This window comes from Algoriphagus halophilus, assembly GCF_041729275.1.
Classification (GTDB): domain Bacteria; phylum Bacteroidota; class Bacteroidia; order Cytophagales; family Cyclobacteriaceae; genus Algoriphagus; species Algoriphagus halophilus_A.
On sequence record NZ_CP146486.1, the window covers coordinates 3,445,833 to 3,503,503 of the forward strand.

The 57,671-nt window shown below is 39.0% G+C and carries 52 protein-coding genes, 1 tRNA gene and 6 pseudogenes (2 of these 59 cut by a window edge); 38 read left to right on the forward strand and 21 right to left on the reverse strand.

Annotated features, from left to right (window positions below):
- Positions 1-279 carry the 5' portion of a hypothetical protein gene (locus V8V91_RS18445; RefSeq protein WP_373396703.1) on the reverse strand. It extends 111 nt beyond the left edge of the window, so only the first 279 of its 390 coding nucleotides appear in the window; it begins with the start codon at positions 277-279; its stop codon lies beyond the left edge, outside the window.
- Positions 210-779 (reverse strand): coproporphyrinogen-III oxidase family protein, encoded by a 570-nt coding sequence (locus V8V91_RS18450; protein WP_373396704.1) that lies wholly within the window; start codon positions 777-779, stop codon positions 210-212. Before V8V91_RS18450 ends, V8V91_RS18445 begins: the two co-directional genes overlap by 70 nt.
- A gap of 43 nt (positions 780-822) precedes the next feature.
- Here V8V91_RS18450 and V8V91_RS18455 point away from each other — a divergent pair, with 43 nt between their 5' ends.
- From V8V91_RS18455 to gldN, 10 genes are all read left to right on the forward strand, one after another.
- Positions 823-1,416: a hypothetical protein gene (locus V8V91_RS18455; RefSeq protein ID WP_373396705.1), complete on the forward strand. Its 594-nt coding sequence runs from the start codon at positions 823-825 to the stop codon at positions 1,414-1,416.
- Between the two features lie 63 nt (positions 1,417-1,479).
- Complete coding sequence (locus V8V91_RS18460) at positions 1,480-2,085, forward strand: hypothetical protein (RefSeq protein ID WP_373396706.1); 606 nt, start codon at positions 1,480-1,482, stop codon at positions 2,083-2,085.
- 443 nt (positions 2,086-2,528) lie between these two features.
- A complete protein-coding gene (locus tag V8V91_RS18465; RefSeq protein ID WP_373396707.1) occupies positions 2,529-2,933 on the forward strand; it encodes a hypothetical protein in 405 nt (134 codons plus the stop codon).
- Entirely contained in the window at positions 2,894-3,646 is a 753-nt protein-coding gene (locus V8V91_RS18470) for a DUF4271 domain-containing protein (RefSeq protein WP_373396708.1), read from the forward strand. The genes V8V91_RS18465 and V8V91_RS18470 overlap by 40 nt, the downstream gene beginning before the upstream one ends.
- Before the next feature lie 30 nt (positions 3,647-3,676).
- Positions 3,677-4,450 carry a uroporphyrinogen-III synthase gene (locus V8V91_RS18475; protein ID WP_373396709.1) on the forward strand — a complete coding sequence of 258 codons (774 nt, stop codon included), beginning with the start codon at positions 3,677-3,679 and terminating at the stop codon, positions 4,448-4,450.
- A 76-nt stretch (positions 4,451-4,526) separates the two neighbouring features.
- On the forward strand, positions 4,527-5,507 hold the full coding sequence (locus tag V8V91_RS18480; protein ID WP_373396710.1) for a type IX secretion system membrane protein PorP/SprF: 981 nt from the start codon (positions 4,527-4,529) through the stop codon (positions 5,505-5,507).
- Positions 5,508-5,684: 177 nt separating this feature from the next.
- A complete protein-coding gene (gldK, locus tag V8V91_RS18485; protein WP_074226709.1) occupies positions 5,685-6,779 on the forward strand; it encodes a gliding motility lipoprotein GldK in 1,095 nt (364 codons plus the stop codon).
- A 109-nt stretch (positions 6,780-6,888) separates the two neighbouring features.
- Positions 6,889-7,638, forward strand: a complete 750-nt coding sequence (gldL, locus tag V8V91_RS18490) for a gliding motility protein GldL (RefSeq protein WP_373396711.1) — start codon at positions 6,889-6,891, stop codon at positions 7,636-7,638.
- Positions 7,639-7,674: 36 nt separating this feature from the next.
- A complete protein-coding gene (gene gldM / locus V8V91_RS18495; RefSeq protein WP_373396712.1) occupies positions 7,675-9,282 on the forward strand; it encodes a gliding motility protein GldM in 1,608 nt (535 codons plus the stop codon).
- A gap of 30 nt (positions 9,283-9,312) precedes the next feature.
- Positions 9,313-10,128, forward strand: coding sequence for a gliding motility protein GldN (gene gldN, locus V8V91_RS18500; protein WP_373396713.1), 816 nt, complete (start codon positions 9,313-9,315; stop codon positions 10,126-10,128).
- Positions 10,129-10,143: 15 nt separating this feature from the next.
- Here the strand turns inward: gldN and uvrC are convergent, their stop codons facing one another.
- From uvrC to V8V91_RS18520, 4 genes are all read right to left on the reverse strand, one after another.
- Complete coding sequence (gene uvrC / locus V8V91_RS18505; RefSeq protein ID WP_373396714.1) at positions 10,144-11,949, reverse strand: excinuclease ABC subunit UvrC; 1,806 nt, start codon at positions 11,947-11,949, stop codon at positions 10,144-10,146.
- Between the two features lie 61 nt (positions 11,950-12,010).
- Positions 12,011-14,317 carry a penicillin-binding protein 1A gene (locus V8V91_RS18510; RefSeq protein ID WP_373396715.1) on the reverse strand — a complete coding sequence of 769 codons (2,307 nt, stop codon included), beginning with the start codon at positions 14,315-14,317 and terminating at the stop codon, positions 12,011-12,013.
- A 2-nt stretch (positions 14,318-14,319) separates the two neighbouring features.
- Positions 14,320-15,684, reverse strand: coding sequence for a tetratricopeptide repeat protein (locus V8V91_RS18515; RefSeq protein WP_373396716.1), 1,365 nt, complete (start codon positions 15,682-15,684; stop codon positions 14,320-14,322).
- A gap of 419 nt (positions 15,685-16,103) precedes the next feature.
- Positions 16,104-16,940 carry a tetratricopeptide repeat protein gene (locus tag V8V91_RS18520; protein WP_373396717.1) on the reverse strand — a complete coding sequence of 279 codons (837 nt, stop codon included), beginning with the start codon at positions 16,938-16,940 and terminating at the stop codon, positions 16,104-16,106.
- A gap of 143 nt (positions 16,941-17,083) precedes the next feature.
- On the opposite strand from V8V91_RS18520, the gene V8V91_RS18525 reads away from it, so the two are divergent.
- The 8 genes and pseudogenes from V8V91_RS18525 to V8V91_RS18560 all read left to right on the forward strand — a co-directional run bounded on the left by V8V91_RS18525 (position 17,084) and on the right by V8V91_RS18560 (position 24,454).
- Positions 17,084-17,320 carry an AtpZ/AtpI family protein gene (locus tag V8V91_RS18525; RefSeq protein ID WP_373396718.1) on the forward strand — a complete coding sequence of 79 codons (237 nt, stop codon included), beginning with the start codon at positions 17,084-17,086 and terminating at the stop codon, positions 17,318-17,320.
- 441 nt (positions 17,321-17,761) lie between these two features.
- On the forward strand, positions 17,762-18,799 hold the full coding sequence (gene atpB / locus V8V91_RS18530; protein ID WP_373396719.1) for a F0F1 ATP synthase subunit A: 1,038 nt from the start codon (positions 17,762-17,764) through the stop codon (positions 18,797-18,799).
- Between the two features lie 38 nt (positions 18,800-18,837).
- Positions 18,838-19,098 carry an ATP synthase F0 subunit C gene (gene atpE / locus V8V91_RS18535; RefSeq protein ID WP_074226718.1) on the forward strand — a complete coding sequence of 87 codons (261 nt, stop codon included), beginning with the start codon at positions 18,838-18,840 and terminating at the stop codon, positions 19,096-19,098.
- A gap of 73 nt (positions 19,099-19,171) precedes the next feature.
- A complete protein-coding gene (locus V8V91_RS18540) occupies positions 19,172-19,666 on the forward strand; it encodes a F0F1 ATP synthase subunit B (protein WP_373396720.1) in 495 nt (164 codons plus the stop codon).
- A 9-nt stretch (positions 19,667-19,675) separates the two neighbouring features.
- A pseudogene (atpH, locus tag V8V91_RS18545) lies at positions 19,676-20,238 on the forward strand (ATP synthase F1 subunit delta).
- A gap of 33 nt (positions 20,239-20,271) precedes the next feature.
- Positions 20,272-21,845 (forward strand): annotated as a pseudogene (gene atpA / locus V8V91_RS18550) (F0F1 ATP synthase subunit alpha).
- Positions 21,846-21,913: 68 nt separating this feature from the next.
- The gene (gene atpG / locus V8V91_RS18555; RefSeq protein WP_373396721.1) at positions 21,914-22,780 is read left to right on the forward strand and encodes an ATP synthase F1 subunit gamma; all 867 of its coding nucleotides are present in this window, start codon (positions 21,914-21,916) and stop codon (positions 22,778-22,780) included.
- A 207-nt stretch (positions 22,781-22,987) separates the two neighbouring features.
- Positions 22,988-24,454, forward strand: a complete 1,467-nt coding sequence (locus tag V8V91_RS18560; protein ID WP_373396722.1) for an arylsulfatase — start codon at positions 22,988-22,990, stop codon at positions 24,452-24,454.
- A 260-nt stretch (positions 24,455-24,714) separates the two neighbouring features.
- On the opposite strand, the gene V8V91_RS18565 is transcribed toward V8V91_RS18560, so the two are convergent.
- Positions 24,715-25,350, reverse strand: coding sequence for a GDSL-type esterase/lipase family protein (locus tag V8V91_RS18565; RefSeq protein WP_373396723.1), 636 nt, complete (start codon positions 25,348-25,350; stop codon positions 24,715-24,717).
- A gap of 131 nt (positions 25,351-25,481) precedes the next feature.
- Here V8V91_RS18565 and V8V91_RS18570 point away from each other — a divergent pair, with 131 nt between their 5' ends.
- Entirely contained in the window at positions 25,482-26,318 is an 837-nt protein-coding gene (locus V8V91_RS18570; protein WP_373396724.1) for a hypothetical protein, read from the forward strand.
- On the opposite strand, the gene V8V91_RS18575 is transcribed toward V8V91_RS18570, so the two are convergent.
- Positions 26,319-27,677, reverse strand: coding sequence for an acyl-CoA dehydrogenase family protein (locus tag V8V91_RS18575; protein ID WP_373396725.1), 1,359 nt, complete (start codon positions 27,675-27,677; stop codon positions 26,319-26,321). It abuts the gene before it with no gap.
- A 161-nt stretch (positions 27,678-27,838) separates the two neighbouring features.
- Here V8V91_RS18575 and V8V91_RS18580 point away from each other — a divergent pair, with 161 nt between their 5' ends.
- On the forward strand, positions 27,839-28,144 hold the full coding sequence (locus V8V91_RS18580) for a methyltransferase domain-containing protein (protein ID WP_373396726.1): 306 nt from the start codon (positions 27,839-27,841) through the stop codon (positions 28,142-28,144).
- Between the two features lie 167 nt (positions 28,145-28,311).
- Here V8V91_RS18580 and V8V91_RS18585 read toward each other — a convergent pair whose 3' ends face one another.
- From V8V91_RS18585 to V8V91_RS18630, 10 genes and pseudogenes are all read right to left on the reverse strand, one after another.
- Complete coding sequence (locus V8V91_RS18585; RefSeq protein ID WP_373396727.1) at positions 28,312-29,202, reverse strand: AraC family transcriptional regulator; 891 nt, start codon at positions 29,200-29,202, stop codon at positions 28,312-28,314.
- Between the two features lie 36 nt (positions 29,203-29,238).
- Positions 29,239-29,646 carry a DUF983 domain-containing protein gene (locus V8V91_RS18590; RefSeq protein ID WP_373396728.1) on the reverse strand — a complete coding sequence of 136 codons (408 nt, stop codon included), beginning with the start codon at positions 29,644-29,646 and terminating at the stop codon, positions 29,239-29,241.
- A gap of 95 nt (positions 29,647-29,741) precedes the next feature.
- On the reverse strand, positions 29,742-29,987 hold the full coding sequence (locus V8V91_RS18595; protein ID WP_373396729.1) for a hypothetical protein: 246 nt from the start codon (positions 29,985-29,987) through the stop codon (positions 29,742-29,744).
- An 11-nt stretch (positions 29,988-29,998) separates the two neighbouring features.
- Positions 29,999-30,268: a hypothetical protein gene (locus V8V91_RS18600; RefSeq protein ID WP_373396730.1), complete on the reverse strand. Its 270-nt coding sequence runs from the start codon at positions 30,266-30,268 to the stop codon at positions 29,999-30,001.
- 214 nt (positions 30,269-30,482) lie between these two features.
- On the reverse strand, positions 30,483-31,022 hold the full coding sequence (locus V8V91_RS18605) for a neutral/alkaline non-lysosomal ceramidase N-terminal domain-containing protein (RefSeq protein ID WP_373396731.1): 540 nt from the start codon (positions 31,020-31,022) through the stop codon (positions 30,483-30,485).
- Between the two features lie 71 nt (positions 31,023-31,093).
- Positions 31,094-32,257: pseudogene (locus tag V8V91_RS18610) on the reverse strand (AIR synthase related protein).
- 123 nt (positions 32,258-32,380) lie between these two features.
- A pseudogene (locus V8V91_RS18615) lies at positions 32,381-34,310 on the reverse strand (OmpA family protein).
- A 144-nt stretch (positions 34,311-34,454) separates the two neighbouring features.
- The gene (locus tag V8V91_RS18620; protein ID WP_373396732.1) at positions 34,455-34,817 is read right to left on the reverse strand and encodes a hypothetical protein; all 363 of its coding nucleotides are present in this window, start codon (positions 34,815-34,817) and stop codon (positions 34,455-34,457) included.
- 99 nt (positions 34,818-34,916) lie between these two features.
- Positions 34,917-35,708, reverse strand: coding sequence for a (Fe-S)-binding protein (locus V8V91_RS18625; protein WP_373396733.1), 792 nt, complete (start codon positions 35,706-35,708; stop codon positions 34,917-34,919).
- A gap of 66 nt (positions 35,709-35,774) precedes the next feature.
- Positions 35,775-37,110: pseudogene (locus V8V91_RS18630) on the reverse strand (4Fe-4S dicluster domain-containing protein).
- Between the two features lie 103 nt (positions 37,111-37,213).
- Between V8V91_RS18630 and V8V91_RS18635 the strand changes: the two are divergent.
- The 6 genes from V8V91_RS18635 to V8V91_RS18660 all read left to right on the forward strand — a co-directional run bounded on the left by V8V91_RS18635 (position 37,214) and on the right by V8V91_RS18660 (position 40,634).
- Positions 37,214-37,286: transfer RNA gene (locus V8V91_RS18635), tRNA-Phe, on the forward strand.
- Positions 37,287-37,555: 269 nt separating this feature from the next.
- The gene (locus V8V91_RS18640) at positions 37,556-38,047 is read left to right on the forward strand and encodes an RNA polymerase sigma factor (RefSeq protein WP_373396734.1); all 492 of its coding nucleotides are present in this window, start codon (positions 37,556-37,558) and stop codon (positions 38,045-38,047) included.
- Positions 38,044-38,472: a hypothetical protein gene (locus V8V91_RS18645; RefSeq protein ID WP_373396735.1), complete on the forward strand. Its 429-nt coding sequence runs from the start codon at positions 38,044-38,046 to the stop codon at positions 38,470-38,472. The genes V8V91_RS18640 and V8V91_RS18645 overlap by 4 nt, the downstream gene beginning before the upstream one ends.
- A 4-nt stretch (positions 38,473-38,476) precedes the next feature.
- A complete protein-coding gene (locus V8V91_RS18650; protein WP_373396736.1) occupies positions 38,477-39,016 on the forward strand; it encodes a DUF4252 domain-containing protein in 540 nt (179 codons plus the stop codon).
- Between the two features lie 23 nt (positions 39,017-39,039).
- The gene (locus tag V8V91_RS18655; RefSeq protein WP_373396737.1) at positions 39,040-39,522 is read left to right on the forward strand and encodes a DUF4252 domain-containing protein; all 483 of its coding nucleotides are present in this window, start codon (positions 39,040-39,042) and stop codon (positions 39,520-39,522) included.
- A gap of 545 nt (positions 39,523-40,067) precedes the next feature.
- Positions 40,068-40,634, forward strand: coding sequence for a hypothetical protein (locus tag V8V91_RS18660; protein WP_373396738.1), 567 nt, complete (start codon positions 40,068-40,070; stop codon positions 40,632-40,634).
- Between the two features lie 328 nt (positions 40,635-40,962).
- On the opposite strand, the gene V8V91_RS18665 is transcribed toward V8V91_RS18660, so the two are convergent.
- Complete coding sequence (locus tag V8V91_RS18665; RefSeq protein WP_373396739.1) at positions 40,963-42,699, reverse strand: M14 family metallopeptidase; 1,737 nt, start codon at positions 42,697-42,699, stop codon at positions 40,963-40,965.
- 12 nt (positions 42,700-42,711) lie between these two features.
- Entirely contained in the window at positions 42,712-44,304 is a 1,593-nt protein-coding gene (locus tag V8V91_RS18670; protein WP_373396740.1) for a M14 family metallopeptidase, read from the reverse strand.
- Between the two features lie 213 nt (positions 44,305-44,517).
- Between V8V91_RS18670 and V8V91_RS18675 the strand changes: the two genes are divergently transcribed.
- From V8V91_RS18675 to V8V91_RS18730, 12 genes and pseudogenes are all read left to right on the forward strand, one after another.
- Complete coding sequence (locus V8V91_RS18675; protein WP_373396741.1) at positions 44,518-44,814, forward strand: universal stress protein; 297 nt, start codon at positions 44,518-44,520, stop codon at positions 44,812-44,814.
- Positions 44,815-44,867: 53 nt separating this feature from the next.
- Complete coding sequence (locus V8V91_RS18680) at positions 44,868-45,347, forward strand: universal stress protein (protein ID WP_373396742.1); 480 nt, start codon at positions 44,868-44,870, stop codon at positions 45,345-45,347.
- Between the two features lie 6 nt (positions 45,348-45,353).
- The gene (locus tag V8V91_RS18685; RefSeq protein WP_373396743.1) at positions 45,354-45,818 is read left to right on the forward strand and encodes a cation:proton antiporter; all 465 of its coding nucleotides are present in this window, start codon (positions 45,354-45,356) and stop codon (positions 45,816-45,818) included.
- Positions 45,794-46,588, forward strand: coding sequence for a cation:proton antiporter (locus V8V91_RS18690; RefSeq protein WP_373396744.1), 795 nt, complete (start codon positions 45,794-45,796; stop codon positions 46,586-46,588). Before V8V91_RS18685 ends, V8V91_RS18690 begins: the two co-directional genes overlap by 25 nt.
- Before the next feature lie 99 nt (positions 46,589-46,687).
- Positions 46,688-47,716: a ferrochelatase gene (gene hemH / locus V8V91_RS18695; protein WP_373396745.1), complete on the forward strand. Its 1,029-nt coding sequence runs from the start codon at positions 46,688-46,690 to the stop codon at positions 47,714-47,716.
- 150 nt (positions 47,717-47,866) lie between these two features.
- Positions 47,867-48,982 carry a CynX/NimT family MFS transporter gene (locus tag V8V91_RS18700; RefSeq protein WP_373396746.1) on the forward strand — a complete coding sequence of 372 codons (1,116 nt, stop codon included), beginning with the start codon at positions 47,867-47,869 and terminating at the stop codon, positions 48,980-48,982.
- Between the two features lie 58 nt (positions 48,983-49,040).
- Positions 49,041-49,642: pseudogene (locus V8V91_RS18705) on the forward strand (DUF2179 domain-containing protein).
- Positions 49,643-49,698: 56 nt separating this feature from the next.
- Positions 49,699-50,352: a tRNA1(Val) (adenine(37)-N6)-methyltransferase gene (locus V8V91_RS18710; RefSeq protein WP_373396747.1), complete on the forward strand. Its 654-nt coding sequence runs from the start codon at positions 49,699-49,701 to the stop codon at positions 50,350-50,352.
- Positions 50,353-50,593: 241 nt separating this feature from the next.
- Entirely contained in the window at positions 50,594-51,943 is a 1,350-nt protein-coding gene (locus V8V91_RS18715; RefSeq protein WP_373396748.1) for an IPT/TIG domain-containing protein, read from the forward strand.
- Between the two features lie 116 nt (positions 51,944-52,059).
- The gene (locus tag V8V91_RS18720; protein WP_373396749.1) at positions 52,060-54,459 is read left to right on the forward strand and encodes a carboxypeptidase-like regulatory domain-containing protein; all 2,400 of its coding nucleotides are present in this window, start codon (positions 52,060-52,062) and stop codon (positions 54,457-54,459) included.
- A gap of 4 nt (positions 54,460-54,463) precedes the next feature.
- The gene (locus V8V91_RS18725; RefSeq protein ID WP_373396750.1) at positions 54,464-55,531 is read left to right on the forward strand and encodes a DUF4249 domain-containing protein; all 1,068 of its coding nucleotides are present in this window, start codon (positions 54,464-54,466) and stop codon (positions 55,529-55,531) included.
- Between the two features lie 81 nt (positions 55,532-55,612).
- Positions 55,613-56,599 (forward strand): DUF4249 domain-containing protein, encoded by a 987-nt coding sequence (locus tag V8V91_RS18730; protein WP_373396751.1) that lies wholly within the window; start codon positions 55,613-55,615, stop codon positions 56,597-56,599.
- 16 nt (positions 56,600-56,615) lie between these two features.
- Here V8V91_RS18730 and V8V91_RS18735 read toward each other — a convergent pair whose 3' ends face one another.
- On the reverse strand, positions 56,616-57,671 hold the 3' portion of the coding sequence (locus tag V8V91_RS18735; RefSeq protein ID WP_373396752.1) for a saccharopine dehydrogenase C-terminal domain-containing protein. Its footprint extends 270 nt past the window's final position; only the last 1,056 of its 1,326 coding nucleotides appear in the window; its start codon lies beyond the right edge, outside the window; its stop codon occupies positions 56,616-56,618.

Consider the following 57,671-nt stretch of genomic DNA (forward strand, 5'->3'; position numbering starts at 1 on the left):
TCCTACCCCTAAATATGGAATGCCTTTCCAATAATTGGTGTTGTGTAAAGCAAATTGGCCAGATTTGCCAAAATTAGAGATCTCATATTGAATGAAGCCCGATTTTTCGGTTTGCTCTTGCAGCATTTCGAATTGCTCGGCAACAAAATTTTCATCAGCCTCAGTGAATTTCCCTTCTTTTTCCCATTTTCCTAAGGCTGTTTTGGCTTCTACTGTAAGGGCATAACTGGAAATATGTCCAGGATCAATTTTATTGCCTCTTGTAAGTCGGACTCCCAAATTGAATGATTTGGGTATGGGTACCCATAAATCAAATCCATGCTGAACTTTTGGAACCCCATCTCTCTGGCTTTACCAATTGCAAGTCGGGATTCTTCTGCTGTATGAGCCCGGTTGTAAAAATGTAGTACTTCTTGATTGAAACTTTGAATCCCCAGACTCAAGCGATCAATGCCAAGGTCCTTCCATCCTTTCAAGTTTTCCGAACTTAAGTCATCAGGATTGGCTTCTAGTGTAATCTCTTTCCAATCGCAAGAAAAGTGTTTTTGGATCGTATTGAGTAGGGAGTCTATCATCCCTTTTTCTAGGAGGGAGGGGGTGCCTCCTCCAAAATATACCGTCTCAATGGCTGAATTTTTCAGGTAATTTTTTCTTAGGATCAGTTCTCGGTTTATTTTGCTGACCATTTCTTCCATTCTGCTCAGATTTGTGCTGAAATGGAAGTCACAATAATGACATGCCTGTTTGCAAAATGGAATATGAATGTAGATGCCAGCCAAGGTATTTCTCTTATTTTGTGAATGTATTCAATCCCTTTTCTCCTTGAAAAAGACCTTTTTTTTTATGTTTAGCCTGATGCTATTGATCTCGACGATTTCTTGGGGTCAAACCAAGTTGTGGTTGAAATGGGAGAGTTCTGATTCCTCTTATCGCCAAAATTGGAAAGAATTTCCGAATGAGTTGGAAAGGGAACAAGAATTAGACTCAATATTGGCGGATTTTTTTTCAAAGGGGTATTTGTCCGCATACTGGGATTTTTCTACTCAAAGGATTGATTCTATATCGGCCCAATTGAATCTGGGGGATAAATTTATATTGAAAGAAATAGGAAAAGGAAATCTTCCTGAAGAGTTGGTAAAGGAATATGGGCTTCCAGGTTCCGGTTTTATTGCTTGGAATCAATGGAGCAAAACTATTTTAAGAGAGTTAGAAAATAAAGGATATCCTTTTGCTTCCCTGAAATTGGATAGTTTGAGGCGGGAAGGCGAAATTATCTATGCTAGTACAAATTTAGATTCGGGTCCATTGATACGCTGGGATACGGTTCAGGTGCTTGGTTCCACAAAAACCAAAGCTAAATACCTTCAGAATTTGACTAGAATTCCTGTTGGAGGTTTTTTCACAAGAAGAGTTTGAGAATGCTAGTCAGGTGCTTTCCAGATCTCCTTATTTTGAACTTTCCTAATCCCCTGCTTTTACTTGCTTTTAGGGACTCAAAAAGCAAGCCCCATATTTTATCTAAGAGACAGGAATGTCAACGTGATGGATGGGGTGATAGGATTGCTACCCAATGAGAATGAACCTGGAAAAGTGTTGGTCACAGGTCAATTGGATCTCGAACTTTACCATTTGGGAGGAAAAGGAAGGAATATTGCGGTTCACTGGCAGCGGATGAATAAAGAGACCCAATCTCTGAACCTAAGTGCAAGAGAGTCTTTTCTGTTTAATTCACCCCTTCACATTTCTTTGGCTTTTAATCTACTAAAACAAGACAGCACCTTTTTAAACCGGTATTTTGGGTTAGAATTTGATTATCAAATTTCCAATAAGTCTACCATTCAATTTTTTACAAAACGGCAGGCCAGTGATTTGATTTCAACGGTATCCTACCAAGATGTGGAGGAATTGCCAGATTTGGCAGATTTCCGTTGGAATGTATACGGTATAGGAGTTGATTATAATGGTTTGGACCGCCTTTTTCTCCAAGAAGGGGGATATGGTTTCAGGCTGAGTTTGCTGCAGGGAATAAAAGGATCATTCAAAATACCGGGATTCCAGAGGAAGCTTATCAAAATATTGATTTGAATACACCACAGCTTGTTGCTACCATACAGTTAGAAAAACATTTGTATATCAAAAAAAGTTGGGGGATGTGGTTTCGAGGTAGTTCAGGATTTGTCAGAAACAAAAGCCTTTTCATAAATGACCTTTTCAGATTAGGAGGGCTCAAAAGCATAAGAGGCTTCAATGAAAATTTCTTTTATGCAAAAAATTATGGCTATCTCAATATGGAACAACGCCTTTTTTTGGAGAGGATTCCTACCTAATGATATTTACGGATGTTGGATTTTTAAAAAACCCAATCTGGAAAAGGAGAATGATTTCCCTGTTTCATTTGGGGCTGGCATAAATTTAGAGACTGGCAATGGAGTTTTTAGATTTATTTATGGATTAGGTAAATCTAATTTGCAACCTTTGTCTTTCTCTTATTCCAAGATTCACTTTGGTTATCTGGCCAGGTTCTGAGTATGAAGCAAAACGTATTTCTGTTAATAGTTTTTTGGCTGCTATTGGGTGTATCCTCAACATCTGCTCAGGTTTTGCAGGATTACAGTTCTTCCTGGGAAAAAGGGAAAGATGAAACATGGATCCGCCCAAATGACCGGTTGGTTGTCCAGCTGGATTTGAGCACCTTTCCGTTGGCTAATATCTCATTTTCATTTCCTGAAAAATCGGTCGTATTTATTGGAGAAAAATTATGGATCTATGCCGATGGGGATACTACTTTTTCAAAACCTATTGTTGAACTGGCCAATGAATTTGATCAAAACGATCTGGAATTGACAGTTTTCAAAAAAGGAATTGAGATCGGAGATGCCAAAATCAAAAAATCTTGCAGCCTACAGCGAATGCCGAGGGCATGGACATGGTAAACGAACAAGTGGGAGAGATCAGAAGATTTGACCGTCAAGACTTAAGAGACTTTTATTTTGTAGCCGTTTTGATCATTTTATTGATTTTGGCAGTGTATAAGGTGGCCTATCCTTATTTATTTTCATCCATTATTCGCCCTGAATCCTTATTGACTGCTGAGGATTTTTCCGACTCAGGTAGTCTTCAAAAATTCTTTTCTTCTGATGTATTGTTTTACCTGCTTCTGGTCAATTTGATGACTTCCTTGGTTGCGGTAATTGGGTTGGTATTTTATAGACAAGTATGGTTGGAAACCTGGATAGGAATTGACTTTCAATCTTTATTGATTTTATGGGGCCTTGGGGCAATTGGATTTTTCATCATTACCATTCTAAAGTTTATTGGAATTAGGATAGTTGCCTATTTATTTGATTTAAGAAGATTAGAGTTTGCTCATTTCTTTTATCTATTAAGACTTGTGGTGTTAGGAATTACTGGATTTGTCTTAATAATTGCATTTTTTTTAGTGAACGAATTTTCTTCTGCAAAAGAGGCGATAGGCATCTCATTGTCAGTGTTTTTCTGGGTTTATATTATAGGTGTGTTCGGTCTTTTTATAATAATGATGAATAGACTTAGCTTTAAGAAATATCATTTATTTACTTACCTTTGCATCGCAGAATTAGTGCCTTTTTTAATCATGGCTAAATGGGTCATGGTTTTAGGTCAGTAAGATTTGGATGATCAAAGCATAATAAACAGCATGAGTGCAGTAAGCAAAGACAGGTTAAGACCAGTAAAAAGTATCCTTGTTTCTCAACCAAAACCAGCGGGCGAAAATTCTCCTTATGTTCAGTTGGCAGAGAAGTATAATTTAAAGATTGATTTCAGACAATTTATTAAGGTGGAGCCCGTTCCACCCAAAGAGTTTAGAAAACAAAAGATTGATATCTTAAAGCATACTGCCGTTATTTTTACTAGCAGGAATGCGATAGATCATTTCTTTGCTATATGTAAAGACTTTAAGATCGAAATGCCGGCAGAAATGAAATATTTCTGCATTTCTGATCAGACTGCTCATTATCTTCAAAAGTATATTGTAATCCGTAAGCGCAAATTATTCGTAGGTCAAAAGACCGCAGAAGATTTATTTGATTACTTTAAAAAGCATAAATCTGAAAAGTATTTGTTCCCATGCTCCGACATCAGAAAAGATGTAATTCCTGAATACATGGAAAAGAATGGGATAGCGTTTACTGAAGCAATTATTTATCATACGCTTGCTGCAGATTTATCTGATTTGGCAGATGTGAAGTATGATATTTTGGCGTTTTTCAGTCCGTCTGGAATAAAATCCTTAAAAGTGAACTTCCCTGATTTTGTTCAAGGTAAGACAAGAATTGCAGCCTTTGGTCCAACTACAGCGAAAGCGGTAAGGGATCTGGATTTGATTTTGGACATTGAAGCACCGCTTCCAAATGCGCCAAGTATGACTGGAGCTTTGGAGCTTTATATCAAAAAGGCGAATAATTTGTAAATCTTAGAATCAATTTCTGTGGTTTTTCAGTTTAAATCATTACAATAGTTTTCAGATTCGAAAAAACCACGCTCAAATGATTCATAGCGGCCATTGGAAGTACTTTTTAAGTAGTCTTGTTTTAATCGCCATCTATGCCGGAGTATCTCCGGCGCTTGCTCAGCAGGATGCCCAGTTTACACAATACATGTACAATGGGATGTATTACAATCCTGCCTTTGCAGGAAAGGATGGAGGGTTTAGATTTTCTGCACTCCATCGATCTCAATGGGCAAACTACCGTACTTCTTCTGGTCAGCAAGGAGCGCCTGTCAGCCAATTGCTAACTGCACAAGGCAGATTAGATTCCAAAAACATTGGCTATGGATTAAACATTGTCAATGATAATATTGGAGCGAGTTCAAATTTGGAAGTCAACCTTCAGGGAGCTTATCACAAAAAGATAAATAGATCTAATATCAGTGTAGGAGTTTCATTTGGGATGTTTTCCAGCTCCTTGGATTATGGTGAATTGATTGTGGTGAATCCAGAGCCGAATTTGCCTACTTCGGGTAAAGAAAGCCAGATGAATTTCAATATTGGAGCCGGGGTTCTATTCGATAGAGGAGATTATTATGTAGGCTTAAGCAGTCGACATATAAATGAACCTAACTTTGATTTTGGAGATGGATCCTATGCAAATCAATTGAAAAATCATTCTTATTTATTGTTTGGTTATAGATTCAGACCAATAGGACAATTAGCGATTGAACCTAGTTTTTTATTAAAGACAGTTTCTTTTAATAATTTTTCCTATGATGTAAGCGTTATTGCTACACACCAAAATAAAATAAGTGGTGGATTGGCCTTTAGAGGGCAAGAATCCATTTCTTTTATCCTTGGTTACAGTATTTTAAAGGATAATTCCTTAAAATTGGGTTATGCTTTTGATTTAGTGGTGGGTGGAGTAGAAGCAAAAGCTCCTACTAGTCATGAGTTAATGCTCAGATATACTTTGTCTGATGTAAGTAGACAAGTAGAAAGGGTTATTCAAAGAACTCCACGATTTAGATTCTAGAATACTAGATTGAGAAATTTCCTAAAAAAGGCAGGAAAATTGAAACTTAAACCTGACTAAACCGTAGCTGGAAAATTTGGCAGGTTATTTGCATTATTGAGCCAAATTCAGCTAAATTTCGAAGCTTGAGACTATAGTATATTGGGCACTAATTTGATGAACTCAAAAACGTCATTTATGTATAAAAAAATGAATTTTCGTTTATTACCGATCACATTAGGATTGGCAGTAGCGACACTATTACCTGGCTGCGGTCTTTTTAATAAGAAAGGATCTGCCAGCGAAAAGGCTAATAGAAGAGGAGAAGTAACCGGAGTTCCTAAAAGGGAAAGTTGGCAACAAAACCTTCCATATGATATGGTTCCGATTAAAGCGGGAACATTTTGGATGGGACAATCTGATGAAGATATTGCCTATACTCAATCTTCGATGAATAAGCAGATTACCATCTCGGAATTTTTTATGGATAAATACGAGGTGTCCAATAATAAGTACCGCCAGTTCTTGGAAGCTGTTAAAAGCGGTCAATTGGAAACAGGTACTCCTACTACCTTAAAGGAGCCGCCAACTTTTAATTTGGATGAGTTAAAACCCGATACTACAGTTTGGTCCACCAGTTTTTCTTACCATTATGGAGATCCCTTGATGGAATTCTATTTTGATCACCCTGCATTTGACAACTATCCAGTAGTTGGGATTTCTTGGGATCAAGCCAAGCAATATTGTGAGTGGAGAACTTATCACATGAGAGCTAATGATGAATCTGAATATGATCTAACACCGTTCAGGTTGCCATCAGAAGCAGAATGGGAATATGCGGCCAAAGGTGGTAAAGATGTAGCTAAATACCCTTGGGGTGGTCCTTATCTAAAGAACAAGAGAGGATGTTTAATGGCTAACTTCAAACCAGGAAGAGGTAACTACATTGATGATGGTTTCCCATATACTGCTCCAGTAGACGTTTTTGCTCCTAATGGTTTCGGCCTATATAATATGTCAGGAAACGTTGCGGAATGGGTGTTAGATGCCTACGCAGCTACTTCCAGTGCCATAACTTGGGATTTGAACCCAGTTTATGATATTCCTAGTGAGCCTAGAAAGATTGTTAGAGGCGGAAGCTGGAAAGATATTGCGCATTATTTGGAAACTAGTACTAGAACCTATGAATATGAAGATGTGGCACAAGCACACATTGGTTTTAGAACAGTAATGACCTTTATTGGTCGATCTGGTTCCATGGACGTAAAATCATCAAGAAGAAGAAAGAGATAATACCAAACACATAAAATAATTCCACGATTAAAAACCTAACACCTTAATTACAAAATTACTCATGGCTAGCAACAGCAATTCATTTAAGTCAAAATTTTACGGCAGCATCATGCCAAAAATCTATGGTATCGGTGCGTCAATAGTTATTCTCGGAGCGATGTTCAAAATTTTGGATTGGGCTGGAGGTAACTTGATGATCACAATTGGTCTTACAACTGAGGCTGCGATCTTCTTTCTTTCTGCTTTTGAACCTCGTCAAGAAGAAGTTGACTGGTCTAAAGTTTATCCTGAATTAGCTGGCGGTGCTCCAGGTAATAAAAAATCCTCAGCAGCATCTGGTGATAACGTAGCTCAGAAATTAGATGAAATGTTAGCCAATGCCAAAGTAGGTCCAGAATTAATTGAAAGCCTTGGAAAAGGAATGCAAAATCTTGCTACTTCTGCAGAGAAAATGGGCAATCTGTCTGATGCCGCTGTAGCAACCAATGAATATGCAACAAATGTAAAATCTGCCGCAAAAACTTTGGTAGACATGAACGCTTCTTATAGTAAAACTGCTGCAGCTTTGACAGAAATGTCTTCTGCTTCTCAGGATGCTAAAGAATATCATACTCAAGTTCAAACAGTAACCAAAAACCTTTCTGCTTTGAATGCGGTGTATGAAATGGAATTACAAGATGCCAATAGTCATGTGAAGACATTAAATAAATTTTATTCTAACATGACTGCAGCAATGGAAGGCTTGACAGAAGCTGGAAAAGAAACCGAAGCCTTCAAAAATGAATTGGCAAAATTAAATCAAAATGTAAGTTCATTGAATAAAATCTATGGTGGAATGTTATCCGCTATGAAAGGTTAATTATACTCAATCATCTAGAATAGAAAAACAACAAAGATGGCAGGAGCTAAAGAGACACCTAGACAGCGGATGATCGGGATGATGTACCTGGTATTGACGGCCTTATTGGCCCTCCAGGTAAGTAACCAGATTCTCCAGAAATTTGTATTGCTTAATGACGGTATGGAGCGAACTTCTAGAAATTATATTTCTAAGAATGAGTTTACCGTAAATTCTATCGAGTCCACCGTAGAACAGCAAGGGAATAATGAAAAAGATGTTCCGAAAGTAGCAGCAGCTAAAGAAGTACGAGAGGCTACCAAAGAAATCTTTTCTTATTTAGAAGAACTAAAGCAACAATTGATTACTCAATCAAATGCGAAGAATGAAGAAGGAAACTTCGTGAGTTCAAGTTTGAAGAATACTGAAATTCCAGGAAACATGTTTGCCAACAATGGCAAAGGTGATGAAATGAAGGGAAGATTGAATGAGTATCCAACTCAAATTTCCCAAATTTTAAGTGGAATAGGAATTGATATGTCTTTCCAACCAATTGCAAAGGATGCAGGTGAAATTCCCCTTTTTGCGAATGATAGGGAAGTAAGAAATAAGGACTTTGTTGCATTGAATTTTGTGAAATCCCCAGTGGGAGCCGTGATGGCATTGATTTCCCAATATCAAAATGAAGTTTTGAATATTGAAAGTGAAGCTTTGGCTCAAATCACAAGTTCAATTGGTACATTCTACTTCAAAGCAGATATTGTCGAAGCCAGAATTGCAGCGACATCCAATGTAGTAGCAGCAGGCACCAAATTTGAAGGTGATATGTTTATCGCTTCCAGTTCATCTGCAGCAGCTCCTCAAATGACTTTAGATGGTCGTTCGGTACCTGTTGAAAATGGATTTGGTAAAATTGATTTCACAGTGACCCCAGCGTCTCAGTACGACGACAGAGGACTTGCTAAAAGAGTTTTGAAAGGCGAAATCGTGACCAATGTTGGTGGAGAAGATAAAGTTCTTCCTGTGGAATATGAATACTACGTTGCTCAGCCTGTAATTAAAGTTTCTTCTGAGGTAGTTCAGCAACTTTATGCAGATTGTGCGAATGAATTATTGATTGAAGTTCCTGCTTTAGGTAATACCTATTCTCCAGACTTCAGCCTTACAAATGGCCAGTCTATTAAAGGAAATACTCCAGGTCAATTAACTGTCATTCCAGGAGCTTCTGGAAAAGTAACCATTGGAGTAAGCTCAGGAGGCAATAAAATTGGAGATGTAACGTATGATATTAAACCAGTTCCAGAACCTTCTTTAGTTCCAGCAGCATCTAATGGATCTGAATTGGATGTAAGTCAAGCTCAAACAATCAGCTCTTTGACCGGTCTGAAAGTGTTGGCAAAACCTGAAGCCACTTTCGGTAGAACCATGGCTAAGGATGCTAACTTTGAAGTAACTGGCGGAGAAGTAAGATTACTTAGAAATGATGTGCCTCGACAAACCACTCAAATTGCCAATGGAAATAGCATTGCCATGAGACAGTTGATGGAAAGTGCTAGAGCTGGTGATGACATTGTAATCGTGGTTACTCAAGTAACTAGGACTAATTTTAGAGGAAATAAAATTCCTTCTACGTTGAATAAAGTTATTCGTATCGGAGTGAAGTAAGAATTCCCTACGAATCCAGATAAAATAATTATGAAAAATTTCCTTCCAAAATTGATCTTATCCTTGCTTTTTGCAGCAGCAATTGCCCCTTTGGCAAGTGAAGCTCAAATTGCAACTAGTGTGACTCCATCCGGGTATGGTGATCGGACCTTTGATATGGATACCATCTTCTCTGCGAAAAGAATTCGTGAGGATGATAAAATGTATCAAATTGCGGTTTGGAGAAGAATTGATCTTAGAGAAAAGTATAATCTTGCTCTATATGGATCAGGTGATGCAAAAAAGAATGGGATTATCAATTATATCTACAAGGCAGTAGTGGATGAAAATGCGCTAGAAGTTTTTACAGATGAAGATTTTACCCAACCTTTGTCCATCGCTGAATTCCAGGATAACTTCTGGTTAAATGCGACTGGTGATAGCATCTTTGTCAAGCAATTATATTATTTGGATTTCAAAGAGGATTTTGTATTTGATAAGCATCATTCTGACATGGTTTTTGACATCAAGTACTTAGAGTTGGTAATGCCATCTCAGACTAATTCAAATGCAGGTCAAAAGACAATCGCTTACATTAGGTACAAAGATTTCTATAATTACTTCAAAGATCATCCAGAAGCTAGATGGATCAATTTCAAGAACTTATCAAAAAGCTTGACTTATGACGAGGCCTTTGAATCCAGATTATTCAGATCTGTCGTTAGAAGATTTACAAATCCGGATGAAGCATTGATAGCCGACTTAGTGGATGCGGATAGTCCTAACCCTGAAGTACAGGCTTATATCAACTCACTTGAGTTTGAGTATAAACTCTTAGAATACGAAAACACTCTTTGGGAGTGGTAAAAAAAAAAGGGGCTTTTAAGCCCCTTTATTTTTTGCTATCCAATCGAATAAGTTTTGAGCCTTACTGGCCCCAATTACAGAGGCTATTTCTTCTTGGGTAGCTTCACTGATTTTTTTGACTGATTTAAAATGGGAAAGGAGTTTGTTGGCAGTATTTTCCCCAATTCCCGGAATGGCAGTCAATTGAGTTCCAAATGCGTTCTTACTTCTGACCTTTCTATGAAATGTAATAGCAAAACGGTGTGCTTCATCTCTAATCCTCTGCAATAGTCTTAAACTCTCCGACTTTTTATCAATGTGAATGGGGTAGGAGTCTCCCGGGAAATAAATTTCTTCCAACCTCTTTGCGATCCCTATAATTGGCATCTTTCCGTAAACGCCGAGTTCTTGCAGGGCTTCCACAGCCGAGGATAGCTGGCCTTTTCCCCCATCAATGACTACCAACTTAGGCATGGGCTTATTTTCCTCTAATAAGCGCTTATACCTCCTCGTGACGATCTCTTTCATACTTGCGAAATCATTTGCCCCTACAACTGTCTTGATGTGGTAATGTCTGTATTCTTTTATTGCAGGCTTTCCATGAAGGAAACAAACCATGCTGGCAACTGGATTAGTCCCTTGGATGTTAGAGTTGTCAAAACATTCAATGTGATCAGGGATTTCAGGAAGACTTAAGTCCTGTTGTAACTGTTTAATGACCCTATCTTTTTTATCCTCATTAAGCCCTTTTAATAAGGCTTTCTCCTTCTTATAATAAAGTGCATTTTTCAATGAAAGCTCTACCAACTTTTTCTTATCTCCAATTTTAGGTAAGATCAAGTTTAATCCTTCAATGGGCTCTTCTAATTCAATATTGATTAAGACTTCGTTGGCATCACTTTGAAATTGATCCTGAAGTCGTACAAGGGCTGTAATGAGGAGTTGCTCCTCATTTTCATCCAGACGTTTTTTCAGTTCTACGTTTTTGGAGACGTTCATGGCTCCATTTTTTACCCGCAGGTAGTTTACATACGCAGCTTTTTCATCCGAGACTATCGTACATACATCCAAATTGGAAATACTAGGGTTAGCAACCAGTGATTTGGCTTGATATTTTTCTAGTAGGTCTAACTTTTCCTTGGTTTTATGTGCTTTTTCAAATTCCAAGTTTTCAGCATAATGCTGCATTTCATTTTTAAAATAGGATTTGGCAATCCCTAAATTCCCCTTAAGAATATGTTTGGCATGCTCCAAATCTTTCAAATAATCTGGTTCTTTTTGAAGTCCCACACATGGTCCTTGACAATTCCCAATATGGTATTCCAAACAAACTTTATACTTCCCCTCAGCGATTTTGTAAGGAGATAAATCCAGATTGCAGGTTCGAATGGTGAATAACTCACGTATCAAATCAAGCACATTGTTCATGGCCTTTACACTCGCAAAAGGGCCATAATAAGTGCCTTTTTTAGGAATCATCCTTCTTGTCTGAAAGATTCTAGGAAAATTCTCATTGGGGAGTAGCAGGTAGGGATAAGTCTTGTCATCCCTAAGTAAGATGTTGTACTTCGGTTGAGTTTTTTTGATCAGGTTATTTTCTAGTAAAAGTGCATCAAACTCACTGTTTACAATCGTAATCTCAATTCTTTTGATTTCCCGAACCATTCTTTTGGTTTTGAGATTCACCCCTGAATTTTTATTGAAATAGCTGGAGACCCGTTTTTTTAAACTTTTCGCTTTACCTACGTAAATCAATTCGTTTTCCGAATTGAAATACCGATAAACTCCCGGTTGATCAGGGAGTGATAAATGTTCTTCGGGTGTATAAGAAGATGCCTGCATGTCCTAAAATTAAAAAACAGCCTTGGATTTAGGCTGTTTTTCTAGCTAGTGTTTGTTGAAATTAGAAATCATTCTTTTTCACATCGTAATCAAAGTCTGCGAATCGCTGACTTTCTTTTTCATAAACATCACAATCAATTTCAATACTTAATGGTCTTTCAGGTCTTGGGAATGGACCTTTGGTATAGCCTAAACTTTTGTCAGCATATACTTTCTCCATGTATTTCACCCAAATAGGTCGGGCAGTTCTACCTCCTTGTCCTGCAATCCAACTTCTAAAGTGTATGGCTCTGTCATCTCCACCAACCCAGGTTCCAGAGACTAAATCTTTGCTGATTCCTATATACCAACCGTCAGAGGCATTTTGTGTGGTTCCAGTTTTTCCTCCCAATTCATTGCCTTCACGTAGTTCCCAAGGTACTCCCTGACTGGTTCCACGATCCTCTTCAAATCCTCCTCTGAGCATATAAGTCATCAAATAGGCATGCTCTTCACTCATTGCAGGACGTTTTTTGGCAGTGAACTGCTGAATGACATTGCCATTTTTATCCTCAATTCGATCTATATAAAAAGGTGTCGTATGTTCTCCTCTATTTACGAAGGTTCCGAAAGCCCCTACCATCTCATAAATACTTACGTCATTAACACCTAATGCTAAGGCCGGTACTTCTTCCAAGTCACTGGTAACTCCTAATCTTCTTGCAGTTTCTACCACAATTTTAGGACTCAGCTTTTTCATCATATAGGCTGTAACAGAATTGACCGATTGGGCCATCGCCTTGCGAATCGTCATTTTTTCATAAGTGAATTTTCCATCAGCATTGTCAGGGCTCCATGTAGGTTGCCCAGGAATAAATACTTCCACCGGCTGGTCTATTACCGAATAGCATGGACTGTATCCATTTTCTATTGCTGCGGCATAAACAAATGGTTTGAATGTTGATCCTGGTTGTCTCTTTCCTCTTTTAACATGGTCAAATTTGAAATATTTATGATCCATTCCACCTACCCAGGCTTTGATTTGACCGGTATGGGGGTCCATACTCATAAACCCAGTCTGAAGGAATTTCTTATAATATCTCAATGAATCCATGGTACTCATGAGCGTATCGATTTCTCCCTTCTCCCAGGAGAAAACTGTCATTTTCTTCTTTTCATTGAGTTTTAAATCAATGGAATCAGTGTCATTTCCATATCTGATTTTCAACAGTCTGTAAGCTTCAGTTCTTTTGACTGCGTCCTCAATGAAGTTTGGAATTACTCGATTGTCTCCGTCAACCCAAGGGTCTCTATTTCCCATTTCCTTATAAAATGCTTTTTGAAGTGTTGCCATGTGTTCGGCCACTGCCTCTTCAGCATATCGTTGCATTCTACTATCAATGGTGGTATAAATTTTTAATCCATCCCCATATAAATCATAGGAGGTGCCATCAGATTTCAAGTTTTCTTTTGCCCATCTGATCAAATCTGCTTTGACAATTTCCCTAAAGTAGGTTGCCAATCCTTTGTTTTGGTTGGCCACATTATAATCCAATTCGATCGGTAATTGGGAAAGGGAATCAAATTCTGCTTCGGTCAACTTGTCATTTTTAACCATCTGGTACAAAACCGTATTTCTCCTTCTTAAGGAATTTTCAGGATTGTAAACCGGGCTATAATAGGTAGGTGCTTTAAACAACCCGACTAAAACAGCTGCTTCCTGTACATCCAATTCGTCAGGGCTTTTATTAAAGAAAGTTTTGGATGCCGTTTTGATACCATAGGCATTCGATCCAAACTCAGATGTATTTAAATAAAGTGTAAGAATCTCGTTTTTTGTGTAAGCTCTTTCCAATTGAGTGGCTACAATCCATTCTTTGGTCTTGATGATCAACATTCTTAGCCCAGGCACAGAACTTAAGGTGCCTTGAGAGGCATCAGTTCTAGTCTTAAACAGGTTTTTGGCAGTTTGCTGACTCAATGTTGAACCCCCACCTGCATCTTGTCCAAGTAAGATGGATTTGACAAATACTCGCATCATAGCGATCATGTCAATCCCAGAATGGTCTTCAAACCTTACATCTTCAGTAGAAATTAAGGCATGAACCAAATTCGGAGAAAGCTCCTCATAGGTGACAGGACTTCTATTTTCTCTGAAATAGGTCCCTAATAATACTCCATCTGAGGAATAAAGCTCGGATGCTAATTCACTTTCTGGATTTTCAAGCGCTTTGAAATCAGGTAAAGTTCCGAATAAGCCCAGAAAATTGATGCTCACCATCCACACGAAAAGGATGAAACCAAAAAAACCAGCCACAAAGGCTAGCCAAATGAATTTGACTATTTTTTTGGCCCAGCCAGAGGATTCAGGTTTTGAATTTTTACTCATAATTACTTATAAACTGACTTAAAGAAAGTCCTGTATTCTTCTAAATTCTTTGTTTTATTCAGTTGTTGGAAGTTTTCAATTGAAATGACAAAAGAATCATTTTTTATTTCTTCTGTGATTTCATTGGACTTAAAATCCGTTAAAAACAACTGGTAATACGCTTTTGCTTTTTCCGCATTGCTAAAAGGGGAAATAATAAAAATAGCATGATCACTATTCATATTCATATTTCCGGTTCGTAACCTAGCGTTTTGGAAATTCTTAGTATGAAAAGCCTCTAAGTCTCCTAACAAACCTTCTGCATTTTCCATTTCATCTGGACTCATTACCAATACAAAGATATGTGTACTCGATTCATTGACCTTGTAAGGTGATTCTGGTAGGTTTTCAAGTCCTTCATTATTGGATAAATCGGGATTCGCCAAATTTGCAGAATCTAATGCAGTGCTATCTGATTTATTTAGAGAAGCGAGTTCTTCACTAGACATCAAGGGTCTAAGCATATTTCTTGCCAATTCTATCAGATTTTCATCTTTTGAGTTTTGGATATATGCTTCCAGTCGCTGGCGATATTGCTGGCGGCTTTCCAATTTCCCGGTAATCATGATGTCCAACAATAAAATACGTTCCGTATTTCGGGTTAATGGATATTCTTCTAAGGTATTGACGATAATTGCACGGGCTTGTTTATAGTCACCTTTGTAATAGGCATCATAGGCCAACTCGTAATTTTTAGAAGATGCCAAATAGGCGAGATTTCCTGAAGCGGCTTCTGGATTATTTACCGAGTAGGTGTATTGAGAATCCGGGAATTCATTATTGAGCCTCGCGATGTATTGTTGGAAATTTCCACCCCGATCTCTCTGGCCTAAGTATAATAAGTAATAGGCTTCAGGTTTTCTACTAGAATTAGGGTATTCTCTAACCAAGGTTTCTAAATTTTCAATACTTGATTCTACTTCTCCTAATTCAAAGTAAAGTAGCTTGCCCAATTCAAAGTAAGATTCTTCCAGCTCAAGATTTAATTTGGAAATATCTTCCTTAGAGCTTGGAATCTGTGCGAGAAGAGTTTCTAAATCCGGTAGCTGATTTAATGGATTTGCAGCTTCATCCACCCCTGTAGAATCGGCCTCAGTAGGCGCTGCAATAGTAGGCTCAGTACTTTGAAAACTTGCAGCACTTCTTCTCCAATTATCTTGAATGGGTCTATTTCCCCATACCCGATAAAATTCGATGGTCCCTTGTTGCATGGCCACAGAATTATCAAAGTAAAAAGTAGACCCGGACCCTCGGTCATTGAATGCCAGCAGATTGTCAAAAATGCTGTTGCTTTCAGGCTCCTGTTTTGCCGCTGCTTCCGCGAGCAAGCGTTCTTCTTCTTTTTTATAAAATTTTCTGCAATGGCCTTTTGTTCCTCAGGAGATAAGCGAGCCAAACTAATCAGACTATCATTGGATGTGATTCTCTCCAGATGAAAAACATAATGATCCAGTGTTTCCTTTTGTTCATTGATTTGTTCTGCAACTGGGTCAGTTTCTTTGATATAGGTTAATGCACTATCGAGATAATATTTGGTGGCTCTGTAATCTTTATAATTATCGAGGTTGATTTCAGCAAGTTTTTGATAGATATATCCTTTTTGACGCGGATTACTTCCAGGCTCTTTGGCTGCCTGATGTAATAATTGAAGTGTCTTGAGTGTGTCTCCTTGTTTTTCTTCAAAAGAGCCATTTCATAAACGACCACATCCTTGAGATCTTTGTTTTTGGGGTCGTTATATAAATCTTCATAATAGCGTCTCACCTTTCGAAGGTCTTTTGATGCATTCAACTCCGCTACTTGTTGGGCGTAAAGCTGCGCAAAAGCTTCGCTCATAAGGAGGGTTTCCATCTTGGGAGTTGTTGTAAAAGTCATAAGCCAGCGCATCCAAACCGGCTTTTTGATAACGTTGTGCTAGTATAAAGTTGATGCGAGATTCTTCTTTATTATCGTCTACATAATCCAAAGCTTTTGTTAAGGCTCCGATTACGCCATTGGCATCATTTCTAGTTTCATAATAATAGGCCAGTGTTCGATAAAGTTGATATCTGTTTTCGTCGTTGATTCCAGATTCTTTAGATAAATAATCAATGGTGAAATTGGCATTTTCAAATTCTTTCAAATCCACATAGAGCTTCAAAAGTGAAATCAAGGTTTTATGTCGGAGATCTTTGTCTTTACTATTGACATTGACGAATTTGAATGTGTTTTGGGCATCATCGAAATGTGATTGTAAATAATCGATCTTGCCTAATAAATAATAGCTATCATCGACCCATTTACTGATTCGGTGCCATTCCACTGCTTTAGAAGCCAATTCTCGAGCAGATTGCAAGGTGTCAGCAGATTCCTGAATAGAGGAGGAGTCAATTGGGATAAAGACAGGCAGGACTTGGGTATAATCCTCCTTATAATTGCTTTTAACTAAGTTTTCTACATTTTTGATTTTGACATCAGCGAGGTAATACGCATTAAAATGCGAGGTTAAATTATGAAAAGTACGGTTTGTAAAGGTATTTCGCTCAGAAGAGCAGGCAAAGGCAAAAATTAATAAGACCAATGCCAACCTCGAAATTTTAATCATGAATCAATTTGCCCAATTTCCACACCAAAATAGGCTTTTTGGCTTACTTATAGAACGGATTATGCAATCAAATATTTTTTGATGGAGGAACTGATCTATTTAAGCCACAATAATTGGTTAATTTTAAACTCATCCAATGATTTATGGAGTCCCAAAAACCAGCTAGAAAAGATTCTAAAGAGAACAAAACACCGGTATTTGTCAAATACATAGGTTTGTCCTTCCAATTATTCGGGATCATCGGTGCAGGGACTTTTTTAGGTTGGTGGATACAGTCAAAAAGTGAGATGAAGTTTCCGATTTGGTTATTGCTTTGTTGCTTTGCTTCGATCGCCATCGCATTTTATCAACTATGGAATATGCTGAAGCAGGATGAATAAGCATTTTCATTTTTTGGGTAAATTGCAGCAAATTTCAAAAACTGTTATGCTTCAGAACTTTCATGTCCGCTTTTTTATGTTTACCGGGATCATTTCTTTGCTCATTTTTCTTGTGCAGCAAACCCTCCCTCAGGTGATTCATGAAAAGATTTGGGGGATTTTGTGTTTTGTCGCGATCATGTCTTATTTGATAGGATTTCTTAGCAATTTGTTATTGAAAAGTTCCCCTGAGAGCTTAATTCAAATAAAATTATTGGGTATGGTCCTCCGGATTATTGCCTCATTGGTGTACATCACTATAGTTGTGATGAGCGGTGCGGAGAATATTCTTTTGTTTATATCGAATTTTTTTATTCTTTTTTGTTCTTCCTAGTTTTTGATATCTATGCCTTTCTAGCTAACTTGCGCCCGATTTCAAAGTAGCCCTCAAAAAACGAGTTGATGACGCGCAAATTATTGGCACTAAGTCTTTTATTTTCAGCATTTTTGCTGACCCTGTCTGGCCCCTTAATGGCAGCTGGTTCCGAAACTGAAGAAGGTGGCGAAGATCCTACGGGCTTCATCATGCATCACATCAAGGATTCTCATGAATGGCATTTTGCAACTATAGGCCATACACATGTGACTCTTCCACTACCGGTAATTGTCTATTCTTCTGATCGTGGTTTAGAATTCTTTAAATCTTCGGATTTTCAGAATCATGAGACACACGTTTTTGGAGAAGAGTATGCCCATGAAGGATACTACATCGATTCACATGATCATGTAGGAAGAGTAGATGGTGCAAGTTTTATCGACTTTTCGATCACCAAAAACGTGGTAATGATGTTTTTGGTCATTGCGATCGTATTGTGGTTGGTGCTTTCAGCAGCAGCTCATTACAGAAAGCATGGTACTGCTGCTCCAAAAGGAGCTGCCTCTTTAGTAGAGCCGATTGTAGTATTTGTTCGTGATGAAATTGCGCACAAGTCTATCGGTCCTAAGTATAAAAAGTTTGTGCCTTACTTATTAACCTTATTCTTCTTTATATGGGTTGGTAACTTATTAGGATTACTTCCTGGTGCAGCAAACTTGACAGGTAATATTGCTGTCACAGCAACCTTGGCTGTTCTTACCTTTATACTGGTTAATATAAACGGAAATAAAGATTACTGGAAGCACGTATTTATGACACCGGGAGTTCCTCTTCCATTGTTATTGGTAATTGTGCCCGTAGAGATCATAGGTTTGTTTACCAAGCCATTTGCATTGATGGTTCGTCTTTTTGTGGCGATTACTGCAGGTCACATTGTGATCTTGGCTTTCATTGCATTGATTTTCATTTTCCAGTCTTATTCTATCGGGGTAGTAAGTACTTTGATGGTGACCTTTATTAACATGATTGAATTGTTGGTAGCAACTATTCAGGCTTATGTATTTACGCTGTTTACTGCGATGTACATTGGCTCTGCTGTTGCTGAGCATCATGACGATCATTAATTAGAAATTTCTTTGTTCAATTTATAAATCTAACTCTTATGTTAACTTCTATCTTGTTGACTGCTGGATTAGCTCTAATGGGAGCTGGTATCGGTGCAGGTATTGTTGCGATTGGCGCAGGCCTTGGTATCGGTAGAATCGGTGGTCAAGCTATGGAATCTATTGCTCGTCAGCCTGAGGCTGCTGGTAAGGTTCAAACTGCAATGTTGATTATTGCAGCCTTGATTGAAGTTGTTTCCCTGTTTGCAGTAGTAGTATGTCTACTTATTGCTTTGAATGCAGGTGGTATCGACTTCTAAGAACAAATGAATTGGGATCAGCTTCGTGCTGGTCCCTCTCTTTCTAGTAAAACAACGAAATTATATAAATAAAATGGATCTTATTTTACCTAGTTCCGGCCTTGTTTTTTGGCAATTGATTGGCTTTTTGGCCTTATTGTTCATCTTGATCAAGTTCGCTTGGAAGCCAATGCTTGCAGCTCTTGAAGAAAGAGAAACAAGCATTGACAATGCCTTGAAATCCGCTGAATTGGCAAGGACTGAAATGGCTAATTTGAAAGCGGAGAATGAAAAACTTCTTGCTGAAGCTAGATTGGAAAGAGATACTATTCTGAAAAAGGCTCATGAATCTTCTGCGAAGATGATAGAAGATGCAAAACAGGAGTCTTTAAAAGCGGGAGCTCAAATGATCGAAAACGCGAAAGCTGTTATCGAAACTGAGAAAAAAGCTGCTTTAGCAGATGTAAAAACTCAAGTGGCTACCTTGACCCTTGAAGTAACAGAGAAATTATTGAGAAAGAATTTGTCTGAAGACAAAGCTCAAAAAGAGCTTGTAGACGAATTTGTGAAAGATCTTAAGTTAAACTAACCCACCTCCATGTCAAATCATAGAGTAGCATCCCGCTATGCCAAATCTATTTTGGAGCTTTCCTTGGAAAAGGGATTGCTGGAGGAGGTTCATGCGGATTTTCAAAAATTAACGGCAATGGCCAAGAGCAATTATGATCTTGTGCTTTTGTTGAACAATCCGGTAATCAATTCAGAAAAGAAGCTGAACGTTTTAAAGGCTCTTTTCCCTGAAAAGTCCACTCAAAAAATGACTTCTACTTTTTTCGAGATCGTTTCTCGCAAAAACAGAGAAGAGATTTTAGTGGATGTGGCAAAGGAATTTGAGATTCAATACAACATTCATAAATCAATTCAGGTTGCTGAAGTAACCACTACTACTGCGATTAGCGATGAGCAAAGGGCAGCGTTTGTGGATGCAGTAAAACAAATCTCCGGCTTGACTGACGTGCAACTGGTAGAAAAATCAATCCAGACCTTATCGGTGGATTTATTTTGAAAGTAAATGACCGTCAGCTTGATGAATCTTTGAGTAGTAAATTGAGAGATTTGAGATCTCAGTTTATCCAAAATCATTACGAGAAACAGTATTAAAAACAAAAGCAAAAATCATAATCTTATCATATCATGGCAGAAGTAAGACCAGATGAAGTTTCAGCAATCTTGAGAGAACAGCTTTCAGGAGCAAGAACTCAAGCGGAACTTGAAGAAGTGGGTACCGTCCTTCAAGTAGGGGATGGTGTAGCACGTATCTATGGACTTTCTAAGGCTCAGGCTGGTGAATTGATCGAGTTCGACAATGGTCTGAAAGCAATGGTGCTTAACCTGGAAGAGGACAATGTAGGTGCCGTACTTTTTGGTGATTCCAAAGAAATTAAAGAAGGTGACACTGTAAAAAGAACCAAGAAAATTGCCTCTATTAAAGTAGGTGAAGGAATGCTTGGTCGTGTAGTGGATACCCTTGGTAACCCTATCGATGGTAAAGGACCAATTGCTGGAGAGTTGTATGACATGCCTTTGGAGCGTAAAGCACCAGGTGTAATCTACAGACAGCCGGTAACTGAACCTCTTCAAACAGGTATCAAATCTATCGATGCCATGATTCCAATCGGTAGAGGTCAAAGAGAATTAGTAATTGGTGACCGTCAGACAGGTAAAACTGCTGTGGTTATTGATGCGATTTTGAACCAAAAGAATTTTATGACAGAGGTGAAGCGGTATTCTGTATCTATGTAGCCATTGGTCAGAAAGCTTCTACTGTTGCGAACGTGGTAGCTGCTCTTGAAAAAGGCGGAGCGCTTCCTTATACGGTTGTTGTAGCAGCTCCTGCTTCGGATCCTGCTCCAATGCAATTCTTTGCTCCGTTTACGGGTGCTGCAATCGGAGAATTCTTCCGTGATACTGGACGTCCTGCTTTGGTGGTTTATGATGACTTGTCTAAGCAAGCTGTGGCATACCGTGAAGTATCTCTACTTTTGAGAAGACCTCCAGGACGTGAAGCATATCCAGGTGACGTATTCTACCTTCACTCAAGATTACTGGAAAGAGCTGCGAAAATCAATAAGTCTGATGCTATCGCTTCTCAAATGAACGATTTGCCAGATTCAATCAAGCCTTTGGTAAAAGGAGGAGGATCATTAACTGCACTTCCTATTATTGAGACTCAAGCTGGTGACGTTTCTGCATATATCCCAACTAACGTAATTTCTATTACAGATGGTCAGATCTTCTTGGAAACAAACTTGTTCAACTCTGGTATCCGTCCTGCAATTAACGTGGGTATCTCCGTATCTAGAGTAGGAGGTAATGCTCAGATCAAGTCTATGAAGAAGGTTTCTGGTACTTTGAAGTTGGATCAAGCTCAGTTCCGTGAATTGGAAGCATTTGCTAAGTTCGGTTCTGATCTAGATGCTACTACCAAAAGAACCATTGAGAGAGGTAGAAGAAACCAAGAGATCTTGAAGCAGCCTCAATACTCTCCAGTATCTGTAGCGCATCAAGTAGCAATTATCTATGCTTCTACAAGAGGATTAATGGATTCAGTGCCAGTAGAGAAGGCAAGAGCATTTGAAAAAGAATTCTACGTGCTTCTTGATGCTTCTTATCCTGAGGCTCTTGATTTGATCAAAAAAGGTGACATTGATGGTGCTGGTAAGATTCTTGCCAAAGCAGCATCTGAGTTGGCTCCTAAATACGCATAATTTTAATATTCAATATCCGGTAGGATGTACTCCTACCGGAATTTCTATAGCTTACAAAGCAATCACTGATGGCTAACCTTAAGGAAGTAAAGGAAAGAATTAACTCGGTAGTATCTACCCAGCAGATTACCAAAGCAATGAAAATGGTATCTGCGGCAAAGTTGAGAAGAGCGCAGGATAAAATTGTCCAAATGCGTCCTTATTCTCAAAAGTTAACGAATATCCTGAATAATGTTTCTGCAGCATCCGAGGGAGCTGCGGATATTATTTATGCCGAAAAGCGTGAGGTGAAAAAGGTACTTTTAATCCCTGTTACTTCAGATAAGGGACTTTGTGGTGCTTTTAATACCAATATCATCAAGGCGACCAATGCAGCTATTAAAGATCAATTTTCTGCATATGATGTGACCATCTTGCCTTTAGGTAAAAAGTCATATGAGTATTTCAAAAAGTCGAAATACCCAGTTATTTCAGATTATTACCAAGTCTTCCAAGACCTAAATTTTGAGAACGTTCGCCTAGCTGCTGAATATGCGATGGGCTCTTTCGTTGCAGGGGATTACGATCAGGTATACCTGGTATTCAATGAATTCAAGAATGTGGCTACTCAAATTGTAAGAACAGAACAGTTTTTACCGATGGCCAAAGAGGAGACTACTGAAGTGAAAACTTCTGAAGTGGATTATATCTTGGAACCTTCAAGAACTTACATCATTGAAGAGTTGGTGCCAACTTCCTTGAAAATCCAACTATATAAGGCAGTATTGGAAAGCAATGCTTCTGAGCATGGGGCAAGAATGACTGCCATGGATAAGGCGACAGAAAATGCAGGTGAGTTGCTGAAAGAACTTCGATTAATGTACAATAGAACCCGTCAAGCTGCGATTACCAATGAGATCCTTGAGATCGTTGCTGGTGCAGAAGCTTTAGGGTAATTATTAATTTCAATAGATCCAATCGTAACCACAGCTCGAAAGAGTTGTGGTTTTTTTGTTTATTAGTATTTTAATCATAACCCTGTACTATTTATCCTTATTTATGAAACCTCAGGAGTACCCCATTTTCTTTTTCATTCTATTTCTGGGACTTTTTCTTGTCAAAATCAAGAAGAGGTTGCTTCACTTTCGAAACCTAATATCATTGTGATATTATCGGATGATTTGGGCTATGGAGATATAGGGGCCTTCAATCCTGAGAGTAAGATTCCTACTCCGCATATTGATCAACTAGCAAAAGAGGGTATGATTTTTACAGATGCCCATACTCCTTCAGCAGTATGTACTCCTACTCGATATGGCTTTATGACCGGAAGGTATAATTGGAGAAGTAGACTGAAAAGCGGAGTGCTTACCGGGAAATCGAAAGCTTTAATTCCAGACGATCGAACTACGATTGCGGATGTACTCCATGATAAAGGATATCAAACGGCATTCATTGGTAAATGGCATTTAGGTTGGGACTGGGCTTTGACTGCAGGTGACTCTCTTAGTGGTGAAGGTTGGGATGCCAATGATTTTGAACAGTTGGATTTTAGTAAAGCGGTAACGCACACTCCAAATGATTTAGGTTTTGACTATGCTTATGGACATTCCGGCTCCTTGGATATGGCTCCTTATGTGTATGTTGAAAATGGAATGCCTACTGCTATACCGGATACCGTGACAGTTGATACAGGAGAATATTCATGGTGGAGGGAAGGCCCGACTTCTCCGGATTTTGTTCACGAAGAAGTGACCCCAAATTTCTTTGATCGTTCCATAGAATACATTCAATCACATGCGAATCAAGAAGAACCATTTTTCCTTTATTTGGCATTGCCTTCTCCTCATACTCCTATATTACCTCCTCAAGAATGGCAGGGTAAAAGTGGATTATTGCCGTTTGGGGACTTTATGATGATGATTGATGACTATGTGGGAAAATTGAATCAAGCCATCAAGGATGCAGGAATTGAGGAGAATACCTTAGTAATCTTTACCAGTGACAATGGAGGCTCACCAGCGGCAGGTATCGATAAAATGCAAGCCATGGGACATTACTCTAGCTATATCTACCGTGGACATAAAGCAGATATTTTTGAGGGAGGTCATCGAGTTCCTTTTATCGCAAAATGGCCAAAGAAAATACAAAATGGGACCTCACGGGATGAAACCATTTGTCTCACAGATATCATGGCTACTAGTGCTGATATTGTTGGCTATTCTTTAAAAGATAATGAAGGGGAAGATAGTTACAGTCTTTTGGAGTTGTTTGATGTGGGCAAGGAGGTGAGTTCCTTTAGAGAAGCCACAGTGCACCATTCTATCAATGGAAGTTTTGCGATCCGACAAGGGGATTGGAAGTTGATCATGGCAAAAGGTTCTGGAGGCTGGTGCTTTCCTAAACCAGGTGACCCCGCTGAATCAGAACTCCCAGATGTTCAGCTATACAATTTGAAATCAGATCCGGCAGAATCTCAAAACCTTTATGCAGAAAATCCTGAGAAAGTTGCTGCTATGAAATCGCTCTTGATTAAATACATCAAGGAGGGAAGAAGTACACCAGGCGCTGTACAGCAAAATGATCCCATCGAGAGCGAGTGGAAGCAGATTAGTTTTATAGAGGAATGATTTAAATAGCCCACGGTTTAAACCGTGGGCTAAAATATTGCATCGTTACAAAGAATGGCTTTAGCTATTTTTGACACAATGGTATGTGCCTTAGAGAGGGGATAAAAGTCATTTCGACCAGAGGAAGAAATCTATTTTAACCTCAAAGTAAAATGAAAGTTCCTGAAGACAGGAACTTGGGAAGAGAATGAAGTGAGACTATTCGTTTTCTAATTCTCGAGATTGCCTCTCCCGATTCTCGGGATCGCAATGACGTGGAATTACAACCGAATCGCTCGCGAAATTACTTCAGCCATAATCCCCAACCCTTCTACATTTGGGTGAACACCATCTGGTAGCAATTCAGCTTTGTCCATCAAGGGAGTATATAAGTCTACTAGTTCTGCATTAGCTGCTTGCGCAATATCTACAATCATCATTCTTTGCTCATTGTTCATCACGGAAGCCGTGATTCCAAAATTGTCTTTCGTTACCGGAACAGGCATGATTACATATACTTTCCCATCTACTGGCATGGTCTTTCTGAACTCGGCAATCATATCGAGGTAATCTTGTCTAAATTCACTCGCATATTGCCAGTTTTGGGGCTTAGAATCATTGGTTCCCAGCATAATCACCAATATATCCGGAGCAAAATCTTTGACTTCCTGAAATTGTGGTTCATTCCAATAAGGGTAATCACCTTTCCGAAGCAAAGTTCGACCGCTGACTCCAAAGTTTCCAACTTCGTAGCCATCTCCGAGAATTTCCTGCATTTGTAATGGCCAGCTATCGGGGTTGTCTCTGCCTGGACCTTGCGTAATACTGTTACCGACACAAGCGACTTTTAGAGTGGATTGAGCAAATGAAAAGCTACAAATCAGTGCAAAGGTTAAAATCAAATAGGTTTTTTTCATGAGTTAGGGTTTTGTCAATTTTTATAGGTTAATCAGTTCCAATTCTTTTAAGAGTCTGAATGTACTTTGGGAAAAGAAAAATTTAAAATAAGCATTATCTGTCAAATCCGAATGCGTGGGTATCTTTAAGCGTGAATTCAATAAAAGAATTATACCAAAGGCTTACTTGGCTTTCATTGGATGTGGTTTTTGCAATGGGAGGAATGCTCTTTTTCTCAAGGCTATTGAGAGTTCAGTTGCATTGGACCATTTATGCATTGCTAGGAATGGCAGTTTGGGCAATTTATACATTTGACCATTTGATGGATGCAAGAGTACATCCTACTGGGTCGAAAATGGATCGCCATGGGTTTCATCAGAAGCATGGTTTAGCGCTTTGGTTTTTCTTGGTTGTTGTGGTGTTGATGGGGCTATATGGAGCCTACGTAGTCTTTGGAATTGGAAAAGAGCTTTTCGCTGGTGGAATTTTAGGTGTAATTATCCTATTGGTCATGCTGGCCATTCGGGGTTTGCCTCCTAGGTTTCATTGGTTGAAAGAGTTGAATACAGCAATTTTCTACGTCATAGGAATAGCCTTGATTCCCTTTCTCCGGTTTTCATTTTTGGATTGGACTTGGGAAACTGGAATCATCACATCAGGGTACATCGCCTTAGCATACCTCAATTTAATCATGCTTTCTTTCTTGGATGCAGGGAAAGATCAAGCCTCAGGTTATGGATCATTGATCAGTGTGTTGTCCAAAGATCAATTAAATCAGGTAATCCGAATTTTATGCATAGCGATTATAGTCGTTTTTTTTGGTGGAATCATTTTTCTTCCATCTTTTTATAAAGTGTTTTCCAGCCTCATTTTGATCATGGGCTTGATCCACTACCTTACATTTTTTAACCCAAAGCTTAGCTCTACGCAAATTAGATATAGAATGGAGGCAACCTTCTTTCTTCCCTGGATACTTTTGGTTTGGTAATTAGACAAACGCACTGTGCCCAGTAATCGCACGGCCAACGATCAAAGAGTTGATTTCTTTGGTTCCTTCATAGCTGTAGACAGCTTCTGCGTCTGCAACAAATCGAGCAATATCATGTTGCAGCAATATACCATTGCCACCAAATAACTCTCTGGCATGATCCACAATAGATCGCATTCTTAAAGTACAGAAGACTTTGGCCAAGGAGGCATGTTCATCTTTCAATAGGTCGGTGTCTTGCATTTCAGATAATCGGAAGACCATGGTTTGCATAGCCGTTAAATCCCCTAACATAGTTACCAATATGTCTTGAACCAGTTGGAAAGAAGCGATAGGTCTACCAAACTGTTTACGTTCATTGGTATAGGCTAAGGCTAACTCATAAGCGCCTCTTGCGCAACCTACAGCTTGCCAAGCTACTCCTGCCCTGGTCATGCGAAGTACTTTGGAAGTATCTCTAAAAGAGTTGGCTTCTTGTAAACGATCTGATTCTGGTACTTCACAATTAGTCATCGTGATCAATGCATTTTGCACAGTTCGCAGCGCCATCTTGTCTTCTAATTTCTCAGCTACAAACCCAGGGTTGTCTTTTCTTACAATAAAGCCTTTGACTTGTTGATCATCTAGATCCCTTGCCCAAATTATCGTAATGTCGGAAAAAGTCGCATTTCCAATCCATTTTTTTTGCCCATTCAAAACCCAAACATCACCTTCCCTTTTGCAGGTGGTGGTAAGTCCCCCTGCAACCCCGGACCCCACTTCTGGTTCAGTTAGCCCAAAAGCTCCGATTTTTTCCAATTTTTGCATGGAAGGAAGCCATTCTTTCTTTTGTTCTTCAGACCCACATAAATAAATAGATCCCATAGCCAAGCCGCTTTGTACCCCGAAAAAGGTAGACATAGAGGTGTCGACTCTTGCCATTTCCATTGCAATAAATCCCTCCAAAAGGGCAGAATGCCCTGGGCATCCGTAACCTTGGTAGGTTAATCCTGCGATATCAAGTTCAGCCATTTTTGGGATAATATGCATGGGGAATTCAGCACGATTCCAATAGTGATTTGCAATGGGTTTGATTTCTCTCTCCATAAACTCCCTAACTCTCAATTGGATTTCCCGTTCATGATGAGGCAAACTTTTCCCTAGCTCATAAAAATCACCGTTAATAGGAGGGATTACTTTAGGTTTACTTCCTCCTTTGAGCATTCCCATCATTTTGGAGAGGTCTTCCTCACTCATTTTTGAGACAAGGTTTACCATTTTGGGTAAGTCAACTTTCTGGGAAAGTTTTGATATTTGGTCAAGGTCAACATTAGACAGGATTTGACGGAGGCCTGAAATGGATTTAAATATATTTTTCATAAAAAATTATTTTGGGTTTTCACTAAGTTACATTTTTAACAGATGAAAGACAGTTACGGTTTTATAGCAACTTACTACAATCGATTAGCCAAATTAGTTTTTGGCAATCAGCTGGCCCTAGCTAAACGTTCTTTTATCTCAGATTTAAGAAAAAAAAGGTCTTGATTATTGGAGGTGGGGATGGGAAAGATTATCAGGTTTATCAAGAAGGCTTACAGGGAGATTATTGGGAGCTTTCGAAAGCTATGCTTGAATTGGCAAAGAAAAACCTTCCTAAAAGCTCATTAAACTTTCAATGGGGGTATTTTAAGCAGGTAGAAGATCAGACCTATGATGAAATCTGGCTTCATTTTGTCTTGGACACAATGCTTGATTCAGAAATCATGGATTTGTTGGATCAATTGAAGAAATCATTGGTCCCAAAAGGCAGTATTTTTTTTGTGGATTTTTTCAACCCACCTCCTTAAAAAACAAAGTGCTGCAATTTTTTATGATTTCCTTTTTCAGGATTATGGCTCAACATAAAAGGAAAAATATTCCTGACTATGAGGAGCTTTTCAAACGATGTTTATGGGAAAAAGAAGAAGAACAGATCTTTTTAAAAGGTTGGATAAAAGCCCAATTATGGAAAAAATCAGATGGATGAGGATTGTTGAAGTAGTCTGAATTTTTCAGGAGTATAGCAAGTCTTCTTTTTGAATAGCCTACTGAAATAGCTTGGATCTTCAAATAGTAATTTGAATGCAATTTCTGAGATGCTTAAATCTGAATGTACCAGCAACCGTTTGGATTCTAGAATGACCCGTTCCATTAAGAGTTGTGAAATAGGTTTTCCTGTCTTTTTCTGGGTGAGTAAGTTCAGTTGCTTTAAACTCATGTTCATTTGAGAGGCGTAAAAGTTTACATCTCTTTGCACAGAAAAAGCTTCCTCTATGATTTTCTCCAGCTTTTGGAATTGATCGAGATAAGGTGTTTGACTTTTAAGCTGTGGATTTTGATCTAAATAATATCGATAAGAAATGGTCAGAAGGATATTAGTATAGCTTTTTAAAAAATCCATGCTTGACCAATTGGGATGAACAATCTCTTCTTCAACTTTTTCAAAGTTGGAAGCCAGTTGATTGAATTGAGCACTTTCTAAATTCAGCACCGGGATACTTAGATTTGAATTGAAAAAAGTAAAGTTGTTAAGCTTTGCTAGACTAAATATCGAGGTGTAAAATGATTGACTAAAAAAGAGAATATGTCCTTTGGTATCTGGGGAAAGGGTCCAAGAATGAACTTGTCCGGGGGCAAGGAAGAACATGGATTTGGGGGTCACCAGGTAGGATTTAAAATCGATTATATGAGTCCCATTTCCATGGCTAAACAAAACGAGGATATAAAAATCGTGTTTGTGAGGTTTTTGGATAAATAAATGAGTCTGTAAATGTTTTTCTAGTCTTGAATAATAATACTCTTGGGGATCAATAGAAACTTTTTCAAAATCTGGGATTTGATACGTGGGAAGTATGGATTTAGGCATATTTGAATTTCTCAAATAATTTACCGAAAACCTACACTACGCTGCAGACTGGTCTCTTGATGGTTCTGATTTCTGTTTAAAAGGAATAAATATAGCTATCCAAATGGATCTGCTTAACCGGAATATGATGGGCAAGGCAAGAATTGCAGCCAAACTGATGGTGATCAAAAGCATGGTCAAAGAATAGTCTGGATAGAAGGTTTTCAAAAGTATCCAGACTGTAATGAAAAGGGCAGTGTTAAATGCATAACTAATGAACATTGCCCCAAAATAAAAACCTGGTTCCGGCTCAAAAGATTGATGACAATTTTCACATCTCTTATTCATCCTAAAAAGGCTTGAGGGTTTAGATATTTTTCCTTTCTCAAACATTTTTCCATGGTGACATTTTGGGCAGTTACAGCTCAAAATGCTTTTCAAAGTAGAGTCTTTGTACCCGTCCATTATTGATTACGTTTAAACAAAAGTAAAACCCTATTGGCTTTAGGCAGCAGGACATTTATTCCAATTTATAGGACAAAGGGGGAAATTCTACTCTTTTATTGGCCCACTTTATTGATGATGTTCCTAATCAAATCATCATAGTATTTCCCATTACCAGGTCCGTACCAGTTCATTTCTCTTACTTCATGAAACTTCCGATCATAGTATTTATCAGGAGTAATGTATCCCATATAGCCACCATTGAATGTGGTAATCATTAGGTTTAAGCCATATTCTTTTGCTTGCTTTTCCCACTCAGCAAAGAATACTCCTGAAATCTCTCCGCTAGAGGCAATGATCAAGGTATTTCCTATTAAGGTGATGTCGAAATGGACATTCGTTTCCCCAACAAATAATCAAAAAGCCATGGCCTAATCCTCAGATTGTCCGAGACTCTGAGGTGAGGATCCCTTAAGGCAATAGGTAAAATACCTGTTTCAATTCGGTGTGTATGAATCGTGGAGTAATAGGTCATTTTGATCTGCATCACAGAATCCAATTGATGGGCATATTCCTGTACCTTTTCTGGACTGTTCCCCGATGCCAGAGGACGGTGACTTCCCACAGTGCCAGCAGCAAACATGGCAAAATCAAACCCCTTTTTTCCAGATCCTTCATTAAGTAATAGGGATAATCTCCTGATAATCCCATGAATTTGGAACTCAGAATAGTTGCATGTGCGGAATAGGTGAAAAATGTGGCTTTTTCTCCGCTCTTCTTGGTAAAGATTAGCTGTCTTATGGAAGACTCAATCGGATCTTCTTTGACGAAACGATTGGCTACAAACCCCGATGCATCTACTTTTTATATTGAATGGTAGTGCTGTCCTGAGTCGCGAGTGCTTGGTTTAAAGCCGTCAAGGTTTTGTTGACAATCAGCTCTACAGTTTCCTCTTGGTATCCTCCAAAGGCTATTTCTCCTAAAGGGCCAGGCATATACCCTCCCATTCCTGCATGGGTATGGGTAGCTGTAAAAACCACCTGATCAATGGGCAGGCTTTGTTTGCGGATCTCTGATTGAATTTCCTTTGCCAGCTGAGGGTGAACAATCAATAATTCATAGTTTAACCAAGCAACGGTTGTTTCACCATTACTAAGAGCTAAAGCTTTTACAAAACTGCTGTCTTGAACAAATTCGTAATTCCCTCTAGGGGCATATCCTACAAGCTCAACGGGTTCATCCGGTGTCATATTGGATTTGCCCCAACCAGCTAGCCAAACTGAAGTTTCGGAGCCCTGTAGTTGGAGCTGCTCTAAATCCGCAATCGTTTCTTTATAAAATTCCTGTTCCTCGATTGGAGATCTATCCACTCTCGTCAAGGTGGATATGGCTACCAAAAAACAAAAAGGAAAATCCCAAAAAGGATTTTCCCTAAGTTATACGCCAGCTTTTTAATTGCCATTATTGATTAATATTCAAAGACTCCGTAAGGGCTTTTTATGGTGACTTTTTTTCCCCCTCATGTGGCTCCACTCTACCAATGATTTGAGCATCTACCCCATAAGATTCTGCGATATCAATGATTTCCTCTGCATATCGTTCATCCAGATAGACTTCCATTCTATGTCCCATATTGAATACTTTGTACATTTCTTTCCAATCTGTACCACTTTCTTCTTGGATGATATTGAATAGGGGGAGTTTCAAATAGATTATCCTTGATGACATGTACATCTTCTACAAAATGCAACACTTTGGTTTGTGCCCCTCCGCTACAATGTACCAAACCATGGATTCTGGATCTCATATAATTTAATACATCTACCATGATTGGAGCATAAGTTCGGGTAGGAGAAAGCACCAACTTTCCAATATTTACTGGAGAGCCTGGAGCTGCATCTGTCAAATTGTATTTTCCTGAATACACCAAGTCTTCAGGGACAGAAGGGTCAAAGCTTTCAGGATATTTGGTTTTTAATACTTTATTGAAAACATCATGTCTTGCAGAGGTCAGTCCATTGCTACCCATTCCTCCATTGTAAGAGCTCTCATATTTAGCCTGACCATAAGAGGCTAATCCTACAATTACGTCTCCTGCTTGAATGGTATCGTTAGAAATCACTTCGTCTCTTCGCATTCTACAGGTGACCGTGCTATCTACAATGATGGTTCTGACCAAATCCCCTACGTCTGCTGTTTCTCCACCTGTAAGTACCGCATTGACTCCATTGTCTCTGAGCATCTGAAGTACTTCTTCAGTGCCTTCGATGATGGCGGAAATTACTTCACCGGGAACGAGGTTTTTATTTCTTCCAATGGTAGAGGAAACCAAAATATTATTGATCGCACCTACACATAGCAAATCATCTGTGTTCATGATGATCGCGTCTTGAGCAATTCCTTTCCAAACGCTCAAATCCCCAGTTTCTTTCCAATAAGAATAGGCTAAGGATGACTTGGTGCCTGCTCCATCAGCATGCATGATGTTGCAGTAGGCTGGATCGTTTCCAAGGGTGTCTTCCACGATCTTACAAAAGGCTTTTGGATAGAGACCCTTGTCAAGTTTTGAAATGGCCTGATGTACATCTTCTTTGGAGGCGGAAACTCCGCGCTGCATGTATCGCTCGTTCATAGCTGCAAAGTTAAGTATTCCCTATCAATTCGGGAGTAAGTTTAGGAAAACTTGAAAAGAGAAAAGTGGTCAGAATTGGGTTTGTATTCCAACTTGACCACTTTTATCATTTTTCCATGGTATTTACTCTATAATTTCTATGACCTTGAATTCAGTTCTTCTGTTTACCTGATGCTCTTCTTCAGTAGTTGCATTTTGGATGATCAACTGACTTTCACCGTATCCCTTCGCCACTAATCTATCCCTACTGATACCTTGAGATACCAAGTAATCAACTGCTGATTGAGCTCTTCGCTGGGACAAGTCTAGGTTATATTCGTCAGATGATCGATCATCCGTATGGGAACTCAATTCTATTTTTATCGATGGATTATCTTTCAGGATTTGAACCAATTTATCCAATTCAACCGCAGCATCTGGGCGGATATCTGCTTTGTCTAGGTCATAATAGATGTTTTCTAACACGATGGACTTCTCTAAGATCAACTGATCTAAAACAATCGTCGTGTCTAGGGTGATATTGGTTACTTCCTGAATTAAGTCTTCGGGATTAGGAGTTTTTCCCACTGTGGTATAGGGTATTGACTTGGAGAAATAACCGGTTTTAGAGGCTATGATTGTGAAATCTGCATTAGGCTCTAAGGTGAATCTCACACGGCCATTTGAATTGGAAAAATCCCCTCCGGACTGCTCATTATTATCATCATATAGAACTACACGTGCTTGTTCCAGCACTGCATCTGGTTCACCTGCAACTCGTTGCTTGGTGTATACATTAAGTAACACATTGACAATTTTTGGTTTTGGAGTCTTGTCTTCAAAGAAGTAAATATCATCGTCTCCAACTCCACCTTCACGATTTGAAGAGATAAAACCTTCTTTCGGGTAATTGGTAAAGAAAATCCCAAAATCATCTGCTGGAGAATTAAAGTTTTCTCCCAGGTTTTTGATTACTTGATTTCCTGAAGCATCTTTTTCAGCTACGAATAAATCCAGTTTACCATATCCAGGATGACCATCTGATGAAAAGAAGAATTTACCATCCGCAGTGAGCCTTGGAAACATTTCATTTCGGGGGTATTTACATTTGGGCCTAAATTGACCGGATTCCCAAAATCACCATTTGCTAGTTTTGTCGCTTTATACAGGTCAATGCCTCCATATCCTCCTGGTCTATTGGATGCAAAATATAGTTCCTCTCCATCTGGGCTAAAAGCGGGGGTGGAATTCCACCAAAACTCGTCTTCATTAACTGGCATCCAAATGGGCTGAGTAAATCCAGATCCTCTGAAATAGGAGGCAAAGAGCGCTGTTTCAGGAAGGTCTTTAGGAGAGGTAGAATTCCCTCTGGCGTAAATGATGGTGTTTCCGTCAGGACTGATAGCTATGGCAGCCTGATTTAACCCCTCTTCATTTTGGAATTCGGTAAAGTCTGGATGTTTCCCACATCTACTCTCAATCCCTCAGCTCTTGTTCTAAACAGTTTGGTATAAGGAGATCCATCCGCAGGATAAATTCCTGATGCTCTTCGTCCAGAAGTGAAATAAATGAAATTTTCATTGGTCACAGGCGCATAATCTGCTCCAGGGGTATTCAATTCATTGTAATTGACGAGCACATAATTCGGGAAATATTCCTCAATCCCATTTGCTAAGTTAATCGCTTCAATTTGCCTCTGGGTCTCTGCTAGTAAACTTTCATCTTGGGTAAACCCTTTTGCCTTTTCAAACGCTTCTATGGCCTCCTCATCTTTTTCTTGTGCTTTTAAACTTTGGCCAAGACGGAAAAGAAGGTCAAATGAAGGATCTTCTTCTACCAGTTTTTCATAATAAGGCCCTGCGTCCTCAATCCTATTTGAAAGTCTGAAACTTTCGGCCACTGCCAAATTAGCCTCTTGATTATCAGGATCCGACTCCAAAATCTGGGAATAAGAGTTGATGGCATATTGGTATTGACCGGAAAGGAACTGATCATTGGCTTTTTCTTGAAGGCTTTTACAAGCGTTCAAGCTCATTAAGAGAATAAAGGTGATCCACAAAAAATGGTTTTTCATCTGAAAGGGCTATTGATGATCTATCTAAGCTGAATATTACTAATTAATTTGGGAAAAATTTGTTTAACCAACTAGACTTTGCGGGAATCCATAGCTGATTTAAATGTGATTTTTCCTTTATCAATGGGTTTATTACCTCCGTATCTACGGAGATTTCCCCGCAAGGACTTTTTGTTTGATTCCCAGAGCCGGGGAAACTTTAATTGTTTGGTCATTTTTGTAACTCACTTTTCCCTGATTGGTCAGGTCAATTCCCAAGGAAGCTTCCAATTCACGAAGCACTCGGACTGAACTATCAATCGAACAACCACTTGCTCCTAAATTGCTTTCGTCCACTGCCAGCAGGATGATCTGGTTTTCAATCAAATCAAAAGAAGTAGGCATCAGGTTTCCATGGGTATTCCAGCCTTCACAAAAGGCAGTTAGCCTACTTTTTAATTGAGATGCTTCCTGTTCATTTAAAGTCCGCTCAGCCTGATATACCCAAACTCTTGAATTCTCAGGCATTTTATTAAAATCAACGTACATAATTCAAATTTATTTAGGCAAAGAAAAACCCTTTCTACCTAACGGCAAAAAGGGTCAAATTGATTCAATCTGATTCAATCATATTCCCATTTCCCTAGCGATCATCTCCGCAAGGTCATAGACTTTTACTTCTTCTTCTTTCTCTTTGTTCTTTACGCCATCTGTCATCATGGTTAAACAAAAAGGGCAACCTACTGCAATGGCCTGGGCTCCAGTAGCCAATGCTTCTTCCGTTCTTTCCACATTAATGTCTTTTTTGCCAAGTTCTGGCTCTTTAAACATCTGAGCTCCTCCAGCTCCACAACAAAGTCCTTTAGTTTTACAACGCTTCATTTCTACCAGTTCCACGTCCAACGCTTTAATCACTTCTCTTGGAGCTTCGTAAACATTGTTGGCTCTGCCTAGGTAACAGGAATCATGGAACGTGATCTTTTTGCCTTTGAATTCTCCTCCTCCTTTTAAAGTCACTTTGCCCTCGTTTATCAGTTGCTGAAGAAATTGGGAATGGTGAATTACTTCGTAGTTGCCTCCCAGGGCAGGGTATTCATTTTTAATAGTATTAAAGCAATGAGGGCAAGCGGTCACTACCTTTTTTACTTCATAACCATTTAAGACCTGAATGTTTGCTACTGCTTGCATTTGGAATAAAAATTCATTTCCAGCTCTTCTTGCAGGATCTCCTGTGCAAGCCTCTTCTGGTCCCAAAACGGCAAAACTCACTCCTACTTTATTCAATATTTTAACAAAAGCCTGAGTTACGGCCTTGTATCGCTCATCAAAAGAACCGGCACAACCTACCCAGAACAATACTTCTGGAGTTTCGCCTTTTCCGGCCATTTCGGCCATGGTTGGTACTTGATAGGTAGACATATATTTTAATGTATTTTTTGCTAAAAATGGAACCTGGAGACTTTATTCAAGTTCCGTTATCTGAAATCACTTCATTTCTTCTTCTTTCACTTTCTCTGCCCAGTTGAATCGATCGGAAGGACTGAATTTCCAGGGGGAAAAACTGGTTTCCATGTTCTGGAACATCGCATTCCATTGTGCTGGGGATCCAGATTCTTCCATGGCCACATATCTTCTCATTTGAAGAATGATGGAAAGTGGATCAATATTCACTGGACATGCTTCCACACAAGCATTACAGCTGGTACAGGCATTGATTTCTTCTTGGCTGATATAATCCCCCAATAAGGACTTTCCGTCTTCTAATCCCTTGCCCCCGGTATCTAGGCTTTTTCCAACCTCTTCTGCCCGATCCCTTACATCCATCATAATTTTTCTTGGGGAGAGCTTTTTGCCAGTCAAATTTGCTGGACACTCAGAAGTACAACGTCCGCATTCTGTACAGGAATAAGCATTCAACACGTTGATCCAAGAAAGGTCATTGATGTCTTTCGCTCCAAACCTGGCGATTTCGGCAGGCGGGTCAGAAGGAGTTTCTGAAGGAATTCCCAAACATCATATTCACTTCATTGGTGACTTCAGGCATATTGCTCATTTCACCTTTTGGTTTCAAATTGGAGTACCAGGTGTTGGGGAAGGCTAAGAATATATGAAGGTGCTTCGAATAAGTGACATAAACGGCAAAAGCCAAAATTCCAACAATGTGAAACCACCATGCAAATCGTTCTATGAAAATCAAAGTGGCATCGTCCATGGTTTCGAATAGCGGTTGGATGATGCCACTGAATGCCAAGCCTCCTAATGCCAAATAATGCGATTCTCCACGATCAGCTAAAATTTGATCTGTGGCATTCATGGTCAGGATTGCCAGCATCAAAATAATTTCGATTACTAGGATTAAATTTCCGTCTAAGGCTGGCCAACCTTTCATTTCAGGTTTTGTAAAGCGTTCCACTTTCAGGATGTTTCTTCGAATCAAGAATACGATACAAGAGAAGAGAACTGCTACGGCTAGGAATTCAAAGAAATTCATCGCAGCTACGTAAAAGCTTCCCAAGAATGGGGCAAATAGCCTATGGGTTCCTAAAATTCCATCCAAGACAAATTCCAAAACTTCCAGATTGATAATGATAAATCCAACATAAACGAATAAATGGAGGATGGCAGGGATAAATCGTTTAAACATCTTCTGCTGGCCAAATGCAACCAGTAACATGGTCTTCCATCGTACTTCTGGTTGATCATTTCTAGTTTCACTTTTGCCTAAAAGAATGTTTCTCCGAAGGAATTTCACCCTTTTGCTCAGGAACCATGCAGCGGCTCCAAAAATTATCAAAAATATTACTTGAGGTAAAAAGCTCATATTGATGAGTTTAGCGATTTTCTTCTATTTAAACCTATATTTTTTTCTTCAAATGATTTGGAACAAAAACTCAAATACCTACCTTTGCATCACTTTACAAGAAGGTGATGTAGCTCAGTTGGTAGAGCATCGGACTGAAAATCCGTGAGTCGGTGGTTCGAATCCACTCATCACCACAGGCCCTGTCGAAAGACGGGGCTTTTTTTATGCCAATTTTTGTGTTTTCGATTCTCATTTCCATTCATTTTTAACTAATGCAAAGTAATAAATACTCTGCATGCATACTAAATTTCTCTAAAAATTAAATTAGAGAAATAGACTCGACTTAAAGAAAGATGGATAGATATGTTGCTATAAGTCTCATGAAATCATTAATTTCTAAATATTTTAAATTTTTTTTCACCAAAAGTGTAACATTTCAAGTTTTGATGCATCACCTAACAAAATGAAGTCATTTTTTGAAACACATATCTGGCCAAAGAGATCGAAACTCTACCGATTGGTTTACCTCTGGATTAGAGATAGGGCTTTGGCTGAGGATATGATTCAAAATGTATTCGAAAAATCTTTTCAAAAGGAAGAGGAATTGACAAACCATCCAAATCTATCTGGATGGTTAGTGAAAAGTTTGAAAAATGAGGTGCTGATGTATTACAGAACGTCCAATAAACTGGAGTCATTGGATGGTTTGGAGGAAATACAAACTTCTGAGGCTGTCGATGAGGAGGCTAAAGAATCTGTGAGAAAAGTGATGATTTTAGTAAAGGATCTTCCTTTGAAACAACAGGAGATTTTCCAGTTGAGAGAAGTGGAGGGAATGAGTTATGAGGAGATTTCAGATTACCTGGATATCAGTTTGGAACAGGTAAAGGTCAATCTACATAGAGCAAGAACGAAGATTAGAGAGCGCATGATATCATTAAAGGAAAGAGGATGAAAGATCGTATAGAATATTTGCTAGGAAAATATTGGGAGGGAGACACTACTCTTGAGGATGAGAAAGAATTAAAACTACTTCTGGGAAGTCAATCTGAATTTGAAAGGGAGAAGGAATACTTTGGGATGGTCGAGGATTATGGAAAAGAAGAGCCTAAAAATCTATTTATCCCAAAGGCAAAAGTGAGAAAGTTAAACTCCCGCTGGTTGAGTTGGGCCGCTTCAGTAGTCATTTTCACAGCTTCTTTTGTAGGGTGGAGAGCTTACGAACAAAAGCAGCAAGAGGAACAAGCATATCAAGAAGTGATGCAGGCCTTTGCATTGATTCAAACCAATATGGCCAAAGGGCAGGAACAGCTTGAGGTCATGAACGAAATAAAATACTTGAATACCACAAACCAACTATTTGGTACAGTTAAAAAATAGAACCATGAAAAAAATTCTGATAATTCCGATTCTACTCTTGTCTTTGGTATTCAAAGCCCAGGCTCAAGACGACGCGATTCAAAAGTTCTTTTCCAATTATATGGAAGATGACAGGTTTTCCCGTGTATACATTTCTCCTAAAATGATGCAGATGGCTGGAGGATTTTTAAAGAACAATTCCGACAATGATCAGGATGCAGAAGATTTAGGCACCCTGATTCAAAAAGTGAAGGGAATCCGGATTTTGAGTTCAGAGGAGGTCAATGGGCAGACACTATATAATGAGGCCATGAGTACTTTGACCAAAAATAAATACGAGGAACTAATGGATGTGCAGGATAAAGGCTCCAGTCTCAAGTTTATGGTAAGGGAAGAGGGTGGCTTGGTTCGGGAATTATTGATGTTGTCCGGTGATAAGGGAGGTCAATTCACTTTACTCTCTATGCTGGGAGCTTTTACCTATGAGGATTTAAATATGCTAGCAGAAAAAACCGACATCCCTGGAATGGACTCTTATAATAAAGGGTCTAAAGAAAATAATTAATAGAAAACTAAACCTTATTACACATGAAAAGAATTATTTTAACCTTAATGCTGATAGGATCAGTAATGGCTGTTCAAGCCCAAAGTAAAAGCGTAAAGGCCCTTTATGAAAAATATAAAGGAGATGAAGACTTTTTCCACCTGGAGTTAGGAGGCAATTTTATGAACTTCGCAGAAGGCTTTAAAATAGATATGGACAAAAATGATATGGCGACGGTAGCCAAATCTGTGGAGAAATTAAACTTTTTCACCCTTCCAGATAATATTGATCAGGATCGGGCAGAATTCAAAGCTCTCCAAAAAGGTCTTGAAAGAGAACGCTATGAATTGTTGATGGAAGCTTCCGAAGGAAAAGGTGGAGTATTGGTCTATTCAAAAGGGAATAAGACGATTTCTGATCTAGTCGTTTTAGTAGGCGGAGATGAAGGTGATTTAATGGTGGTGGAGCTAAAGGGAGAATTTGATTCAGAGACGGTGGCAAGAGCTACCAGTAAAGGAATACATTAATAGTATTTAAGTATGATCTAAGGAGAGCTGTCGTGAAAATGACGGCTCTTTTTTTGTAAAGGAATTATGGGGAGGAATATTGTGGAATTTAAGTCTAAAAATTTATCCGGAATATCAGAATTTTGTTCATAAAGCTTTAGTTTTTAAGTGTTTCAAAACTTTTTTAAATTTTTTTTTACCAAATAACTATTTTTTTCTGAGGAAAATTGAAATTCATGTCATTACATCATTTTGTAAAATAAATAAAAAAATACATAAAATTCTGTTGAAGTGACAAAATTCGAAATGAAACGAGTTTCGCAATCGATAGCGAAAGAAAAATGTATTATCGTTAACAAATAGTTATAATTCTTAAGGAATCATTAATGAAAAGTATTTTTTGTTGAAACATTTGCAAAACAGATTCCGTTAGCTACCTTTGTAGAGTAAACAATGTCCGGACAAGATCTAGACGACCCTGTAACCCCAAAATATCCCCCCTAGATGAAACGGCCATCCAGAGGTTACACATAAGAATTTAAAAACCTATTAAACCAATTATTAATATGAAAAAATTATTCTCTTTGCTTTTTGCTGCGGGGATCGCAACAGGAGCATTTGCAACTGATCAAGACAAAGTTGTCAACATCAGACAAACTGAAGCTAAAAAGGTAGCAGTAACTTATGCTGCTGTACCACAAGGTACTGTGATTGTTAAAATTACTGATTCTCAAGATAGATTGGTAATGAGAGACAAAATCAACAAAGAAGAAGCTTTCGCTAAAAGATATGACTTGAATGCTCTTCCTGAAGGAACTTATGAAGTTGAGGTATTGGATGAATCTGGTGTAATAAGAACTGCATCTTTCGATACATTCGTAGCTGAAACTCCAGAAGTATTCTCTAGAGTAACTAAAATGGGTGAAAACAAGTACAGATTATTGGTAAGTAACCTTGAAGCAAAAGAAGTGTCTGTTTCTATTTTCGATGGTGATCAATTGATCCACTCTGAAAGAATCGACAATCCTCAAGGTCTTCACAAGATTTTTGATATCGCTAAACCAAATGGAAACATCACTTTCAAAGTTTCTACTGATGGCGGTTTCGAATCTTACGTAACAAGCCGTTATTAATTAACCAGCTATTATTTATCGAATCCCGTTCTTGAAAAGGAACGGGATTTTTTTGTTAGAGGCAAAGAAGTCTATTAAGACGAATCCGTATGCTATTCCCAGTAATATCCTATGGAAATAGAATGCTCTTATCCTTAGGGCTTATTAGAAATTGTTTTAAGACAAAGTACAAATTCGCTTACCATAGATAGTTTTCTTCCAAAAGGTCTCAATTATGAAGGCTTGCACCTAATCAACAAACATTTCAATGGAGCGAATTCTGAATTATAAAGTGCAAAAAAAAAAAGCTCTGAGACGAATCTCAGAGCTTTTTTTGATTTCTAGTGAATTACTTCTTCCAGCTTACTTTTCCTCCTTTTGCAGAGTCAACAGTAATAGCGTAATTAGATCCTGAAGAAACAATCCACTTAACTTTTACTGCAGTCATTCCTGGGATATTTGCTACTTCAATCTTTTCAGGATTTCTTTTTTGTTCACTGAATTTCTTGAAGTCCTCATCTTCTACTACAAAGCCGGCCACTACTTTTGCTCCGGAAATACTCACATAATCTGGTCTCTCGATTTTATACTTTAAATCCTGACTAGCATGGGTCGGCATCAATCTTTCATTGAAGATGGTTGCTGTGATGGATTTTAATCCTCCTCCTAAGTCTTCTTCCTTCACTTCCATAATCGAAAGTTTTGGCGTATGATAGGCATGATAAATAGTGAAAGCCGCATTTCTATGAGCATCTTGCTCCAATAAGAAGCCTGGATGTGCTCTTCCAAATGTCTTTTTGAACCCACCTATTTCCACAGTGCCGAATTGAGGATGCTCATATTCATGCCACATCACAAATGCATCCCCCATGGTCAGCAATTGATCTACTTCAAACATTTCGTCTTGATTTCCTCTTCCAGAACCTTCTTTATGGAAATACAAATAGGAAGTCATTAATTCATTAGAATAGGTGAATACTCCTCTTGTCCCATAAAACCAGTCCAATTCTCCTCCAAAAACTGAATAGAGGTCTTTATAGACAGTCAAATAACGGTAACCAGGAATCATTTCCTCTCCTTTGGAAGCGATGGCATCATAAATGCGGATATCATCTCTGTTGTATGTACTGACATCTTCCTCCGCGCCTGGGCCTCTTAAAATCATCCCCCCACTGTTGTGAAAGCTTTGAGCACCGGCAATGTTGGGGTGCTTCATCACAAACTCCATGATATTTCTGTTTTCAGGCAAGGAAAATGGATATCTCAAAGCCCCTCTTTGAATATAGTCTGGCTGCCAATTCCATCCCCAATCTCTATTTGGGTCATAATACCCAACTCCGTCATCATTGACTCTTCCATCACCATCACCATCTGTGCCTTCCTGTCCTAGGATTTCATATTCACCGACTTTATCAGCACCAACCATGATCAGTTTTCTTGGATCTTGGGGATCTTTGATATATCTGCCAGTAGGTGATTTTCGTATCATCATCGTAATATGTCCATCCCCATCTAAGTCATCCATCCCATCTTCACCTTTGAATCCGTCCCCGTCATTATCCAAAACCATCATTCCAGATCTTGGAGAATTGGCGGTGTTAGGCTGATTGAAGAAATCGTTTCTTGCATCAGGATTGATAGTTGGGGTGATGTAAAAGGTTTTGTCCTTTAATAGTTGTTGGATGAATTCATTATCTGCATGCATTTCGGTCAAATACCAAGCAGCGTACAAAGCAAATTCCCCACCCTGAATTTCATTGGAGTGAATGTTTCCATCGATCCACATACCTGGCTTGTCTGTATCAGGACCCGTGGAGAAATCAGTGATGGTTAAAGTCATCATATCTCTACCTTCGTAGGATTTTCCGATGGATTCTAACTTTGCGATATCGGGATGGGCTGCTGCAATTTTTTTCATATTGTCCACAAGCCCTTCGTAGGTGTAATAACGATTAAATGCTATTTCAACTTTTGGCATGTAAGGAGTACCCACTGCTTGGAAGAATTTTTCCTGAGCATTGGCGTCGATAGTAGTTAGACTCAAAGCACTAAAAGCCAGCCCAACGATTAATTTTGTTGTTTTCATGATTTTTAGATGTTAGAGTTTAAAAGTTGCATTCACAAAACCTACATGAGAAGCTCCTGCTTTCACAGGTATTTCTCCTTTACCTTTTACAATCCAGCTAAGTTCTACCTTCTCATATGCTCCAATCACATCAATTAACTCGATTTTGTTTCCGGAAATAATTCTGTCTTCTGGAAGATTCATATCTACTCTAACCTTTCTTAACCATCTGGAGCGCTCTCCCATTTGAGAATGTGTCGGAATAGGAGAGTTATTAAATAAATCCACAGTAATTCTCGTTAAACCATTTCCTAATCCCTCAATCTTGAGATTATGCATTTCCAGTTTAGGCTGCATTTCTGCAAGCTTTAAAATAAAATCTGTGTGTTCATCGGCTATCTCTCCCACTTTTTCAAATGGAGGATTGACCATGACAAATGGGTTAATTCCACCTACTTCTACTTTTTTGCCTGGGAAATCCGGGTGATTGATTTCTTTCCAAGGAGTGTAAACACCTTCCCATCCCAAAGAATCAGCCCATGCTAGATAATTGGCTTCTGCATTTGTTTTTCCTTTAAATTCTGGAGTCCAATATCCCGGTGTTCCAAAACTTAATCTTCCAAAGTGAAAATAAGCCCATTGGAAAAAATCCCCGTCAGTTCCCTGGTTCGTTTGCTGAAATGGTTTACTTGAAATGGTTTCATTGTAAATAGAAGATACCATACTATTTATGGCTTGGTCTTTCTCCAGAATAGAGGTCACAATCCTTTTTCTAGCCTCGCCCGCATTATATTTTAAGGGAGAGGAAAGGTTGTTTGCAGGAGAAAATGTAACAAATGCAAAAATGTTCCATTGATCAAATAGGTAGTCTAATAATGCCCTGGATTCTTTTTGAGCTACAGGAATATCACCCGCAAGCGGTTCGAATACTGGGAATTTATAGGTCAAAGACTTATTGAAAGCGATTCCTTCTTTAAGGTCTTCTGCATATTTCCCATCCTTATCATCATCTACAGATTCTTTGAATACTAAATATTTGCCAGCTACTCCTTTAGCATGATTCGCTTTTTCCATAACGCGTTCATCTTCTGAAGAAATTACATAGTCTCCCATGGGATCTTCTACACGCATCCAAGTAATCATTCCATTTCCATCTAAATCAGTGTACCCATTGTCAGCAGGAACTCCATCTCTATCATGGTCTACTGTAACTGCATTTCCACGTCTTTCATACTTCAATGCCGCATGATATTGCTCATAGGCATCTGGTGACATGTTTGGAAAAATATAGAAAGTAGTATTTTCCAGTGCAGCAGCATTTTCTGACACTAATTTCTCAGCGAATTGCAAGGCTAGCTCAACACTCAGTACGTGAAAGCCTTCAACTCCTCCGACTACTGCAATAGCAGGTTTTTCATCTACTTGGCCGGTTCCTATTTTTAACGCCCAAATATCTTTTCCTCCTTCCGTCTTAGTGAGAGAGGTCAGTTCGGCCGATGAATTGGAGCTAATCTGTTGTAGCCTTTGGTTTACTTGAGAAAGTGTGGGGTAATCAGATTGCGCAAAACCATGCATTGACCAACCCAAGCTTCCTAAAAGTAAGCCTGTTAGTAGTAATTTTCTCATAAATTGTTTGGGTTTTAAATTTCATTGGTATTCAGGAGAAGCTCCTGATCTTCCTTTAAATTTTATAATTTTTACAGATAATTTAGGTAGTACTTTTTCCGAAAGCTTAAATCACGCATAAGTGGACATTGCTCGGGATAAGTGGATAAGATAAAAAACTATGTTGTACAGATCGGGATTTTTCGCTTATTTCATGCAAATAGCTACTACACCATGTACCAAAAAATAGCCCTTGCAATAGCCTTTTCTCCTAGAATTGAGGCATTGATCTCCGAAACCAAAAGATTGGTAGAGCTCTTTGAGTCAGAATTGATATTAATTCATGTTGGGAAAAAGACAGATGAGCTGGTACAGAAACTAGAAGGATTAGTAGAAAATGCACAACTACCTAAGGATCGCACCAAAATTATATGGAAAGAGGGGAAGCCTGGTAAAATGATTTTGGAAGCATGCAGGGATGAGAAGGTAGATTTACTAGTAGCAGGAGCCCTAAAAATGAAAGTTTTCTAACCTATTACCTAGGTTCGGTGGGGAGAAAAATAATCAGAAAAGCCCCATGCTCAGTGCTTACACTGATTGAGCCGAAAGTAGAAACTACTGGCTTTTCACAGGTGGTATTCAATGGAACGCAAACTCCAATAACCCCTTTTGTCATACAGCAAGGCATCGATTTTTCAAAAAAAGTAAAGGCAGACCAGGTCTTTATTTTGAATGAGATCAAAATGTATGGGCTTCAAATGGGGACTGCTTCTGAAGATTCAGAGCAGGAGGTTGCCCAAACCAGACGTCAGCTAGTTCAGGATGAAATCAAGTATGTGGAGGATATCCTGAGCAAATTGGATAAAGATGATTTAAAAATTAGTATCAAAGTGACCGGAGGTAGGTGGGCCATCGAATTGGCACGATTCTGTGAAAAAATTAATGCAGATTTGTTGGTAGTAGGTGATGAACATAAATTAAATTTTTTCGATAGGATTTTTCCACATGATTTGGAAGACTTATTAAGCACTTTGCCTTGTAATCTATTAATTGTAAAAGAATAATCTTCCATGGAAACTTTAAACCATAAGGAGGTTATTAATTTACTCCTCCAGCTTGCCGCCATGTTAATTATGGCCAGAATTTTTGCCGAATTGGCAAGGAAGTTCAAACTTCCTGCAGTAGTCGGTGAGATTTTGGCTGGTATCATTTTAGGGCCGACCATATTAGGGACCTTATTCCCAGGAGCTCAGGATTATTTGTTCGGCTCTCATGAAATGTCAAATGTTGCTCTGGATGGCTTTGTCCAAATCTCTGTAGTCCTACTCCTGTTTATTGCGGGACTGGAGGTAGAGCTTCAAGTGGTATGGAATCAAGGGAAAAATGCGTTAAAAATTGCTACGGCCTCCATGGCATTACCCATAATTACAGGGTTTGTCCTAGCCTATGCTTTCCCTGAGTTTTTGGGAGTGAATATCAATGATAGAGCGGTAGCCTCTACCTTTTTGGATTGGCCATTTCCATCACTGCATTAGCTGTAGTCGCTAGGATATTAATGGATTTGGGAATCTTTAAGACCCAAACGGGTTTACTGATCATAGCGGCAGCCATGTTGGTTGACATCCTAGGTTGGATTGTTTTCTCCGTGATCTTGTCCTTATCAGAATCAGGTGCAGAAGGACTAGGTGTTTGGCCTACGATTGGGTTAACCCTGTTCTTTACATTATTCATGTTGACTTTAGGAAAGGGTTTAATTAACAGGGTGTTGCCTTGGATCAATAAAAATCTGGCTTGGCCAGGTGGATTACTTTCCCTTTCGCTAGCCATATGTTTTCTGGCAGCTTCTTTTACTGAGTTTATTGGTATTCATGCCATTTTTGGCGCTTTCATCATTGGTGTTGCGTTAGGAGATTCCGAATACTTAACAGAAAAAGCCAAGGAGATCCTTCATCAATTCATTAACAATATTTTTGCACCTATTTTCTTCGTGTCCATTGGACTGAAAGTGAATTTTGTGGAGGCTTTTGATCCCGGAGTAACCGGAGTAGTGGTAATTCTTGGCTTGTTGGCAAAGTATTTTGGAGCTTACTTGGGAGGAAGGTATGCAAGAATAAGCAGAAAAGAATCAATCATTGTTGGCTTTGGGCTTAGTACCAGGGGAAGTATGGATATCATCTTAGGATTGATTGCCTTAGAGACAGGATTGGTCTCCGAGTCCTTGTTTATTGGGTTGGTTATTCTTGCCTTGATTTCAAGTATTTTCTCAGGTCCTTTAATCAACTGGGCACAAAAGCTGAAATTTTAAGATCTTTTTTCAATGACTCATTTGAAAGATCAATTGGCTTAAGTTAACAATCAGATGTAATTTTGGGTTGTCCTTTTCATTACCCACAATCAAAAGCACATGATCAAAACCGGAAAAACTGGCGTATTGCTAGTGAATTTGGGAACTCCAGATAGTACATCCACAGGAGATGTTAGAAAGTATTTACGCGAATTCCTGATGGATGGACGTGTAATAGATATTCCGTTTATACCTAGATGGATGTTGGTCAACTTGATTATAGCCCCTTTTAGGGCTCCAAAATCTGCTGCAGAGTATCGTAAGCTATGGACAGATAGAGGCTCACCATTGCTTTTTCATACTGTGGACTTAAAGGAAAAGCTGGTAGAAAAACTGGATTCATCTGAATATGTGGTGTCCATGGGAATGAGATACCAAAGTCCTTCCATTGAATCGGCATTGGAGGAGTTGATGAAAAAGAAAGTGAAGAAGATTATTGTAGTGCCATTGTTTCCCCAATATGCCTCTGCTACCAATGGTTCTGTAATAGATCGAGTTATGGAAATAGCCCGTGGTTGGCAGATCATTCCTGAGATTACCTTTGTTAGCAATTTTATAGATCATCCTCTTTTCCTGAAAGCTTGGAAAGAATTAGGGCAAGAAATGATGGAGAAGAAAAAATATGATCGCTTCTTATTTTCTTATCATGGCCTTCCTGAACGACAAATTAAAAAAGGTTCAGTGGACAACTATTGCCAATTAGGTGCTTGCTGTAATAAATATTCCTCTTCAAATCAGTTTTGTTATAGAGCCCAGTGTTTTCAGACCACACGCATGATAGCTGCCGAACTTGGGTTGCCCGAAGAAAAAGTAGACACCTGTTTTCAGTCTCGATTAGGAAAAGACCCTTGGGTTCAACCTTATACGGAAGATATGATCAAGAAATTGTCCTCTGAAGGGGTGAAGAACGTTTTGGTGTTTTCTCCAGCATTTGTTGCTGACTGCTTAGAGACTACAGTCGAGGTAGGACAAGAATATAAAGAGCAGTTTGAAGAGCAAGGTGGGGACCATTGGGATTTAGTCCCAAGTTTAAACTCCGAGGATACCTGGGTGGATTGTTTGGTAGATTTAGTCCACTCTAAGTCTTGAATGAAATCTATTTTCTCACCACAATTATATATTAGGTCAGGTTTCGGTTCTTTGATGGGAACATATTGATCTTTCATTTATAAATCACCTTTGCATCAATTGTCAAAGTCAAACTCATCGGAATTTTTATTAATCTCAGGGATTCTATTGGTGTCCATTAATCTGAGGACCTCCATCGCTTCAGTGGGCCCATTGATTCCGTTTATTCGTGATGACCTGGGTTTGTCGAATGGGTTAGCGGGTTTCCTCACGACACTACCATTGTTGACCTTTGCCACCTTTTCCTTATTTGCCCCAGCGATTGGAAGAAAAATGGGCATGGGGAGGGCGGTTTTTTTGGGTGTTCTATTATTGACTATTGGGGTCATTCTCCGGGTTTTGGGAGGAATTGAGCTTTTATTGGTAGGCACTGCCCTGACGGGAATTGGAATCGTAATTGCCAATGTATTGGTGATTCCTTTGATAAAGGTCCGATTGCCACATAAAATAGGTTTGATGACTGCCCTATTGGCTACAATGATGTCACTTTTTGCTGCCATTGCAGCAGGCTTTTCTGTTCCAATCGCAGAAGATTTAGGATTTGGATGGAGAGGATCTTTGGCCTCTTGGGCCATGTTTATGGTTCTTGCTTTACTTGTCTGGATACCACAATTGAAAAGGCCAAAAGCGGGCATGCATATAGGTGGGGAGAAGGCAAAAAACGTTTGGAAATCCAAATTAGCTTGGCAGGTCACGCTTTTTATGGGCTGCCAATCCGTGATGTATTTTACTTTGACAGCTTGGCTTCCTGATATGTTGGTGTCTAGAAGTTGGTCTCCCGTGGAGGCAGGGGCTGTATCTTCCATTATGCAATTGGTATCCTTGATAGGTTCCTATTTTGCACCATCTATTTTGATCAAGTTGAAGCAGCAGTCGGGGGTAATATTAATTGTTGGGATAGGCTATATCATTGGATTTTTAGGTTTATTTATTGAATCAGAATGGGTTACTTATTCTTCTTTGACCCTGATTGGCTTGGGAATGGGAGCTAGTTTAAGTATTGCCTACACGTTGATCTCGCTGAGAACGGCAGAAGATCAGACGACTGCAAAGCTTTCTGCCATGGTTCAGTCCTCTGGATATTATTTAGCAGCATTGGGTCCTATGCTTTTTGGTGTTTCCTTAGATCTTTTTGGGTCATGGAATATTTTAATCTGGTTTTTAATTCTATTCTCTGTTCTTTTTACTGGCTTTGGGATGGCTGCAGGACGAGATATGAAGATCTAATAGGATTATTTTCGTAGGCTTTATGTAATTTTGCGCGAGTTTCCCAAATGATATTTCCATGCAAGAATTAATGCAATCCCTAGGCGTTTCAGAAAACTTATTTAACTATCTGATTATGCCCCTATTAATCTTTATTGCACGTGTAGGAGATGTTTCAATTAATACGCTACGGATCATGTTCATGATGAATGGGAAGAAGAACATTGCCCCCATTTTGGGATTTTTGAGGCATTGATCTGGTTGCTTGCCATAGGCCAGATATTTCAAAATATATCCAACCCCATGTCTTATATCGCTTATGCTGCTGGTTTTGGAACTGGAACTTACGTGGGGATGTATTTTGAAGAGAAACTCGCACTTGGGAGGGTTTTGGTACGGATTATTACTCCAAATCCCAACCCTCAATTGATGGAATACATGAAAGAGGAGAATTTCCGCTTTACCAATGTAGGTGCCGAAGGGAGGTATGGTAAAGTTCAATTGACTTTTACTGTCATGAAAAGAGATGCGCTGGCAAAGTTTATAGATAAGGTAAAGAGTTTGGATGAAAAGGCGTTTTATACCATTGAAAGTGTGAAACGAATTTCTGAGGATGATTTAAATGTGATGGACGATAAGCCCAGGTTCAATTTGAGCTTTTTCAGTAAAGCCAGGACCTAATGGCTAATACTTGGTTTCAATTTCAACAGTTTCGGGTTCATCAGGACCAATGTGCGATGAAGATTAGTACTGATGCAGTACTATTGGGTGGATTAGCCTCCTTAGAAAATCCTCAAAAAATACTGGATGTAGGTACGGGGACAGGAGTGATTTCTTTGATGTTGGCCCAGCGTTATCCCATTGCTCAAGTTACAGGTATTGAACTCGACAATATGGCTGTAAATCAAGCAGGTGAAAATTTTATTTCAAGCCCTTTTTCATCTAGGATGAAGATTTGGGAAGGTAGATTCCAAGAGTTCAGTTCTGAAGAGAAATTTGACATGATCGTCAGTAATCCACCCTATTTTCCAGACCATTTAAAGTCTGAAAACTCCAAAAGAAATCAGGCTTTGCATACAGACACCCTTTCTTTTCGGGAGCTTGTTTGCAATTCAGCTAGCTTGCTTAGTAAGGAAGGTTGTTTTTGGGTGATTTTACCTCCCAGACAAATGCAAGATCTGAGGGAGGTTTCTAAAGAGTTTGGACTAAGCCAATGGCAATCTACTACGGTGCAAGATAAACCAGGAAAGAGAGTACTTAGAGAAATTGTGTGTTTTGGGTTGGAAGAAAAGGAGTTTCAATCTCAAGAAATTTTCATAAAAAATGAGGATGGGACAGCTCATTCTAGCTATCAAAAGATTGTGTCAGGCTTTTTGTTAGAATTTCCATGAAAAATAAGGAGAATCTAGAGGATCTCTTGAGAATTAGAATCAATTCTGACCAAAAATTCAATTTTTAGCTTTAATTAAATCATTTTTATACCCTGATATTTTCAATAGAACGGATTTTTTTAAAGAATCTTCAATATTTGACCCTATTTATTGTGAAAGGTAGTTTTTGAGGGGTGAGTGATCTTGTTTGTGAATACTAATTCTATATTTTTGGGTGATATTTAATTACTACTACAATCATATGCGAAAACTTCTATCTCTGAGCATGTTAGTTATGCTTCTTTTGGGATGGGCTTGTACTGAAGAGGAACCTGAAACCACGGTGTTAGTGACGGAAGATGTGCTATACACCAGTGCAGAAAATGTCAGACTTCTAGGTCGCTTAATTACTAACCAAACAATCAGCGCGGTCGATCATGGTTTTTATCTCGCCGAAGATGAAAATTTTTCTTCCCCAATAATTATTTCACTAGGTACAAAAGAAGGTCCCGGTAGATTTATAGGGGAAACTACTGGATTGACAAATTCAAAAACCTATTATGCAAAATCCTTTATGGATTTGGGAGGAGAGATTCAATTTGGAAATGTGATTACCCTAAACACATTAAGTCCAATAATTGAAACCTTCTCGCCAGCTTTTGGATTGGTTGGGGAGAGCATGATTATTACAGGTCAAAATTTCACAGAAGATACAGAAGTGTTCTTTGGTGATTCAAAAGCGGTAATCACATCTATAGAATTCGAGTCCAGACTTAATTTGATTATCCCTGAGGCCTCAGATTTTTCGGTTCCTATTACCGTAAACGTTCAAGATAAAACCTTGGAATTTAACTCCAACTTTGAATATCAAATTGGTACTTATGAGTTAATCAACAAGTTTCCTGAAGCTGTTAGACTTTATGGAAATGCATTTTACCAGACCAATTCAGGATTGAATATTGGCTTGGGAACCGTTTCCAAGAACAGTTTTTATTCAAAAATCCAGCAATATGACATTGGATCTAATACTTGGAAAGAAGTTTCATTTCCGGGTTCAAACCGAGCCTATGGATTTGCCACCAAAAATTACTTGGGAGGTGGAACCGCTGGTTTGATACCGAATCCATATGATATTAATTTCTCATTTTATAAAGTGACGGATTCTGGATTTGAAAGGCTACCGGATTTACCTTTTGCCAGTAGAGAATCAATCGCATTCGAAAATGGGGGAAATCTCTATGTCCTAGGAGGAAAAGAGGGGAATACTTCCGCATTAAGAAGATATAATCCAGCCACCAATACCTGGACAAATCTAAATGATTCTCCAGTTGAGTTTTCTACGGAGAATGCATTCTTTTTGTATCAAAATAAGGTCTATATCATTAGCAATGATGCAGTGCTATGGCAATATACGATCAGTTCTGACTCATGGGAGTCTGTATCTACCTATCCTGGTAGCTTAGGGCAAGGCTATGGAATGGGGCAAGTGATTGGTAATAAGGCATATGTAGGGCTTTATCAAAGAAATACACAGGTTTGGGAGTTGGATATGAATACCATGGTTTGGAAATCAAAAATGACATCCCCGGCTTGCCTCAGGAAATTACGGTAGCCCACTTTGAGAAGGATGGATTTCTTTACATTATGAGAATGCCTGATATTACTTTGGCAGGGAATTTCCCGATGAATTTGTACAAGTTTGACCCCAACGGATTTTAATTTCAGCATATGAAAAAACATTTACTCATTTTCTTTTTACTGATTTGTCAGTTGGGATGGGCTCAGACCGAAGTGAATCGGGAAGTAATCGGAAGAGATATCGGTCAACTGAAAGGAATTCGGATAACAGGTAGGATCATCGATGAAATTACCGGAGAAGCATTGGTAGGAGCTACAGTGACTGTTCCTGAATTAGAAATCAACAGAATAACCGACAACAATGGTGGCTTTGAATTGATCTTAGATCGTGCAGAGTACAACCTCCAATTTAGGTATGTGGGGTATGAAACCATTGATTACCCAATCACTGCCGTAGGAGATGGAAGGATTTCCATCAAAATGCTTCAGGAAGATTTTCAATTAGATGATGTGGTGATTTATGGTAGTGATCCAGAGAAAAATATTCGTTCCACTGATATGGGAGCCATTACCATGAGTATGAATACCATGCGTGAGTTACCTCCTTTTTTAGGAGAAGTGGACATTATTCGCTCTATGGCCACCCTCCCAGGGGTAAGCCAGGTGGGTGAAGCTGCAGCTGGCTTAAACGTCAGAGGTGGAGGCGCTGATCAAAACCTGATCCAATTTGCAGGAGCTCCCATCTATAACCCTACTCACTTGTTTGGATTGTTTACTTCTTTCAATGCGGATGCGGTGAATGGTGTGACTTTATACAAGTCAGTAATCCCAGCAAGATTTGGAGGTAGAGGTTCTTCGATCTTGGATATACAACCAAAAGCAGGTTCCATCGATAAATGGGGAGGGGACCTAATGCTGAGTAATTTCTCAGGTAAAGTCGGATTCAATGGACCAGTGGTAAAGGATAAAGTTTCCATTAGAGGAGGATTTAGAGGTTCCTATATTAATTGGTTCTTGGGTGCTTTGAGCAACCCGGACCTAAAGAATTCAAGAGCGAATTTTTATGATGGAAACCTGGTGATTTCTGCCCCGATCTCAGAGAAAAATGAGTTCACGTATAGCTATTATACTTCTTACGATGATTTTGCTTTTGCCTCTGATACGACCGTGTCCTGGAAAAACAACAGTCATTCCTTACAATGGAAAAGTGTTTTCAATGACAAGATGGGCCTCGAGGCTTTGGGATATTATACCCAATATGATTACAGCATTTTCAATAGATCAGGAATCAATGATTTTGACCTGAATTCTGGCATCAAAGATTATGGTATCAAAGCATATTTCTATTATATGTTTAGCGAGACCAATAAAGTCACTGTGGGAGGAGATTTCAAAAATTTGGAATTGCAACCAGGGGAATTAATTCCTTCCGCTGGAGAGGAATCTGGAATATTGCCTCAAAAAGTGCAGAATGAAAACGGAAGAGAATCCGGTGTTCACTTCCAGCATGAATTTGAATTAGGAGAGAAGTTTGGGATGTCTTATGGTGTCCGATATGACATGTATAGTTATTTCGGTCCTAGGGTTGTCCGCGAGTATGCGGAAAACCAACCTCTTTCGGATGGAAGTGCCATCAGTGAAACTACCTATGCAGATGGAGAGGAGATTCAATCATATAATGGACTTGGGCCTAGAGGTTCATTACGTTACTCTTTCTCCAAGGCTAGCTCGATTAAATTGGGATACAATAAAATGTACCAGTTTATTCATTTGATTTCAAATACTGCTACCATCGCTCCAACAGACGTTTGGAAGTTGAGTGATAATTACCTGAAACCGCAGATCGTGGATCAGATATCTTTGGGATTCTATAACAATTTCAAAGGCAATATTTTTGAAACCTCCATCGAAGTCTACTACAAAGACATCCAGAATGTCATAGAGTATAAGGATGGAGCCAATTTAATTCTTCAGAATAATCTGGAAACCGAATTGGTTCCTGCCAATGGACGGGCATATGGGGTGGAATTATATGTGAAGAAGAATTTGGGAAGATTGACTGGCTGGGCTTCCTATACCTACTCCCGAAGTTTGAGACAAGTAATCACTCCATTTGAAGAAGAGATTATCAATGATGGAGATTGGTATGCTTCCAATTATGACAAGCCTCATGACTTTACCTTGATAGGAAACTACAAAGTGAGTACCAACACCTCTGTTTCGGCAACATTTGGATATAGCACAGGTAGACCAGTTACCTACCCAGAAGCCAAGTTTGATTATTCAGGAAACAACCTTGCTTATTTCAATAGAAGAAATGAACAACGATTACCTGATTATCATCGATTGGACCTTTCTGTCAACTTTAAACTTCCAGGCAAGGGTAAATTCTTCGATGGGGATTGGACTTTCTCAGTATTGAATGTGTATGGACGTAAAAATCCATTCTCGCTCTTCTTTGTGGATGAGTTAGGGGCACCTCCACAAGCGTTAAAACTCGCTGTATTAGGTGTTCCTCTTCCAAGTATCAGCTACTCTATTAAGTTTTAATAAGATGCTAAAAAAATATATTTACCTGCTTTTAATTTTACCATTGGCTGCTTGCATTGACCCCTATGTGGTTAATGTAGAAAGTGGTGAGCAGTTATTGACTGTGGAAGGCACAATTACTACTACTCCAGGAGCTCAAAGTATTCGACTTACGAGAAGTGATACTTATGGGAGTATTTTTGAAGGCTTAATCAGGCCAGTCTCCAATGCTACTGTAGTGATTCGAGATGACCAGGGAAAGGTAATTTTCTTGACTGAAGATACTGAAGACAGAGGTGTGTATTATACTCCTGAAAATTTTGCAGCGGTTGTTGGTAGGTCCTATACCCTGCAAATCCAACTCGTGGATGGAAAGGTTTATACTTCCTTACCAGAGTTGGTCAATTCAGTACCGGAAATAAAAAATATTGATGTGAAGGTAGTGAAGATCGCAGTGGAAGGTGAGGTTTTGGAGCGGTCAGGTGTACAATTAATAGCAGAAATTGAAGATCCATCTGATCAAAATAACTTCTATTACTGGAGAACAGACCAGACTACCTATATTTTAAAAACAAGGCCAGACCTTTATACTCCAAATCCGAACTTAAGAAACCCACCAAGTAGGGAGCCTGAACCAAAGGACTGCTGCATTGTATGTTTCAAAACCGAGTTGCTTGGAAGTCAAGGGATATATTTGGAAAAAGATGATATTTTCAATGGTTTGAATACTAAAGTAGCTGCGGGTTTCATTGAAGATGATGGGAAGCGATTTGTAGAAACATTGAGAACTGATTTGAGGCAGATGAGTATTTCTCAGGAAGCTTATCGATTTTTAAGATTGGTCAAACAACAAACGGAAGTTTCAGGGTCTGTATTTGATCCGCCACCTGCAAACATCAGAGGGAATATGATAAGTTTGGATGATCCTGAAGAGGTGGTTTTAGGGTATTTTATGGCTGCCGGAGAAACAGTCAAACGAATTTATATCCAAGCAGAAGATCTTGATTTTACGCAGCCAGCAGTAATTATACCAGACGATTGTCGTGAAGTTGAGGGAGCCCAATTGAATCCTCCAGCAGACTGGAATCCATAAATTGTATTGACTTAAAGTACTTTGAAAAAGTTTAATTTTATCTTTTTTATCCTACTATGGAGTTGTGTAGACCCATATGAAGTGGATATTGAAGAGGGGGTTCAATTGCTGACCGTCGAGGGGATGGTGACTAATGGACCTGGACCTCATCTTGTAAAGCTTTCCAGAAGTGATACATACGGAAGTATTTATGAGGGGCTTGTTCGTCCAGTTGCTGGAGCAACGGTGATCGTAAGGGATCAAACAGGAAAAGTGATTTTTCTGGAAGAAGATCTTGAAAATAGGGGTGATTATTATACTTCTGAAGATTTTTCAGCAGAGGTTGGAAATACCTATACCTTGCAAATCCAGTTGGTTGACGGAACCGTTTATTCTTCTTTACCGGAGACCTTACCATCCGTTCCAGAGATTCAAGAGATCAATTATCAGGTCAAACAAATTCCTGTGGAAGGAGAATTGAATCCAGATTCAGGAGTTCAATTCTTGGTGGACATTGAGGATCCTGAGGGTGAGGATAACTATTACTATTGGAAAAAAGGTCCTTCTATGTACATTTTAGAAACCAGACCGGATCTTTATATAATCCCTCCTCCAAGTCGACAGCCAGCTCCAAAGGATTGTTGTATTTCATGTTATCGATCTGAGCAGGTGTCAAACTATTCTATATTCATAGCAAATGATGACACTTTTAATGGTCTTAGCTCTAGAATACCTGCAGCTTTTGTGTTGGATGACGGTTTACGTTTTGTCAACCAATACAGAATTGATATCGAACAATACAGTATCTCTGCAGGAGCCTACCGGTTTCTCCGATTGGTGAAACAGCAAGTTGAATTGAGTGGGTCTGTATTTGATCCTCCACCTGCCAATATTCGAGGCAATATGGTCAGTTTGGATCATCCTGATGAAGTGGTTTTGGGATATTTTATGGCAGCAGGAGAAACCAGCAAAAGAGTCTATGTGGATGCTACTAAATTAGATTTTGTACAGGGTAGAACAATTATAGCTGATGATTGCAGAGTTGTAGATGGCGCACAAACCGAGCGGCCTTCAGATTGGAATCCATGAGAAAGTACCATAAAGACTAGTTGGTACTTTCTATAAACCGTATTCCTAGTGTTTCAAGTTTATTTAAAATAGGGTTATATAACTCTGGTAAAACTGGTACATGAAGTCCTGTGAGTTTAATTTTTCCATTCAGAAATTCATCTACGGCAATTGCTAAAGGTAGACCAACCGTTTTTGCCATAGCCGTATAGGTAGAGTCTTCACCATAGCAAACGAGACTCGAGACGATCGTTTTGATGCCCTTATTGGATTTGATTTCAAACTGATGTTGCATCAGAATCATATCTTTGTCCTCTGGAAATAATTTCCAATCTTCTTCCAAGATTGCCTGAAGTATACTAGCTGGACTCCCTTGCGTTTTTGGCAGTTTTCGATTTCCAAAGAATCCCAACCATTGGATTTTTTCAAATGTTGGGAAATCCATTTCGGGAATGGCTTCGGCAAGTTTTTCCTCCACAGACAACTCATTTTTATAGGGCAAAAATGTGTTCAGGAATTGTCTCAGGGTACTTCCTTCCTGCAAGTTTAACTCATAAGAGTCATCGGTTAATCCAAGTTGAACGAATACATCCCAGGCTTTACAATAGCCAGACCTCCTCAAAGTGCCACGCAACATGGTTTGAATAGATTCAATTCCATATACTTTCCTATAGTTTAGGGAATCACGATTAGGATAGCCATCAAAATCTCCTAACCTGTCAAAATGGATGGTTTCGGTTCTTTTAAATACTTGGTGGTACGGAACAAATTTCAATTCACCATGATCAATATATTTGGAGGTTCCCTGTCCTGCTAATACCACATTTCTTGGGTTCCAGGTAAACTTGTATTTCCATGGATTGTCTTCACTGATTGGGGCAAGTAATCCACCACAATAGGATTTGAATGAGAGAATTTCTTCTTGATTGACTTTTGCTTCCAAAATAATCTTCATGGCAGACATATGATCCAATCCTGGGTCTAAACCACATTCATTTAAAAAAAACAGGCCTTTCTTTTCTATTTCAGCCTGCATGGATTTCATTTCTTCAGATTCATAGGAAGCGGAGAAAAAATGTTTTTCAAGGATCAG

Coding starts and splice junctions, on each gene's coding strand:
- V8V91_RS18465 (WP_373396707.1), top strand. CDS start 2,529: ATGAAGCAAAACGTATTTCTGTTAATAGTTTTTTGGCTGCTATTGGGT.
- V8V91_RS18475 (WP_373396709.1), top strand. CDS start 3,677: ATGAGTGCAGTAAGCAAAGACAGGTTAAGACCAGTAAAAAGTATCCTT.
- V8V91_RS18480 (WP_373396710.1), top strand. CDS start 4,527: ATGATTCATAGCGGCCATTGGAAGTACTTTTTAAGTAGTCTTGTTTTA.
- gldK (WP_074226709.1), top strand. CDS start 5,685: ATGTATAAAAAAATGAATTTTCGTTTATTACCGATCACATTAGGATTG.
- gldL (WP_373396711.1), top strand. CDS start 6,889: ATGCCAAAAATCTATGGTATCGGTGCGTCAATAGTTATTCTCGGAGCG.
- gldM (WP_373396712.1), top strand. CDS start 7,675: ATGGCAGGAGCTAAAGAGACACCTAGACAGCGGATGATCGGGATGATG.
- gldN (WP_373396713.1), top strand. CDS start 9,313: ATGAAAAATTTCCTTCCAAAATTGATCTTATCCTTGCTTTTTGCAGCA.
- uvrC (WP_373396714.1), bottom strand. CDS start 11,949: ATGCAGGCATCTTCTTATACACCCGAAGAACATTTATCACTCCCTGAT.
- V8V91_RS18510 (WP_373396715.1), bottom strand. CDS start 14,317: ATGAGTAAAAATTCAAAACCTGAATCCTCTGGCTGGGCCAAAAAAATA.
- V8V91_RS18520 (WP_373396717.1), bottom strand. CDS start 16,940: ATGATTAAAATTTCGAGGTTGGCATTGGTCTTATTAATTTTTGCCTTT.
- V8V91_RS18525 (WP_373396718.1), top strand. CDS start 17,084: ATGGAGTCCCAAAAACCAGCTAGAAAAGATTCTAAAGAGAACAAAACA.
- atpB (WP_373396719.1), top strand. CDS start 17,762: ATGACGCGCAAATTATTGGCACTAAGTCTTTTATTTTCAGCATTTTTG.
- atpE (WP_074226718.1), top strand. CDS start 18,838: ATGTTAACTTCTATCTTGTTGACTGCTGGATTAGCTCTAATGGGAGCT.
- V8V91_RS18540 (WP_373396720.1), top strand. CDS start 19,172: ATGGATCTTATTTTACCTAGTTCCGGCCTTGTTTTTTGGCAATTGATT.
- atpG (WP_373396721.1), top strand. CDS start 21,914: ATGGCTAACCTTAAGGAAGTAAAGGAAAGAATTAACTCGGTAGTATCT.
- V8V91_RS18565 (WP_373396723.1), bottom strand. CDS start 25,350: ATGAAAAAAACCTATTTGATTTTAACCTTTGCACTGATTTGTAGCTTT.
- V8V91_RS18575 (WP_373396725.1), bottom strand. CDS start 27,677: ATGAAAAATATATTTAAATCCATTTCAGGCCTCCGTCAAATCCTGTCT.
- V8V91_RS18585 (WP_373396727.1), bottom strand. CDS start 29,202: ATGCCTAAATCCATACTTCCCACGTATCAAATCCCAGATTTTGAAAAA.
- V8V91_RS18590 (WP_373396728.1), bottom strand. CDS start 29,646: ATGGACGGGTACAAAGACTCTACTTTGAAAAGCATTTTGAGCTGTAAC.
- V8V91_RS18600 (WP_373396730.1), bottom strand. CDS start 30,268: ATGTTTGCTGCTGGCACTGTGGGAAGTCACCGTCCTCTGGCATCGGGG.
- V8V91_RS18620 (WP_373396732.1), bottom strand. CDS start 34,817: ATGCCTGAGAATTCAAGAGTTTGGGTATATCAGGCTGAGCGGACTTTA.
- V8V91_RS18625 (WP_373396733.1), bottom strand. CDS start 35,708: ATGTCTACCTATCAAGTACCAACCATGGCCGAAATGGCCGGAAAAGGC.
- V8V91_RS18640 (WP_373396734.1), top strand. CDS start 37,556: ATGAAGTCATTTTTTGAAACACATATCTGGCCAAAGAGATCGAAACTC.
- V8V91_RS18645 (WP_373396735.1), top strand. CDS start 38,044: ATGAAAGATCGTATAGAATATTTGCTAGGAAAATATTGGGAGGGAGAC.
- V8V91_RS18650 (WP_373396736.1), top strand. CDS start 38,477: ATGAAAAAAATTCTGATAATTCCGATTCTACTCTTGTCTTTGGTATTC.
- V8V91_RS18655 (WP_373396737.1), top strand. CDS start 39,040: ATGAAAAGAATTATTTTAACCTTAATGCTGATAGGATCAGTAATGGCT.
- V8V91_RS18660 (WP_373396738.1), top strand. CDS start 40,068: ATGAAAAAATTATTCTCTTTGCTTTTTGCTGCGGGGATCGCAACAGGA.
- V8V91_RS18665 (WP_373396739.1), bottom strand. CDS start 42,699: ATGAAAACAACAAAATTAATCGTTGGGCTGGCTTTTAGTGCTTTGAGT.
- V8V91_RS18670 (WP_373396740.1), bottom strand. CDS start 44,304: ATGAGAAAATTACTACTAACAGGCTTACTTTTAGGAAGCTTGGGTTGG.
- V8V91_RS18675 (WP_373396741.1), top strand. CDS start 44,518: ATGTACCAAAAAATAGCCCTTGCAATAGCCTTTTCTCCTAGAATTGAG.
- V8V91_RS18685 (WP_373396743.1), top strand. CDS start 45,354: ATGGAAACTTTAAACCATAAGGAGGTTATTAATTTACTCCTCCAGCTT.
- hemH (WP_373396745.1), top strand. CDS start 46,688: ATGATCAAAACCGGAAAAACTGGCGTATTGCTAGTGAATTTGGGAACT.
- V8V91_RS18710 (WP_373396747.1), top strand. CDS start 49,699: ATGAAGATTAGTACTGATGCAGTACTATTGGGTGGATTAGCCTCCTTA.
- V8V91_RS18715 (WP_373396748.1), top strand. CDS start 50,594: ATGCGAAAACTTCTATCTCTGAGCATGTTAGTTATGCTTCTTTTGGGA.
- V8V91_RS18720 (WP_373396749.1), top strand. CDS start 52,060: ATGAAAAAACATTTACTCATTTTCTTTTTACTGATTTGTCAGTTGGGA.
- V8V91_RS18725 (WP_373396750.1), top strand. CDS start 54,464: ATGCTAAAAAAATATATTTACCTGCTTTTAATTTTACCATTGGCTGCT.